The 44,503-nt window shown below is 30.8% G+C and carries 34 protein-coding genes, 1 tRNA gene and 1 pseudogene; 15 read left to right on the top strand and 21 right to left on the bottom strand.

What is annotated here, in order from left to right; all coding sequences use genetic code 11:
- Window positions 1-109 precede the first annotated feature (109 nt).
- Window positions 110-685, top strand: coding sequence for a DUF4339 domain-containing protein (locus AC1XJX_RS11265; protein ID WP_482004086.1), 576 nt, complete (start codon window positions 110-112; stop codon window positions 683-685).
- A gap of 142 nt (window positions 686-827) precedes the next feature.
- Here the strand turns inward: AC1XJX_RS11265 and AC1XJX_RS11270 are convergent, their stop codons facing one another.
- The 4 genes from AC1XJX_RS11270 to AC1XJX_RS11285 all read right to left on the bottom strand — a co-directional run bounded on the left by AC1XJX_RS11270 (window position 828) and on the right by AC1XJX_RS11285 (window position 6,200).
- Window positions 828-1,088: a DDE-type integrase/transposase/recombinase gene (locus tag AC1XJX_RS11270; protein WP_482004087.1), complete on the bottom strand. Its 261-nt coding sequence runs from the start codon at window positions 1,086-1,088 to the stop codon at window positions 828-830.
- A gap of 570 nt (window positions 1,089-1,658) precedes the next feature.
- Window positions 1,659-2,630 (bottom strand): T9SS type A sorting domain-containing protein, encoded by a 972-nt coding sequence (locus AC1XJX_RS11275; RefSeq protein ID WP_482004088.1) that lies wholly within the window; start codon window positions 2,628-2,630, stop codon window positions 1,659-1,661.
- Window positions 2,631-2,773: 143 nt separating this feature from the next.
- Window positions 2,774-4,849: a hypothetical protein gene (locus tag AC1XJX_RS11280; RefSeq protein ID WP_482004089.1), complete on the bottom strand. Its 2,076-nt coding sequence runs from the start codon at window positions 4,847-4,849 to the stop codon at window positions 2,774-2,776.
- Window positions 4,850-4,964: 115 nt separating this feature from the next.
- Window positions 4,965-6,200 (bottom strand): 3-deoxy-D-manno-octulosonic acid transferase, encoded by a 1,236-nt coding sequence (locus AC1XJX_RS11285; protein WP_482004090.1) that lies wholly within the window; start codon window positions 6,198-6,200, stop codon window positions 4,965-4,967.
- 156 nt (window positions 6,201-6,356) lie between these two features.
- Between AC1XJX_RS11285 and AC1XJX_RS11290 the strand changes: the two genes are divergently transcribed.
- Together AC1XJX_RS11290 and galE are read left to right on the top strand one after the other, a co-directional pair.
- Window positions 6,357-7,511: a DegT/DnrJ/EryC1/StrS family aminotransferase gene (locus tag AC1XJX_RS11290; RefSeq protein ID WP_482004091.1), complete on the top strand. Its 1,155-nt coding sequence runs from the start codon at window positions 6,357-6,359 to the stop codon at window positions 7,509-7,511.
- Window positions 7,504-8,529, top strand: a complete 1,026-nt coding sequence (galE, locus tag AC1XJX_RS11295; protein ID WP_482004092.1) for a UDP-glucose 4-epimerase GalE — start codon at window positions 7,504-7,506, stop codon at window positions 8,527-8,529. Before AC1XJX_RS11290 ends, galE begins: the two co-directional genes overlap by 8 nt.
- A gap of 57 nt (window positions 8,530-8,586) precedes the next feature.
- Here the strand turns inward: galE and lspA are convergent, their stop codons facing one another.
- Genes lspA through AC1XJX_RS11315 form a run of 4 tightly spaced genes read right to left on the bottom strand, consistent with a single transcriptional unit; the run spans window position 8,587 to window position 12,545 of the window.
- On the bottom strand, window positions 8,587-9,099 hold the full coding sequence (gene lspA / locus AC1XJX_RS11300; RefSeq protein ID WP_482004093.1) for a signal peptidase II: 513 nt from the start codon (window positions 9,097-9,099) through the stop codon (window positions 8,587-8,589).
- Window positions 9,099-9,992, bottom strand: coding sequence for an ACP S-malonyltransferase (gene fabD / locus AC1XJX_RS11305; RefSeq protein WP_482004094.1), 894 nt, complete (start codon window positions 9,990-9,992; stop codon window positions 9,099-9,101). The genes lspA and fabD overlap by 1 nt, the downstream gene beginning before the upstream one ends.
- 45 nt (window positions 9,993-10,037) lie before the next feature.
- Window positions 10,038-11,594 (bottom strand): NAD(P)/FAD-dependent oxidoreductase, encoded by a 1,557-nt coding sequence (locus tag AC1XJX_RS11310; RefSeq protein WP_482004095.1) that lies wholly within the window; start codon window positions 11,592-11,594, stop codon window positions 10,038-10,040.
- A gap of 39 nt (window positions 11,595-11,633) precedes the next feature.
- The gene (locus AC1XJX_RS11315; protein WP_482004096.1) at window positions 11,634-12,545 is read right to left on the bottom strand and encodes a dihydrofolate reductase; all 912 of its coding nucleotides are present in this window, start codon (window positions 12,543-12,545) and stop codon (window positions 11,634-11,636) included.
- Window positions 12,546-12,847: 302 nt separating this feature from the next.
- On the opposite strand from AC1XJX_RS11315, the gene AC1XJX_RS11320 reads away from it, so the two are divergent.
- Window positions 12,848-13,144: an isoamylase early set domain-containing protein gene (locus AC1XJX_RS11320; protein ID WP_482004097.1), complete on the top strand. Its 297-nt coding sequence runs from the start codon at window positions 12,848-12,850 to the stop codon at window positions 13,142-13,144.
- A 73-nt stretch (window positions 13,145-13,217) separates the two neighbouring features.
- On the opposite strand, the gene AC1XJX_RS11325 is transcribed toward AC1XJX_RS11320, so the two are convergent.
- The 6 genes from AC1XJX_RS11325 to AC1XJX_RS11350 form a co-directional block, all read right to left on the bottom strand.
- Complete coding sequence (locus AC1XJX_RS11325; protein ID WP_482004098.1) at window positions 13,218-15,968, bottom strand: T9SS type A sorting domain-containing protein; 2,751 nt, start codon at window positions 15,966-15,968, stop codon at window positions 13,218-13,220.
- 13 nt (window positions 15,969-15,981) lie between these two features.
- On the bottom strand, window positions 15,982-16,806 hold the full coding sequence (locus tag AC1XJX_RS11330; RefSeq protein ID WP_482004099.1) for a thymidylate synthase: 825 nt from the start codon (window positions 16,804-16,806) through the stop codon (window positions 15,982-15,984).
- A gap of 108 nt (window positions 16,807-16,914) precedes the next feature.
- Window positions 16,915-18,444, bottom strand: a complete 1,530-nt coding sequence (locus AC1XJX_RS11335; RefSeq protein ID WP_482004100.1) for a NupC/NupG family nucleoside CNT transporter — start codon at window positions 18,442-18,444, stop codon at window positions 16,915-16,917.
- Window positions 18,445-18,458: 14 nt separating this feature from the next.
- Window positions 18,459-19,082, bottom strand: a complete 624-nt coding sequence (locus AC1XJX_RS11340; protein ID WP_482004101.1) for a bifunctional nuclease family protein — start codon at window positions 19,080-19,082, stop codon at window positions 18,459-18,461.
- A 121-nt stretch (window positions 19,083-19,203) separates the two neighbouring features.
- Window positions 19,204-20,163, bottom strand: coding sequence for an electron transfer flavoprotein subunit alpha/FixB family protein (locus AC1XJX_RS11345; RefSeq protein ID WP_482004102.1), 960 nt, complete (start codon window positions 20,161-20,163; stop codon window positions 19,204-19,206).
- 12 nt (window positions 20,164-20,175) lie between these two features.
- Window positions 20,176-20,922 (bottom strand): electron transfer flavoprotein subunit beta/FixA family protein, encoded by a 747-nt coding sequence (locus AC1XJX_RS11350; RefSeq protein ID WP_482004103.1) that lies wholly within the window; start codon window positions 20,920-20,922, stop codon window positions 20,176-20,178.
- A gap of 156 nt (window positions 20,923-21,078) precedes the next feature.
- Between AC1XJX_RS11350 and AC1XJX_RS11355 the strand changes: the two genes are divergently transcribed.
- Together AC1XJX_RS11355 and AC1XJX_RS11360 are read left to right on the top strand one after the other, a co-directional pair.
- On the top strand, window positions 21,079-22,056 hold the full coding sequence (locus tag AC1XJX_RS11355) for a pyruvate dehydrogenase complex E1 component subunit beta (RefSeq protein WP_482004104.1): 978 nt from the start codon (window positions 21,079-21,081) through the stop codon (window positions 22,054-22,056).
- Between the two features lie 62 nt (window positions 22,057-22,118).
- On the top strand, window positions 22,119-24,623 hold the full coding sequence (locus tag AC1XJX_RS11360; protein ID WP_482004105.1) for a DUF5686 and carboxypeptidase-like regulatory domain-containing protein: 2,505 nt from the start codon (window positions 22,119-22,121) through the stop codon (window positions 24,621-24,623).
- Between the two features lie 606 nt (window positions 24,624-25,229).
- On the opposite strand, the gene AC1XJX_RS11365 is transcribed toward AC1XJX_RS11360, so the two are convergent.
- On the bottom strand, window positions 25,230-27,464 hold the full coding sequence (locus AC1XJX_RS11365; RefSeq protein WP_482004106.1) for a M1 family metallopeptidase: 2,235 nt from the start codon (window positions 27,462-27,464) through the stop codon (window positions 25,230-25,232).
- A gap of 299 nt (window positions 27,465-27,763) precedes the next feature.
- On the opposite strand from AC1XJX_RS11365, the gene AC1XJX_RS11370 reads away from it, so the two are divergent.
- The 3 genes from AC1XJX_RS11370 (at window position 27,764) to AC1XJX_RS11380 (ending at window position 31,892) form a co-directional block, all read left to right on the top strand.
- Window positions 27,764-28,291: an inorganic diphosphatase gene (locus AC1XJX_RS11370; RefSeq protein WP_482004107.1), complete on the top strand. Its 528-nt coding sequence runs from the start codon at window positions 27,764-27,766 to the stop codon at window positions 28,289-28,291.
- 130 nt (window positions 28,292-28,421) lie between these two features.
- Complete coding sequence (locus AC1XJX_RS11375; protein ID WP_482004108.1) at window positions 28,422-30,812, top strand: sodium-translocating pyrophosphatase; 2,391 nt, start codon at window positions 28,422-28,424, stop codon at window positions 30,810-30,812.
- A gap of 81 nt (window positions 30,813-30,893) precedes the next feature.
- Window positions 30,894-31,892: an App1 family protein gene (locus AC1XJX_RS11380; protein ID WP_482004109.1), complete on the top strand. Its 999-nt coding sequence runs from the start codon at window positions 30,894-30,896 to the stop codon at window positions 31,890-31,892.
- Window positions 31,893-31,896: 4 nt separating this feature from the next.
- On the opposite strand, the gene AC1XJX_RS11385 is transcribed toward AC1XJX_RS11380, so the two are convergent.
- The 5 genes from AC1XJX_RS11385 to AC1XJX_RS11405 form a co-directional block, all read right to left on the bottom strand.
- Window positions 31,897-34,440, bottom strand: a complete 2,544-nt coding sequence (locus tag AC1XJX_RS11385) for a S9 family peptidase (protein ID WP_482004110.1) — start codon at window positions 34,438-34,440, stop codon at window positions 31,897-31,899.
- A 64-nt stretch (window positions 34,441-34,504) separates the two neighbouring features.
- Window positions 34,505-35,119 (bottom strand): deoxynucleoside kinase, encoded by a 615-nt coding sequence (locus tag AC1XJX_RS11390; RefSeq protein WP_482004111.1) that lies wholly within the window; start codon window positions 35,117-35,119, stop codon window positions 34,505-34,507.
- A gap of 7 nt (window positions 35,120-35,126) precedes the next feature.
- Complete coding sequence (locus AC1XJX_RS11395; protein WP_482004112.1) at window positions 35,127-35,903, bottom strand: hypothetical protein; 777 nt, start codon at window positions 35,901-35,903, stop codon at window positions 35,127-35,129.
- 34 nt (window positions 35,904-35,937) lie between these two features.
- Window positions 35,938-36,621, bottom strand: a complete 684-nt coding sequence (locus AC1XJX_RS11400) for a response regulator transcription factor (protein WP_482004113.1) — start codon at window positions 36,619-36,621, stop codon at window positions 35,938-35,940.
- The gene (locus AC1XJX_RS11405; protein WP_482004114.1) at window positions 36,614-38,101 is read right to left on the bottom strand and encodes a sensor histidine kinase; all 1,488 of its coding nucleotides are present in this window, start codon (window positions 38,099-38,101) and stop codon (window positions 36,614-36,616) included. Before AC1XJX_RS11405 ends, AC1XJX_RS11400 begins: the two co-directional genes overlap by 8 nt.
- Window positions 38,102-38,225: 124 nt before the next feature.
- On the opposite strand from AC1XJX_RS11405, the gene AC1XJX_RS11410 reads away from it, so the two are divergent.
- From AC1XJX_RS11410 to AC1XJX_RS11435, 6 genes are all read left to right on the top strand, one after another.
- Complete coding sequence (locus tag AC1XJX_RS11410) at window positions 38,226-38,594, top strand: hypothetical protein (protein ID WP_482004115.1); 369 nt, start codon at window positions 38,226-38,228, stop codon at window positions 38,592-38,594.
- Between the two features lie 10 nt (window positions 38,595-38,604).
- Window positions 38,605-39,462, top strand: a complete 858-nt coding sequence (locus tag AC1XJX_RS11415; RefSeq protein ID WP_482004116.1) for a GLPGLI family protein — start codon at window positions 38,605-38,607, stop codon at window positions 39,460-39,462.
- A 102-nt stretch (window positions 39,463-39,564) separates the two neighbouring features.
- On the top strand, window positions 39,565-40,437 hold the full coding sequence (locus AC1XJX_RS11420) for a GLPGLI family protein (protein ID WP_482004117.1): 873 nt from the start codon (window positions 39,565-39,567) through the stop codon (window positions 40,435-40,437).
- 58 nt (window positions 40,438-40,495) lie between these two features.
- On the top strand, window positions 40,496-41,356 hold the full coding sequence (locus tag AC1XJX_RS11425; protein WP_482004118.1) for a GLPGLI family protein: 861 nt from the start codon (window positions 40,496-40,498) through the stop codon (window positions 41,354-41,356).
- Between the two features lie 46 nt (window positions 41,357-41,402).
- Entirely contained in the window at window positions 41,403-44,141 is a 2,739-nt protein-coding gene (locus AC1XJX_RS11430) for a carboxypeptidase regulatory-like domain-containing protein (RefSeq protein WP_482004119.1), read from the top strand.
- A gap of 59 nt (window positions 44,142-44,200) precedes the next feature.
- Window positions 44,201-44,282 (top strand) — tRNA-Tyr (locus AC1XJX_RS11435).
- Here the strand turns inward: AC1XJX_RS11435 and AC1XJX_RS11440 are convergent.
- Window positions 44,248-44,503, bottom strand: a pseudogene (locus tag AC1XJX_RS11440) (hypothetical protein); the annotation flags it as partial. The gene AC1XJX_RS11435 and the pseudogene AC1XJX_RS11440 overlap by 35 nt on opposite strands.

Genomic DNA, 44,503 nt, shown 5'->3' on the forward strand with positions numbered 1-44,503 from the left:
CTTTTGGATTGAATGTTTTTGGGATAGCCACAGTTATTCTGAGTACAATATTACTAACAGTTTATTTAACCAAAAGTGATATGGTTGGTAAACAACTAAATAACATATAATGGAAAAGTACTACATTATGGTAAACGGCGAACAACAAGGACCCTTTACCAAACAAGAAATTATTACTAAGGGTTTTTCAAACGATTCTTACATTTATAACAAAGATTTGGGTGGTTGGAAAAAAATTTCTGAAGTAGCTGGTTTTTCTTCTTTTGAGAAAAAGGATGAGATTAAACCTCAAACAATATCAAGCCCTCCGACAATTTCAGATACAAATTACAAAAGCCAAACTCAGCAAAAATCTCAAGAGAAAACACCTATCCAAACAAGTCAAAAAAAGAATCAAAAATTTGACAGAAAAGAGGAAGAATACAAGTCTATTAGAATTACAATTATCGTACTAACTGTTATAAATTGTTTTTTGGAATCTGCATATGCTGGCTTTATTGGGAAAGCTTTTAATCCAATTTCAATTATAATTACATACTTGATTACCGTCTTTTTTGTTAGGAATATTTACAATAAGAATAAGTATTTTAAAAATAAAATTTTAATTACGGTATCTATTTACATAGGGGTTTATATTTTGAAATCTATATTGGGTTTATTAATATTTATTATGATTCTTAATTAAATCAAAATTATCATGTAAATTTTGGAACCTGAAGCATGAAAATAACAATCCAGTAAAAATATTTTTTTAAATCTATTGATTATGAGCTGAGTTCAACTCATAAGTGTAACAATCATATTTCTCTTTTTGATACTGCCATTTTCTAAGCTGGAATAATAGTTTGATTGGTATATAACCTTGAGCTTAATGACCATCCAATTACTTGCCTGTCATATAAATCAATAATGGTAGTAAGGTATAGCCAACCTGTAACTGTTTTTATATAGGTTAAATCTGATACCCAAACTTCATTTAGTCTATTTGCTGTAAAGTTTCTATTTAAATGATTTCTACAAAGTAGGATATGGATGATTAGAATCTGTAGTAACTTTAAACCGCTTTTTAAGTTTACTCCTCCAACCATTGATACGCATTGTAGGCTTCCCCTTTTTAGGGAAGCCTACATGAGAATCGAACTCTAATTACTATGATTTATAGTCGTTATTTATAAATTCAAATTGTTTTAATTCTTTAACAAGTTGGTTAGATAAATTTTCTGTGCGCGCTAGGTAACATTTGCTGGAATGTACCTTCCTGAAATATGTATACAAAAAGCCAAATTATAATGCTTTGTATATGTTAGGTTTTACAAATCCTCAACTAAATTTTTAAACAAATCCAATATTTGGTTCGAAAACAAATCAATTTGGTGTACAAGTAGAACCTTCAACCTTTTTTGGTTGGAGGTTTTTTGTTTTCAGAAATCTTCAGTTAAATTTTGAAATAATTCTAACGTTTGGTTCGAGAATAAATCAATATGGTGTACAAAAGCCTTATCTAATAAAAGATAAGGCTTTTTATTTTTTAAATATATGCGTTTATTGATAAATCTTTGTTTCCTTTTTTTACTCAACAAGGCATTTTAAAACTTTTATCGTACTCTTTGATTTTGAAAATACTAAATAATAGATTCCAGAGCTCAAATCAGATATATTCAAAGTGTTTTTTTTAAACGATTTATTGTTGGGATTTCTCTACCAAAATTATCAAATAGTCTGATTTCATCATAGTCAATATTTTTTGCATTTTTAAAAACAATAACGTCATTAGATGGATTTGGAAATACGGTTAGATCTTTATTTTGGGTTTTTAAATTTGAAATTGATAAAGGACTAATTTCTTCAATACTAAAATTATTAAACAATACTTCTTCATCTTGAAGATCATTAGGATTGTTTAAGCTTCGGTAAATTCCCCATTTAGGTCTTGCAAAATTAGCCCCATCTTGCCATGTATCTAAATTTAAATTACTGTAACTCAATAATAATTGATTGTTTGAAACTTTTTTAATTGTAATAGAATAACTTCCTGGATTACCATAAGTAATAAGTTCTGTGGCTTCTACCCATTGGCCTCTAAACAAATCAAGTTCGGCTGTTTGTACAGTGGTTTGATTTGTAGTTGGTGTATATCTTAACTCAATTCTATCTGGGGTTGCTTTTCTTGCGGTAAGCGTTATCATTGGGATAGATTCGTATGGTCCACCAACGGATTTAATTTGATGCAGATGCGTAAAACTGGGTGAAGGCTGAAAATTTGAAGCTAATTTGAATTTCCATTTATATTCAACGGTTTCTCCTAAAATAGCTTTAAGGTTATCAGGAGATTGGTCATAAGATTTGATTTCTGTACGTTGTCTATCAAAATTTAAACAACGATCATTATCTGGTGTTTTGTGAGCTAAAAAGCGAAAAACGTTGGTATTTAATTCAGAATCATAAACTTCATCAATATGTCTTCCAAAATTTGAGTGCACGCAATCAGGAACTTCAATAACATTATAACCAGGGGCTAAAACAGCATTAATATCTTCATAAGTGTTTCCTAGGCCGTTAGCATTTAAAGTAATCTGAGCATTTAAATTCCAGATTCCTGCAAACATTGATATGTATAAAATTTTTTTCATATTTATATTGGTAGACCAGTTTGGTAAACCAAATATAATTACTTAATTATAATTTATCAAATGATTTATGAAACTAAATATATTAATTTTTAAAAATGAATTCAGATTAACAAAGTATATATTTAATAATAAGTAAAGTTATATTATTCAATACATTGTAATTTATCAATAAAAAAAGCTTTGTAATCAATATCCGAAATAGTTGCAGTTTTTTTTGTGCCTTTAAAAGTGATAAATTTAATAGGTGATTCTTTTAAAGAAGTAACTTTAGCTAGTGACAAATTTGCTTTCAAACTAAAATAATCACAATTTAAATTTCCAGAATGATAAAATATGAGTTCTTGATTATTTTCAAGAACAACAATTACACTAGATCGGCTACTTGGAACATAACTGGCACATCCCAAGTTTTCAGCAAAATTAAAATTTACTTCAGAGTTATTCCCTTGTCTTAATAATTCGATATTTAATTTTTTATGAACTATGTATTTGTCAGTTATAATCACTTGTCTTTTGTAATATTGGTCATATTCGTTAATCAAGTATTTACAGGTATTGCTTTCGTTATTTTTTTTAATCTTAGTTTCTACTATTTTGTTTAGATTACTTTTATATATTGAATCTTTAATTCGCTTAATTTTTAGTTGTTCTTTTTTATTTATTTCAGTCTCAAGTGCTTCTGCTTTAATTCTCTCATATTCTTTTACTTTATTAATAGAATCCTTAATTCTTTTTAGTTGAAGTCTTTGTTTTTCAATTTCGTTTGCTAGAATTTCAGCCTCCTTTTTTTGTTTTTCTTTTAAAAGGTATATAGAGTCTTGAATGTTTTGCAATCTTAATTCTTCTTTTTTTCTTTCTGATGAAAGAGCTTCAGCTTGTTTTTTTTCAGCTTCCTTAACATATCTAATAGAATCTTCAATTCTTTGTAATCTTATGAGATGTTGCTTTTTCTTTTCAATTATAAGAGCTTCGGTTTTAATTCTTTCAGATTCTTTGACGTTGTTAATCGAATCTTGAATTTTATGTAATTTTAATTCTTGTTGTTTTTTTTCAGCAGCTAGTATTTCAGCTTGTTTTTTTTGAGTTTCTTTTAATTCATTAATAGAATCCTTGATTTGTTGTAGTCTAATTTGCTCCTTTTGTTGCTTTTCGATTTGTAGGGCTTGTGCTTTAATTTTTTTTAATTCTTTCACCTGAAAAATAGAATCTTTTATTCTCTGAAGTGTTAGTTGTTCTTGTTTTTTCTTTTCAATTTCAAGAGCTTCTACTTTAATTCTTTCGGTTTCTTTTACCTTGATGATTGAATCTTGAATATTTTGCAATTTCAACTCTAGTTGTTTTTTTTCAGTAGCTAGTATTTCAGCTTGTTTTCTTTGGGTTTCTTTTACATTATTTATCGAATCCTTAATTTGTTGTAGCCTAATTTCTTCCTGATGTTGCTTTTCTATTTCTAGAGCTTGTGTTTTAATTCTTTTTGATTCTTTAACCTGAAAAATAGAGTCCTTTATTTTTTGGAGTCTTAATTGTTCTTGTTTTTTCTTTTCTATTTCAAGGAGTCCTCCTTTAATTCTTTGTTTTTGTTTTAAATAGTATAAAGAATCTTGTATTTTTTGGAGTCTTAGTTCTTGTTTTTTTCTATCAGCTTCAAGTATTTCTGCTTGTTTTATTTCTAATTCTTTTTCAGCATTAATAGAGTCTTGAATTTTTAGAAGCCTTATTTGTTCTAGCTTTTGCTTTTCGTTTTTAAGAGCTTCTGTTTTAACTTTTTGCAACCCTTCAAACTTGACAATAGAATCCTGTTTTTTTTGACGCTTTATTTTTTCTTTAATTTCATTGATGGTGTCTTGTTTTGAATTCCTTATTTCCTTTATTTTATTTTGTCTTAATTCTCGCTCATTTATGGCATTTACTTTTTGTTCATCTTGATAATCAAAATATAAATCCATAACATCCTCAGTTATAATTAAGACGTCATCTCTTACAAAACCTATGTTGTTTTTATATTTTATTTTATAGATATAATTACCAAAATATGCCATAACGATGCATGATTCATCTTCTTTAAATTGTGTTAAAATTTCTGATGAAGCATCCATGGTTGTGAGTAAATTACCATCTTGAATAAATTGCGTAACCTTCTCATTTTTTTGAGAAAAAGAGTTTATTGCACTAATAAAAAAAAGCATCAATAATAAAACTCTGTTTTGTGTTAATTGCATTTTATAAAATGTGTTTAATTTGGGGTCAAAAATATAAAATTAAAAAGAGTTAAAAGCTATTTATTAAGATGATGGTAGTTTGGAATATCAATGTGAATTTTAAATGAAATATAAATTATATATCTAGATAACTAAGTATTTTATTTACAGCACCTTTGTTTTTTGTTATATAATGACTGTTTTTGATACCAAAGTCTTGCCTAGTCCTTTTGTTTTCAATTAAATTTGTTAAAGCACTATTAAATTCTTGTTGATTTGAAACAGAAATCATGCCTCCATAATCTATCAAGTTTTGTGCTTCAGGAAATTTCTCATGATGATTGCCAATAATCACTGGAACTCCAAATACGGCTGGCTCTAAAGTATTATGTAAACCTGTATTGCCCATAGCACCACCAACATAAGCGATATCTGAATAATTATAAATTTTTGTTAGTATCCCAATTGTATCAATAATAAAAACTTTAGCAGTTGAAATTGGTTTAATATCTTTTTCTGTATACAAAATCGTTTCTGCTTTAATACGTTCTTTAAGACTTTTAATTTGACTAGCTTTTATATTATGTGGAGCAATTATGAATTTTACATCTTTTAATGTTTCAGAATTAATAAAATTAACAAACAACATTTCATCTTCTGGCCAAGTACTACCAGCTACGACGCAAAGGTTGTTATTTTTAAAATTTTCAATAAATTCTATAGTATTATCCATTTCCAACTGACTAAAAACTCTATCAAATCGTGTATCTCCAGATACTGTTACAGACTTATAATCTATAGTTTCTAATAATTTTTTTGAATCTTCATTTTGAGTAAAAATATGCTCAAATGCAAACAATGCATTTCTTAATTCTTTTCCATAGAATTTAAAATAAGGTTGGTTTTTTCTAAAAGCTGCCGAAATTAGAATAGCTTTTAATTTCCTTTTTTTAAGCGCATTCAAAAAATTTGGCCAAATATCATATTTAACAAAAACCGTGAGTTCTGGGTTTATGATGTTTAAAAATTGTTCTGCATTTTTTTTTGTATCTAAAGGAATGTAAACAATAACATCTGCAATCGGGGAATTTTTTCTAATCTCATAACCAGAAGGGGAAAAGAAACTTAGTATTATTTTGTGAGATTTGTAATGATTTCTTAAAGCTTTAAATACGGGCAACCCTTGTTCGTATTCTCCTAAAGAAGCACAATGAAACCATAATGATTTATCAGTTTTTTGGATGTTGTTTTTTAAAGTTAAAAGTGTTTCTCGTCTTCCAATAACACCTTTTTTAATTTTTTCATTAAAAATACTTGCACATTTTAAAGTAAAATGCGAGAAATAAATAACTATGTTATAAATAAAACCCAATTTTTTTAGTTTGTGCTAAAATACATTTCTTTAAAATAAATTCATTGGTTAGCGTTAATGAATTTTGTAATTTCGTAAAGATAAACCCATATTGGGTAGACATTAAAAATGGTCTAATACTTTTTTAAGTGTAATTAGGCTTTGTAATTTTTTTAGATGAATAAAATTCAAATGGTTGACCTAAAGGGTCAATATAGCAAAATAAAAGATGTTGTAAATCCTGCTATTCAAGAAGTAATAGAAACAACCACCTTTATTAATGGTCCTAAAGTTTATGAATTCCAAAAGCATTTAGAGTCATACTTAGGTGTAAAACATGTTATTCCATGTGCTAATGGAACAGATGCTTTACAAATTGCAATGATGGGTTTAGGTTTAAAACCTGGAGATGAGGTTATTACTGCAGATTTTACATTTGCAGCAACTGTTGAAGTTATTGCATTGTTGCAATTAACACCTGTATTAGTCGATGTAAATGAAGGTGATTTTAATATCAATATTGAAGCTGTAAAAAAGGCAATAACACCAAAAACTAGAGCTATAGTTCCGGTTCATTTATTTGGTCAATGTGCCAATATGGAAGCCATTATGGAAATAGCCATTGAGCATAATTTATATGTAATTGAAGATAATGCTCAAGCTATTGGTGCTAATTATACCTATAAAAATGGTGAAAAAGTTAAAGCTGGTAACATAGGTCATGTTGCTGCAACTTCATTTTTCCCATCAAAAAACTTAGGCTGTTATGGAGATGGTGGTGCTATTTTTACTAATGATGATGCTCTAGCTCACACCATTAGAGGCATTGTGAATCATGGCATGTACGAAAGATATCATCATGATGTTGTTGGAGTTAACTCACGTTTAGATAGTATTCAAGCTGCTGTTTTAGATGCTAAATTACCACATCTTGATACTTATAATAAAGCGAGACAACATGCTGCTAGAAAATATAATGCTGCTTTTAAATCTATTAAAAACATAGTAACACCTAAAACTGTAAATAGTTGTGATGGTATTTGTGATACTTGCGATTGTCATGTTTTTCATCAATACACTCTAAAATTAAAAAGTATTGATAGAGATGCTTTAGTAAAACATTTACATGAGCAAGGGATACCATGTGGTGTTTATTACCCCATTCCGCTTCATAAACAGAGAGCGTATTTAGACGAAAGATATATAGAATCTGATTTTTCAGTTACTAATCAATTAGTCAAAGAAGTTATTTCATTACCGATGCATACAGAATTGGATGATGAACAGATTGAATTTATTACTTCAACAATTATCAAATTTGTAAATGGATAAAATTTTAGTAACGGGTGGTTTAGGATTTATAGGATCGCACACAGTTGTAGAATTACAAAACGAAGGCTTTGAGGTTGTAGTTATTGATGATTTATCAAATTCATCAATAAAAGTTATTGAAGGTATTCATGCTATTACAGGGAAAACTCCTGTTTTCGAAAAATTAGATTTAAAAGATAAATTAGGTGTTGAAACCTTTTTCGCAAAGCATCATGATGTTAAAGGTGTTATTCATTTTGCTGCAAGTAAGGCTGTTGGAGAAAGTGTGGTAGAGCCTCTATTATATTATGAAAATAATTTAAACACGCTGGTTTATATTTTAAAGGAATTAAAAAAATTACCCGAATCTAATTTTATTTTCAGTTCTTCTTGTACCGTTTATGGGCAAGCAGATGAGTTACCAATAACTGAAAATGCACCTGTAAAACTTGCAGAATCTCCTTATGGAAACACGAAACAAATTGGAGAAGAAATAATAAAAGATACTTGTAAAATAACACCAAAACTAAAAGCAATTGCATTACGATATTTTAATCCTATTGGAGCTCACAAATCTTTAAATATTGGTGAATTACCAATAGGTGTTCCTCAAAATTTGGTGCCATTTATTACACAAACTGCCGTAGGTTTAAGAGAGCAATTATCCGTTTTTGGAGAAGATTATCCAACCCCAGATGGCACCTGTATAAGAGATTATATTCACGTTGTTGATATTGCAAAAGCGCATGTTATAGCTTTACAACGCCTTTTGCTAGATAAGAATAAAGGTAATTATGAAACGTTTAATTTAGGAACTGGAACCGGAAGTTCTGTTCTGGAAGTCATAAATTCTTTTGAAAAAGTTTCTGGAAAAAAATTAAATTATAAAATTGTAGACAGAAGGGCAGGAGATGTTGTTTCTGCTTACGCTGACACCTCTAAAGCTAATAATGAATTAGGTTGGAAAGCAACATTAACTTTAGATGATGGGATGGAATCTGCTTGGAAATGGGAACAAAAAGTAAGACGTAAAAATTAATAATTGTTTTACTTAAAATATATAAAAAGCTGCTAACATAGTTAGAAGCTTTTTTGTTTATGTTATTTTTTCTTTCTTTTTAAAGCTAGAAACAACCAAAATAATCATTCCAGTTGTAACAGATAAATCGGCCATATTAAAAATACCTGTTTTAAATACACCGCCTAAATCTATAAAAAAGAAATCGGTAACAGAACTACGAACTATTCTGTCAAAAACATTTGCAATACCACCACCAATAATACTCGAAAATGCAAATAGCGACCAATTATCTAAATTTTTATCTTTTAAAATATGACGCAATACAAAGCCTAAAACTAGAATTGGTAAAATAAGGAGTAAAATAATTCTTGAAGGTTCATTTAATTCACTACCCATCCCTAAGAAAGCACCTTCATTTTCAACATTCATTAAAATAAAATAGTCACGAATTACTTTAATTCGCTCACTCGGTCTAAATTCATCCTGACCAACAATGTTAGCTCTTACAGCTACTTTTGAAATTTGATCAATAGCAATTGTTAAAACAATAACTAATGATATAAAAAAAGAACGATTTGTTAGTTTCATTAACTATTGGTATTTTGAGATGCAGATGCTGTTTGTGTTTCTCTGTTTATTTTTTTAACTAAACCTTGTAGTACATTTCCTGGGCCAACTTCAGTAAACAAAGTAGCACCATCTTTAATCATTTGTTGTACAGATTGTGTCCATCTCACAGGAGCAGTTAGTTGTAAAATTAAATTTGATTTAATAGCTGTTTCATCAATTACGGCGTTTGCGGTAACATTTTGATAAATAGGGCAATTTGGTTTGCTAAATATTGTGTTTTCAATAGCTGAGGCTAATTCTTCGCGTGCAGGTTCCATTAATGGTGAATGAAAAGCACCACCAACAGGCAGAACTAGGGCTCTTTTTGCTCCAGCTTCTTTTAAGGTTTCACATGCTTTATTGACCGCTTCAACGTCTCCAGAAATAACTAACTGCCCAGGGCAGTTATAATTTGCTGCTACAACAATACCTTCTGTTGAACCACATATTTTTTCAACTAAAGCATCTTCTAATCCTAAAACAGCAGCCATGGTGCTTGGTTTAATTTCGCATGCTTTTTGCATTGCTAAAGCACGTTGTGAAACTAATTTTAAACCATCTTCAAAATTTAAAGCACCATTTGCTACTAATGCAGAAAACTCTCCAAGAGAATGTCCGGCTACCATATCTGGTTTAAAACTTTCACCTAGAGTTTTTGCTAATATGACAGAATGTAAAAAAATAGCTGGTTGAGTTACTTTAGTTTCTTTTAAATCGTCTACAGACCCTTCAAACATAATATCTGTAATGCTGAAGCCTAGAATAGAATTTGCTTGTTCAAATAATTCTTGAGCTAAAGCAGAATTATTGTAAAGGTCTAAGCCCATTCCTGAAAACTGAGCGCCTTGACCTGGAAAAATATATGCGTGCATGTTATTTAGTTTTTAATGTTGCAAAAATAGAAATAATATTAAAATTTATAATCCTTTACTTGCTGCTTCTGCACATCGTTCGCCATCCATGGCTGCAGAAACTATACCACCTGCATAACCACCACCTTCTCCGCAAGGATATAAGTTAGTAATTTGTGGGTGTTCTAAAGTTTCTGTTCTGGGTATACAAACAGGTGATGAGGTTCTAGATTCTACACCAATAATATTGGCATCTTCTGTATAGTAACCTTTCATTTTTTGTCCAAAAGCTTCAAATCCTTTTCTCAGTCTACTTCCTATTAATTTTGGTAAAAGGGAGTGTAAAGGTGCCGAATTTAAACCAGGTTGATAGGAGGTTGGATTCAAATCTATAGATAATTTACCTTCAACAAAATCTGTTAAACGTTGTGCTGGTGCTATTTGACTTCTACCTCCCGAGGTAAATGCTAATTTCTCTAAGTTTTTTTGATATTCCAAGCCTTTTAAAGGGCCAAATTGTTCATATTTGGGGATGTCTTTATTGACATCAATTTCAACGACAATTCCAGAATTGGCATATAAATTATTTCGTTTTGATGGTGACATGCCATTAACTACCACTTCGCCATTTGCTGTTGCAGCGGGTACTATAAATCCGCCTGGGCACATACAAAACGAATACACACCCCTATCATTAATTTGTTGAACCAAACTATAAGAAGCAGCAGGGAGTAATTTATGTCGTTCACCCTCACAATGATATTGAATAGAATCGATGATATGTTGTGGATGTTCCACTCGAACGCCCATAGCAAATGATTTTGCTTCTAACGCAATGTGTTTTTTATGAAGTAAATAGAAAATATCTCTTGCTGAATGCCCCGTTGCAAGTATAACCTTTTCAACAGGCATTTCATTAGTATTACTAAGTTGAAGAGCTTGAATTTTATTATTTTTTATAATAAAATCTGTAACTCTAGTTCCAAAGTAAATTTCGCCACCATATTTTAATATGGTTTCTCGAATATTTTGAACCACTTTAGGTAGCTTGTTTGTGCCAATGTGTGGATGCGCATCTATTAAAATTTGGTTGGTTGCACCATGAAAAACAAGGTTTTCAAAAATACGACGTACATCTCCACGTTTTAAACTACGTGTATAAAGTTTACCATCACTATAAGTGCCGGCACCGCCTTCTCCAAAACAGTAATTAGAATCATCATTAACAATATGGTCTTGATTTATGGCTTTTAAATCTCGCCTTCTATCTTGTACGTTTTTACCACGTTCCAAAACAACAGGTTTATATCCTAATTCTATACAACGCAACGCAGCCCACATCCCAGCAGGACCAAAGCCAATTATATGAATAGATTTAGCTTTAGATACATCTTTATATTCAAAAGTGTATTCAGATTTTTCAGGCAGATTTTCTTTGATATAAACAGCTACTTTGTAATTTAGTATAATGTTAGGTTTTCTTGCATCAATAGATTTTCTAAGAACTTTTACTCCCGAAATATCTTTTTTGTCAATCTCTAATTTTAAGGCAGATTTTAAAACTAGAATATCATTAACATCTTCTTCTTTAAGCGTAATACGAAGTTGTATCTCTTTTACCATTTGGTAAAATTAATTGATTTTTTCACAAATTAACTTAATTCACCTTTTTTCATAAGTTAAAAAAGAAAAATCATAATTATGTTTTTCGTCTTTTGCACAAAAAGTATAAGCTGTTTCTTTCCATAATTTAGAGTCTATTTTTGGAAAAAACGTATCCGCTTCAAAATCATGATGAACACGCGTTAATTCAATTTTATCAGCAATAGCTATCGACTGTTTATAAATTTCTCCACCGCCAATTATGAAAGGTTGTTTGTCACTTTTAGCAACATCAAGCGCGTCCTCTAGATTATTAACTAAAATAACACCTTCAGGAGCTTTATAATCAGTTTGTCTTGTAATTACTACATGTGTTCTATTAGGGAGTGGTTTTGGGAAACTTTCAAAGGTTTTTCTGCCCATAATAATAAAATGCCCATTAGTTAAGTTTTTAAAACGTTTTAAATCATCACCTAAATGCCAAATAAGTTGATTGCCTTTTCCAATGGCATCATTTTCTGCAGCTGCAACAATGATTGTTATTTCAGATTTTTTTGGCGTGCTTTTTTGATTCTGAAATTCATGATTTTTAGCTAAAGGTTTTTCTTCTTTTTCAAATCCATTTTTTAAACTATCTATTCGATTTTGCTGTTTTGCTACTAGTTTTTGAAGTTGTTGTTTTTCCCACGCCTTTCCCATAAATTTATGGGTTATAAAAACATTAAAAATATGATAAACAAAAAAGAATAACCATATTAAAATGGCAAACACAAACCAATCGATACCAAAAAATTGTACATCATTGCCAATACCTAAAACTGCATTTGCAAAAATTAAAAATACTGCACCGATTAAGAATATTACAAAATGAATGTAAAGACGTTTTTTTTGTTTTATACGTTTTTGAGCATTTTCAATAAGCTCTAATTGGTCTTTATCAATTTCTGGTATTTGTTTCTTTTTCCCGAACATACTATTTAAATTATGGTATAAAGTTAATGCTTTTTATATTAAACTAATGAAATAGAATTTAAGTTAAAGTCTGATAAATTGCGCAAACGTTTTCGTTTAAAACTTGCTGATTATCAGGTAAAAAGATAAATTTTTATATTAATAATATTGTAAATTTTTAACACTAAATTTAGCCAACTAAAAAATAATAATAGTTCAAATTATCAATTTGATAATTTTCGGAAACAAAGTAATGTATTTATAAGTTGATAACCTAAATGTTTTAAATTTGCCTTGAAATACAACACTTTAAAACTAAAATTATGTCTATTAAAAAACAATATTTAAAAAGTAAACCAGTATGTAAAGTAACTTTTTCTTTAACAGCTGAAGAAGCAAATAAAGTTTCTGTAGTAGGATCTTTTAACGAATGGAATGCGAAAAAAGCACCCCTTAAAAAATTAAAAAATGGGACTTTTAAAGCCACTTTAGATTTAGAATCTGGAAGTTCTTATGAATTTAAATACATTGTTGATGGCACTTATGTTAATGATGATTCTGCAGATGCCTATGCTTGGAATGATTTCGCTGGGGCCGAAAATAGTGTTATAAACCTATAATGCTTTTAAAATAATTTATAAAAAAAAGCACTTTCGATGAGAAAGTGCTTTTTTGTTTATTTTAACTAAGTGATTATTTTTTAATAAACTTTTTAGTTCCGGTTTTATTATCTGTTTTAATCTCAATAAAATACATCCCCGAAAGTAAGTTGCTTACATCAATTTTATTGCTTGATAGTAAACCATTTGTAACTGTTTGACCTAGCATATTTTTTATGTTATAACCTATATTACTGCCAAACTCTTTTGGTAGTTTTAAATTAATTTCATTGGTTGTTGGATTTGGGAACAATGACAAAGAACTGCTAATATCATTGGTGTCGGTTGTGCTAAGAGGAATATTAGTAATAACACTTTCAAACATACCATTTCCATGTGTTCCAATTAATAAGTGGTTGTCTGAAGGGCGATATGATAAAGTTCTAACTAAAGCTAATCCAATTTGTGTTGGTGCTTCTCTAACCCAATCAGTTGAAGTAGGATCTTGAGTACTATAAAACCCTCTAGCTGTACCAACATAATATATAGTTTGTCCAGCTACTTCAACAATAGCAGCAGATCTTATAGAATGAGCTGACAAATTTCTTTCAACTAGTGTCCAAGTTGGAGTTGAATTAGTAGCATTTGTAGTTAAGTAAATGCTATTGATACCGTAGTTGGAATAAGTTGCTAATACAATGTCATTATTAGTTGGATGGATAGCTAAACCAGAGACAATAGAAGGGAAGGTTGTTGAAGCCGTTAGCGGTGTAATATCTGTGGCATCAGAAATGTTAGTTGCAGCTTGTGGATCATTTAATCTATAAATATGCCCAGAATCACCACCTATTAATAAATAGCTACTTGCCGGATTATATGTGCCCCAAGTTGTAGAAAATCTTACCAACTCATCAGAATGATTAAAAGCAGCCGAGGTTCCTCCAATATCTGTCCAAGTATCAGATGCCACGGTAGCACCATCAGTAGTTCTTAAAAGTCTAGTCTCTGCAGCATAGTAAATAGCATTGGTATTATCTTGATCCATGTGAAAATAAGTAACAAATTGGCTAGGGTATGATGAACCAGGTGTAACTTCAGGAGTGATTTCTGTGTAGTTGCCACCTCCAGCACAAAACCTGAATAGTCTCCCGTTTTGAAAACCTGCAAAAAATGACAAACTACAACCAGCATAATTAGGAATTCCAACAGCTACTCCATCACCTCCAAGTGTTGCAATCTGTGATGTAGCATCTGGCAGGCCTAGTATTGTTCCTCCAATTTTAGTTCCATTATCTTGTGTGCCACCAATAACGTAATCAGATCCAAATGAAGGGTCTATTGCAACATGATAATATTGATAGGTCTTGTAATTATTATTTAGGCTTGTCCATACTATTGGAGAAGCAGTAATAAGATCTGTTCTATGAACTCCACCATCTGTACCAGAAAAAAGAACATTACTGTCAAAAGGACTAAATACTAAAGCATGTATATCTGGATGGTGATTAGCATAAAGAGCATAACTAGCAGGAGAAACATAACCTCCAATTCTTTCAAAACGAGAACCAGAATCAGTAATATCCTCTTTTTTGTATGCATTAGTACCTCCAATAACAACAAAATTTGGATTATCTGGTTTTACACTCACAACTAAATCATAACCCCCTTGGATATGTAAAGGGTTATTACCATCGTCATTACCTCCACAACCTTCAGAAGGAAGTACCGCACTAAAATCAGTAAAACTAGTATTGCTTTGGTCCCATCTCCATAAATCAGCTTCTGATATATCATTTGCGCAATCTCCAGTTAGTCCATTATCAAATAAAATATAAAGTAAATCTTCATTAGATGGTGCTAATGCTAAAACAACTCTGCCTGAAGGAACAAAACTGCCAATATTAATTCTTGACCATCCAGAATTACCGTTAGCTGAAGTATAAACACCCTCTATAGCAGCACTATGATTACCAGAAAATGCAGCATAAACTCTACCTGTAGATGTAATAACTACATCTGTAGCTTGAGCAGTTGTTAGTTGGCCACCATTTATTTCTTCATCCCATAAAACACCATTATATCTCATGATTCTTGCTGCAGTAGCTGCGAAAAGATTTCCCGTTAGAGGATGAACTGCTAAATTAAAAATGATATCAAAGGTGCTATCAAAAGATACTTGATTGGAATTGGTTGAAGGAATTTGACTCCACGTTAAACCACTATCATTAGATTGCCAAATACCTTGACCAAAATAAAATGATGATCCATTTCCAGCGGAATTACCAAGTCCTTCACCAGTAGCATAATACCAGATATTTTGAAAGCCTACTCTTGGGTCTTGTACTATAGCAGTTACATTATGTATTTCATCATTTGATGATACTTTTGTCCAATTTGCTCCTGCGTTTGTAGTTCTAAAAACACCACCACTTACTCCACCTGCAAGTATGGTATTTCCAGTTGGGTCACTAATATCAACAACAATACTTCTAGTTCTGCCTCCAAAATTACTTGGTCCTCTATCTATATAACTGCTTTGTGGTGTCTTACTGGTTAAATTGTTTTTGATTTTTGATGCTTTTGCTTGCTTAAATTCAAGTTGCTTCTCAGTTTTTGATATAATTCCAGTATTAGGATTTACTTGTCTATAAAACTCATATAAATCTCTGGCTTCATTATACAGAGCGCGTTCTTCAAGTGTTTTTTTCTTTCCTTTTTGAGTTGGAGCGATTTTAATTCTTTCAATTTTAACTTGATCTTTTTTAGTAGATTGGTAGTTATTTGAAATCAAAACTATTGTAGCGACTAATAACAAAGATAAAACAGCTAGTAATTTTCTTTTCATAATGCAATTTTTGTTAAACAGCCACTACACCTTTAATATGTGGATGCGGGTTATAATCTATTAATGTAAAATCATCAAAAGTAAACTCAAAAATATCTTTAACTTCCGGATTAATTTTCATTTTTGGAAGAGGTCGTATGTCTCTTGAAAGTTGAAGTTTTAATTGCTCATAATGATTACTGTAAATATGAGCATCACCAAAAGTATGAATGAAGTCTCCTGGTTGGTAGCCGCAAACTTGTGCCATGATCATCGTGAATAATGCGTATGAAGCTATGTTAAAAGGTACACCTAGAAAGATATCAGCACTCCGTTGATATAATTGACATGATAATTTACCATTTGCAACATAAAATTGAAAGAATGCATGGCATGGTGGCAGTGCCGCTTTACCATTAGCAACGTTTTCACTAAAGGATTTAGATGTGTCTGGTAAAACCGAAGGGTTCCAAGCAGAAACCAACATTCTACGGCTGTTAGGATTATTTTTTAGGGTATGAATTACTTCTTTTATTTGGTCTATTTCATCACTATTCCAATTGCGCCATTGATGCCCGTAAACAGGGCCTAAATCGCCATTTTCATCAGCCCACTCATTCCAAATTCGCACACCATTTTCAGTTAAGTATTTAATATTTGTGTCACCTTTTAGAAACCAGAGTAATTCATAAACGATAGATTTTAAATGCAATTTTTTAGTAGTTACCATAGGGAAACCATCACTCAAATCAAAACGCATTTGATATCCAAAAACACTTTTAGTTCCTGTGCCAGTTCTATCTCCTTTTTCGTTTCCGTTCTCTAAAACGTGTTTGACTAAATCGTGGTATTGTTGCATTTAATTTTAAATTTCTTAGCTAATAAAAATATGAAAAAGCTTTTATTTTTTATGATTAATAGATTTTTTTTTACTCAAAGTTATTAACGAGAAAAAAATAAAAGATAACTACCCAATAATCATTCCAGCAATTGTTGCGGAAATAAGAGAGGTAATTGTGCCTCCAATTAAGGCTTTCATTCCAAATTTAGAAAGTGTTTTACGTTGCCCAGGAGCTAAAGATCCTATACCACCTATTTGAATACCAATGGAAGCAAAATTCGCAAAACCACAAAGCATATAAGTAGCCATGATAATTGATTTTTCGTAGGTTAAATGAATAGAGCTTCCTACATCTTTTAGTTCTGCTAATTGTATGTAGCCAATAAATTCACTAGCTGCTAATTTAATACCTAAGAGTTGCCCCATAAGCGCCATATCCTCTTTCGCAATTCCTATAAGCCACATTAAAGGAGAAAAAGTATAGCCTAAAATTAGTTCGAGTGATAAGCTTTTGTATGTAGTGTTGTTGGCTATCCAACTATTTAAATTTGTAATATCTCCAACCCAACCTAAAATACCATTAAACATTGCAATAAATGCTACAAAAACTAAAAGCATTGCGCCAACATTTACTGCTAATCTTAAACCTTCGGTGGTACCATTAGCAATAGCATCTAAAAAATTAGATCCTATTTTTTCTTGCGATACTGTAACATCTGTATTGATTGATTCTGTTTGAGGATATAATATTTTTGAAATTACGATAGCTCCAGGTGCAGCCATTACAGAGGCTGCCAAAAGATGTTTAGCATAAAATAATCTTAAAGCAGGGTCGTCACCCCCTAGAAACCCAATGTAGGCTGCTAAAACAGCTCCAGCTACGGTAGCCATTCCTCCGATCATAACTAGAAGCATTTCAGATTTATTCATTTTTTCTAAATAAGCTTTAATTAAAAGCGGTGCTTCAGTTTGACCTAAGAATATATTACCAGCAACACTTAAACTTTCAGCGCCAGAAATTTTTAAAGCTTTTGATAATAACCAAGCCATTGTTTTTACTACTTTTTGAATAATTCCCAGATAGAATAAAACTGAAGTTAAGGCTGAGAAGAAAATGATAGTTGGTAATACTTGAAAAGCGAATATGTAACCAAAGGTATCCATATCTACTACCAAACCTTCAAATAAAAATTTACTACCAGCTCTTGTGAATTCGAGAACTTGAATAAATAAGCCACCAATAAATTCGAAAATATTTTTTATAAAATCAACTTTTAAAACTCCTATGGCTATTACTAGTTGAAAAGCTAAACCTATACTAACAATTTTCCAGTTTATAGCTTTTCTGTTACTACTGAAAAGAAATGCCATAAATACCAATGAAGTCATCCCTAAAATACCGCGCCATAAACTAATTATTGAAAAACCTTGACTAGCAATAACTTGATTAACGGATGTTTTATGTGTTTTAATATTTGGGATTTCTTCAACTAAACTATCTGAGTTATTTTTAGTTAATGTATTGGAAGCTTTATTTTCAATTGCTGAAATTTCTTGAACAGAATCAGGTTGAATTGAGTTGTCTATATTTTGTGCATTAGATAATGATGAAAAAAATATGATCAAGGCAAAACAAGACAGAAACAGTTTTTTCATAATATGTAATGGGGTTATTCTCTTTTAGAGATTTCATCGCGAAGTCGTGCAGCCTTTTCATAATCTTCGTTTGTAACGGCTTCGTCCAATAAGTTATGAAGTTCTTCTAAAGTTTTTGATTTAAAATTTTCAGTAGGTTTGTTAGGTTCAAGCTCATTTGCAACCAATTCATCCATTAAAATGCTGTCTTGTTTTTCTTCATCTTCTTCATCTTTTTTAGGGTTTACTTTGAGGTAAATCCCTGCTTTGTCAAGAATGTTTTTATAAGTAAAAATAGGTGCTTGAAATCGAAGTGCTAAAGCTATAGCATCACTGGTTCTGGCATCAATAATTTCTTCAATTTTATCGCGTTCGCAAATTAAACTTGAATAAAAAACACCATCTACTAGTTTGTGTATAATAACTTGTTTAACAACAATATCAAACCTGTCGGCAAAATTTTTAAATAAATCGTGTGTTAAAGGCCTTGGTGGGCTTATTTCTTTTTCTAATGCTATGGCAATTGATTGCGCTTCAAAAGCACCAATAACTATGGGAAGTTTTCTGTCTCCGTCAACCTCATTCAATATTAATGCGTAAGCACCATTTTGTGTTTGACTGTAGGATATTCCTTTTATATTTAATCTTACTAAACTCATAAATTTATAAAAACACAAAGAACTGTTTAAATTAGGACTTTACCAACAACCAAAGGTATATTTAAGATAAAATGCTAATTTAAGCAGTTCAATACTCTGTTACAATTTATAAAAAATAATTTTATTGTTGTGCTTTAAACGCTTTTAATTTAGTAATGAGTTCTGGAACCACTTGAAAAGCATCACCAACTACACCATAGTCTGCAGCTTTGAAAAAAGGTGCTTCTGGATCTGAATTGATTACGACTTTTACTTTTGAAGCATTTATACCTGCTAAATGTTGAATAGCACCAGAGATACCTACGGCAATATATAAATTTGATGCTACAGGTTTTCCTGTTTGCCCAACGTGTTCACCGTGTGGTCTCCAGCCTAAGTCTGAAACTGGTTTTGAACATGCCGTTGCAGCTCCTAAAACATCAGCTAATTCTTCAATCATTCCCCAATTTTCTGGACCTTTTAAACCACGTCCTGCAGAAACCACAATTTCAGCATCTGCAATTGTTACTTTATCTGTTGCTTTATCAACCGATTCAACGTTAACCCCTAATTCTGGTATTGATGGTGAAAAATCTTCTGCTGTAGCGCTACTATTATTTTCAACTAATCCAAAAGAATTATTTGAAACGCCAACAATTTTAACATCCGTATTTATTTGAATGTTTTCAAAAGCTTTATTTGTAAAAGCGGTTCGTTTTACTGTAAAAGGACTTGTACAAGAAGGCGTTTCAACTACATTTGAAGCATAACCTGCATTTAATCCTACTGCTAAAAGTGGTGATAAATATTTGCTATTTGCACTAGAGCTAACAACAATAACTTTTGAGCTTTCTTTTACAGCAGCTTGTTTTATTGCTTCGGCATACGCATTAGCATTAAATTTATCTAGTTGTGAATCGATTACATTTAGAACTTTATCAATACCATAAGTAGCTAAAGAAGAAGTATCAGTCGTATTAATTGCTATTGCTGTAACTGTAGTGCCTAATTGGTTTGCTACAGCTCTAGCGTAAGAAGCTACTTCAAAAGCTATTTTTTTAAATTTTCCGTTTTCTGATTCTGTATATACTAAGACTGACATATCTATAACATTTTATATCACTTTAGCTTCGTTATGAAGCAAGTTTATTAATTCATCTAAATTATCTGCAGGAACTAAAGTTACTGCACCTTTTGGGGTTGGTTTTAAAAACGAGACAGAATTTGTTTCATTGCTAGCTTCCACGGGTTCTAATATCGTTAATGGTTTTTGGCGAGCCATCATGATACCTCTCATGTTTGGAATTCTTAAATCACTTTCTTCAACTAAACCTTTTTGTCCGCCAATAACTAATGGCAACATTGTTGAAACAGTCTCTTTTCCACCATCAATTTCTCTGGTTGCTTTTACAAAATTACCATCAACTTCAAGGTTAATACAATTGTTTACAAAGTTAGCTTGTATTAAACCAGCTATCATTCCTGGAACCATACCTCCATTATAATCAATAGATTCACGTCCTGCAATAATTAAATCATACCCACCATCTTTTACTACATGGGCTAATTGTTTTGCAACGGAGAATCCATCTGTTGCAGCCTTATTTATTCTTATGGCAGCATCGGCTCCAATAGCCAAAGCTTTTCTTAAAGTCGGCTCAGTTTCAGCACCACCAACATTTATAACGGTTACACTTGCACCCTGTTTTTCTTTAAACCACATAGCACGAGTTAAACCAAACTCATCATTTGGGTTAATAACAAATTGTACACCAGTGGTGTCAAATTTCGTATCGCTATCTGTAAAATTAATCTTTGAGGTAGTGTCTGGTACGTGACTAATACACACTAATATTTTCATAATTTTATATATTAAAATGTCTTATTTTTTAGATCGCTACGAAGTTAATTATTTTATTTTGAAAAATACTATGCATGCATAGTAAATTTTAAAAAAATCTTTTTCAAGTGTATGCCATTTATTGTTATTTTTGCTACTTGAAATAAAACAATATTAATGAAGACAATTCAATTTAGAGAAGCTATTTGCGAAGCGATGAGTGAAGAAATGCGAAGAGATGAAAGCATTTATTTGATGGGTGAGGAAGTAGCAGAATATAATGGTGCTTATAAAGCATCAAAAGGAATGTTAGATGAATTTGGACCAAAACGTGTTATTGATACACCTATTGCTGAGCTTGGTTTTGCAGGTATAGCAATTGGTTCAACTATGACAGGTAACAGACCAATTGTAGAATATATGACTTTTAACTTCTCTTTAGTTGGTATTGATCAAATAATAAACAATGCTGCTAAAATCAGACAAATGTCTGGAGGTCAGTTTAATTGTCCAATTGTGTTTCGTGGACCTACAGCTTCTGCAGGTCAATTAGGAGCAACACACTCTCAAGCTTTTGAAAACTGGTTTGCAAATACGCCAGGTTTAAAAGTAGTAGTGCCTTCAAATCCATACGATGCGAAAGGTCTATTAAAGGCAGCGATTCGTGATAACGATCCTGTTATTTTTATGGAAAGTGAACAAATGTATGGTGATAAAGGAGAAGTGCCGGAAGGTGAGTATATATTACCTCTAGGAGTTGCTGATATTAAACGCGAAGGTACAGATGTAACTATAGTTTCTTTTGGGAAAATAATTAAAGAGGCCTACAAAGCAGCTGATGAATTAGAGAAAGAAGGTATTTCTTGTGAGATTATTGACTTACGTACGGTTCGTCCAATGGACAGAAAGGCTATTTTAGAATCTGTTAAAAAAACAAATCGTTTAGTAGTTTTAGAAGAAGCATGGCCTTTTGGAAATGTAGCTACAGAAATTACATATTTAGTTCAATCAGAGGCTTTTGATTATCTAGATGCACCTATTGTGAAAATTAATACAGCTGATACACCAGCACCATATTCACCAGTTTTGTTGGAAGAATGGTTACCAAATTATGAAGATGTTATCAAAGCTGTTAAAAAAGTAATGTATAAATAAACCGTAATACTTTACGTTATATAAACTTCATTAACAGAATTGTTGATGAAGTTTTTTTTATTATGAATATGAGACTACTTATTACATTTTATTTCTTCGGAATATTTTCTTTACTTGCTCAAACCAAAGTTAGTGGCTATGTATTTGATGAATTTAATGAGCCTGTTTCTTTTGCTAATGTTATTTTTAAAGGATCTACTCAGGGAACTATAACTGATGAAAATGGAAAATTTTATTTAGAATCAGATGAGACTTGGGATAGACTAGTAGTTTCGTTTATAGGGTATGAAACATTAAATTTTCCGCTAGATAAAAAAGTAAATTATAATTTAAAATTTATTTTAAAAGAAGAAGCCTCTCAATTAGATCAGGTTTTTATAGTATCCGGTAAACAATCAAAAAAGAATAATCCAGCTATAGATTTATTAAGAAAAATTTGGGCTAACAAACGTAGTAACGGATTAAAACGTTTTAATCAATACGAATACGATAAGTACGAGAAAGTTGAATTTGATATTAATACCATCGATAGTGCACTTATAAAAAGTAAGCTTTTTAGAGGTATGGAATTTGTTTTTAATCAAGTTGATACTTCTAGTGTGACGGGTAAAACGTATTTGCCCATGTTTATTAATGAAGCCGTATCTAAAGTATACGGAGATAATATTCTTAATAAAGAAAAAGAAGATTTAAAAGGAAATAAGAACTCAGGATTTAGTGATAATCAAGTGATTATAGATTTTGTTGATGACTTGTACTCTGATTTCAATGTTTATGACAACTATTTGAAATTCTTCGATAAAAGCTTTGTCAGTCCTTTGTCTAGAACAGGTATAAATACCTATAATTACGTTTTAAAAGACAGTGCTTTTATTGATAACAAATGGTGCTACAACATTATATATTACCCGCGCAGAAAAAACGAACTTACTTTTAAGGGAGATTTTTGGGTAGCCGATACAACGTATGCCATTAAAGAAATTAACCTTCAAGCATCTAAAAGCGCTAACATAAACTGGGTTAAAGAAATTTATATAGAACAAGAGTTTGAAGTGCTTAACGATTCTTTATTTCTTGTAAAAAGAGATTATATGATGTCTGATTTTGCTTTTAGTAAAAAGGAGCAATCAAGAGGTGTTTATGGAAAGCGAACAACACGTTATAACAATTATCAATTTGATATTGAAAAAGATAAGAAGTTTTACGAAACTGAAGTTTATAACTTTGACAAAGATGTTTATGATAGAGATGAAAACTTTTGGGTAGAAAACCGTTTAGAATCACTCAATAAAGATGAAATAGGGGTGTATAAAATGTTAGACACCTTAAAAACAGTAAAAAAATTCAAACGTTTATACAACCTCGGGAGTATTTTATCTTCTGGCTATATTGAATTCAATACCTTGCCACTGGATTACGGACCCATTTTTTCAACTTTTGGGTTTAATGAAGTAGAAGGTTTGCGTTTAAGAACAGGTGGAAGAACCTATTTTGGAAGAAATGATTTGTGGCGCTTAGAGGGTTTTCTTGCCTATGGTTTTAGAGATGATAAATTTAAATTTGGTATATCTGGTAAGTGGCTTTTAGATAAAAAAAGCAGATTGATTATTTCTGGAGGTAACAGGCGTGATGTAGAACAAATCGGGGCTAGTTTAACAACAAGTACCGATGTTTTAGGAAGAAGTTTAGCATCATCAGCTGTTGTTGGTACAGGTGCTAATGATAAATTAACATCCATTAATTTAACTAGTTTATATATCGAAGCAGAGCCTTGGCGAAATGTAATTTTTAGGCTAGGGGGGAATTACCGTACTTTAGAATCGGCTTCCGAAACATTTAGTTTAGATTACAATACAACAACAGGTGTAGAATCTGAAATTAAACAGTTTGAAACTTCTTTATCGTTTTCGTATTTTCCTAAACGAAAAATGACAGGTTTTGGTGTAGAGCGCTTAATTGCTAATGACGATTTTGCTCGCTTATTTGCTCAGTTTTCAAAAGGTGATAAGAACTTATTGAATAGTGATTTTAATTACACTAAAGTTCAATTCTCTTACATTCAGCCTTGGCAAATGGGAGGTTTTGGTAGATTAACCACATCAATTGAGGCTGGTAAAACTTTTGGCGAAGTGCCACTCGGCTTGTTAAGTGTAATTCCTGGTAACCAGTCGTACTTTTCTATATATAATACATTTTCTCAGTTAGATTTTTACGAGTTTGTTTCTGACACTTATACATCATTTCATTTAGAGCATAATTTTAATGGGCGTTTATTTTCAAGAGTACCTTTTCTTAGAAAATTAAATTTAAGAGAAATTGTTAGTTTACGAGGTGTTTGGGGTCAGATTTCTGAGGATAATATTGCTTTAAATTCAACTAACAACCCTAATAATATTCAGTTGATAGCACCATCAATAAATCCTTATTTTGAATACAGTTTTGGAGTTGGAAATATATTTAAAGTATTTAGAATCGATTTTAATTTTAGAGGTAATTATAAAGATACCGTTGTAAATCCAAATGCTAGAAAGTTTGGAGTTACTGGTAGTTTTGGATTTTATTTTTAATAGTTTTATTTTTGAAATAGTTATAAAAATTAAGGTTTTAATTAAAAAAACCTTGTTTAGTAATTAAACTTTTGTGAGAATTAAATTCAATCTCTTATAGCATTATAATTGGTGATTATTAGCTTGTCTAAAGATTTCGCTTTTTTCCTTTTGATTTTTTTTGATTTTCGGTTATTGGTGTTTTTAAGTTGTTCAATTACCTTTTAGTTTATTTGAATTCTAACTATTTGATTTAAAAAATTGTGCAGTAATAATTGCAAGTTTAAATTTTTAATTTTGAAGGTTTGATTTTTTTTAAACAGATTGAAATCTATTTTTTAAAAACATATTAATAAATAAAATTTATGATTTTAATAAAAAATATAAATAATAATAAATCAATTTAATAAACTATTTTTACTCAAAAGTTAGTTTTTATTTCAAATAAAAAAAATTGCTATGAAAAGTTATTATTTTAATTTATTTGGAAGTTAGTTAAGTTTAAATTAGTTAAAGTAGTGCTAAAACCCATGAGATATCATGGGTTTTAGTTTTTTCACCTTTTAAATTTAATTTATTTATATAAATATTAAATAATTTTAAGCTTGATTTTATTTATAATTAAAATTAATTACCTTTCTTTTTTTCTTTAAAGCTATCAAATTCTGATTTTGTTTCAGTTTTTGGGAAACCATTATTCATCATATTTGTATCGGCAAATTCAAAATTTGGGTCTAAATTCACTTTACTTACTTCTTTCTCTTTTATAAAAGTATGCTTAATTTCATATTCATTTCTTCGCCAAACTTCAGCAGGTAGAGTATCAATTTCTGAGCTTCCATCTGTAAAAATCCATTCAATACTTATGGGCATAACTAAGCCTCCAACATTTTTCACTGAAATTTCATAAATATTTTTTCCAGTAAGTTGTTTTCTAACTTCTTTGTCGTCCATTCTAGATAAAAATTGTCCGTAAGCTGCATCAGGTGTGTCTGCCATAGTGATAACCTCGGGTCCATCTCTAAAATCTTTAGCTTCAGCATTTGCACTTTTTTCATTTACGGCTACTTTTATTTTAGATGATTTGTTTTGGTCTTCAATATTTGAGTTTTCTTCAAAAACTTTAAACCATTTAACATTGCTAAGTTCCATATCAACTTTTTCGGTAGTAAAAAACCAACCCCTAATAAACCAATCTAAATCTGTAGCTGTTGCATCTTCAAGTGTTCTGAATAAATCTGAAGGGTTCGGGTGTTTGTATTTCCATCTGTTAGCATATTCTTTAAAAGCTTCATCAAATAGTTCTTTGCCAATAATGGAGTTTCGTAACATCTGAAGTCCAACGGTGGGTTTTAAATAAAAATTAGCTCCAAATTGATTAAATAATTCATTGTCTGAGGTGGTCATTATAGGGCGTAAAATATTAGTATCTCCACTCATAAAAGGCACAATGCTTTTAGGAGTTACACTATTAAAATTTGGGTAACGTTCTGCAACTGTTCGTTGATGTAAAAATGTATTTAAGCCTTCGTCCATCCACATCCATTTACGTTCATCAGAGTTTACTATCATAGGAAACCAGTTATGGCCAACTTCATGTATAATAGTTCCTATCATGCCAGCCTTCGCGCCATCACTTATTTTTCCGTTTTTTGGTCGTCCACCATTAAAACTAATCATTGGGAATTCCATACCTATGTTTGAGGTGTTAACAGAAATAGCAACAGGATATGGGTAGTCAAAAGTAGCTTCAGAGTAAACTTCTAAGGCGTGCATAACGGCTTTTGTTGATTCTTCTTCCCAAACTGGCAATCCTTCTTTTGGATAAAAAGACATAGCCATAACGGTATTGGTAGGTAGTTTTACTGCTTGGGCATCCCATATAAATTTTCTTGAAGACGCAAATGCAAAATCTCTAACATTGGATGCGTTAAATTTCCATGTTTTTAGTTTAGTAGCTTTTTGTTTTTCATTAACTTCAGCTTCTTCTTTAGTGATAATCAGTACTGGTTTATCAAAAGATTTTTTAGCTTCGGCAAATCGTTTTTGTTGTGTTTTTGTTAAAACAGATGCTTCATTTAAAAGCATTCCTGTAGATGCTACGATATGATCTTCTGGTACAGTAATTTCAACTTCATAATCTCCAAACTCTAGGGCAAACTCTCCAAGTTTTTGAAATTGTTGATTTTGCCATCCTTCAGTATCATTATAAACTGCCATTCTAGGAAACCAATGTGCTATAAGGTAAACTGTATTATCATCTTCAGGGAAATATTCGTAACCCTCTCTTGATAATAAAAACATACTTCTGTCTGTAATAGGGTAAGACCATGAGATTGATATAGTGGTAGATTCACCTGATTTCAAAACGCTATTTAATTTAACTTTCATCATGGTATTATTAACCATAGTTTTTAGGTTATTTCCGTTACCATCTTTCACATAATTGATAGCATAACCTGCAGGAAAGTTAATAGCTCGGGTTAAAAACTGCATTTGCCTTGTTGTAATAGAGTCTTTTATATTGTTGTTTATGCTTCCAAAATCTTCATTACCTTTTTTATTAACATTTTGTTCTAATTGCATCCAAACATAATTTAAATCATCAGGAGAATTATTAAAATAAGTTATCGTTTCTTCACCTGTTAAAACATTATTTTTTTCATCAATTGTTGCTTTTATCTTGTAGTTTGCTCTTTGTAGCCAATAATCCCTTCCTGGAGCACCACTTGCAGTTCTGTAATTATTTGGTGGGGCTAGCAAGTTGTCAATTGGCTCAAATTTACCTTTCCATGGTTGTGTTTGCGCTTGAAAATTTGAAAATGAAAAAATAGTTACAAGTAAGATGTAAATTAGTCGCATTGTGGTTTATTTATATTGTTAATTGAAGAAACAATATAATGATATTATGAGTAAAAATTTTACTTTAATAAAAATTAAGTTATTTGTATTGATAATCAGTATTTTAATTATAATCAAATATTTTGTCTTTGTTTAAATGGAAGTGAAAACTTATTTTTTGGAAGTTTCTAAAATAGTTTAATGAAAAGAAGCTATTAATTTAGGTAAAACACTTAAAAATCCTTTAAAACAAAAGGTTTTACCTTGTTTGTTGTTGAGGCGTTCAGTACATTTGTACCCCAAATACAAACAAATAAATCATGAGTAAAAATGAAATATTAACCTTTGATGTTTTAATTGAAATTCCAAAAGGAAGTAGAAATAAATACGAATACGACTTTGCACTACATAAAATTCGATTTGATAGAACCTTGTTTTCATCAATGATGTATCCTGGAGATTATGGGTTTATACCAGAGACTTTGGCTTTAGATCAAGACCCTTTAGATGTTTTAGTATTATCTACTGAGCCATCATATCCTATGATTGTTATGGAGGTTCGTCCAATTGGAGTGTTTCATATGACTGACGAAAAAGGACCGGACGAGAAAATTATTTGTGTTCCAGTTTCAGATCCAGTTTGGAGTACACGAAAGGATATTTTTGATTTAAATCCTCATAGATTAAAAGAAATTGAGCATTTCTTTCAAGTTTATAAAGACTTAGAAAAGAAAAAAGTTGATGTAGGAGGTTGGGGAGATGCTGAAGAAGCCATAAAAATTTATCATGAATGTGTTACACGTTATGATGAAAGTGAACATAAGAAAAAGAGAACTTTTACCATCTAAATTATTACATTAACAATTTAAAGGTAAAAAAACGAACCATCTTTAATCAAAGGTGGTTTTTTTTATCACTTTAATTTTACTATTTTTAGCCCCGTTAAAAAAATAATTAATTTAAACTAACTAATCTAATATGGAATTAATCGTAAAGTTTTTGCCTGCCTTTGGTGTTTTGGCGCTATTGTATGTTTTTATAAAAAGCGGCTGGGTATCTAAGCAAGAAGTAGGTGATGCTAAAATGGCAAGAATTGCTAAAAATATTGCTGATGGAGCAATGTCTTTTTTAAAAGCAGAATATAAAATTTTAAGTTTATTTGTTGTTGCTGTAGCGATATTACTATTCTTTAAAGGAAGTAATGAGGAAGGATCTCACGGTATGGTAGCACTATCTTTTGTGGTAGGAGCCATTTGTTCAGCTTTAGCAGGTTTTATTGGTATGCGAGTTGCTACAAAGGCTAACGTAAGAACAACTCAAGCTGCTAAAACATCATTAGGCAAAGCCTTAGAAGTAGCTTTTGCCGGAGGAGCTGTAATGGGTCTTGGTGTTGTAGGTTTAGGTGTATTAGGTTTAAGTGGGTTATTTGCTATTTACCAAAATATTTGGCCTGGTGCTGAAAATTTAAGTTTAGTACTCAATGTGCTTTCTGGGTTTTCATTGGGAGCCTCTTCTATTGCGTTATTTGCACGTGTTGGTGGTGGTATTTATACAAAAGCTGCTGATGTCGGAGCTGATTTAGTTGGTAAAGTAGAGGCAGGTATTCCTGAAGATCATCCTCTAAACCCAGCTACTATTGCAGATAATGTTGGAGATAATGTTGGTGATGTTGCAGGTATGGGAGCTGATTTATTCGAATCTTATGTAGGTTCTATAATTGGTACTATGGTATTAGGAGCTTTTATTATAACCCCAGATTTTGCTGGTTTAGGAGCTGTTTATTTGCCATTAGTGTTGGCTGCTGTAGGTATTGTGATGTCTATTATTGGAACATTCTTTGTTAAAGTAAAAGATGGAGGTAACCCACAAACAGCTTTAAATATAGGTGAATTTGGTTCTGCAGGATTAATGGTAATTGCATCTTATTTTATCATAAATGCATTGATTCCTGAAAGTGTAGAAGGATTGCCAAGTGGTGCCATGGGAATTTTCTGGGCTACTCTAGCTGGTCTTATCGCCGGTTTAGGCGTAGGTAAAATTACTGAATATTATACAGGTACTGGAACAAAACCAGTTAACGATATTGTTAAACAATCTGAAACGGGTGCTGCTACAAACATCATTGCTGGATTAGGTGTTGGGATGATGTCTACAATGATTCCAATATTATTAATTGCTGCTGCAATTTTAGTTTCTCACCATTTTGCAGGATTATATGGTATTGCCATAGCTGCTGTTGGTATGCTTGCAAATACAGGTATTCAATTAGCTGTTGATGCTTATGGCCCAATTTCTGATAATGCTGGCGGTATTGCTGAAATGGCTGAATGCGATCCAGAAGTTCGTGAGCGTACTGATAAATTAGATGCTGTAGGTAATACAACTGCCGCTATTGGGAAAGGTTTTGCTATAGCTTCAGCTGCTTTAACAGCTTTAGCATTGTTTTCAGCTTTTATGAAGGTTGCTAATGTTTCTTCCATTGATGTTTCAAAGCCAACAGTTATGGCTGGATTATTGGTAGGAGGTATGTTGCCATTTGTTTTTTCTGCTTTATCAATGAATGCTGTTGGTAGAGCTGCAATGGCTATGATTGAAGAAGTTCGTCGTCAATTTAGAGATATTCCTCAATTAAAAGCTGCTTTGGAAGTTATGAGAGCTGTAGATTCGGATATGTCTAAAGCTACAAAAGAGCAGAGAGCCATTTTTGATGCTGCTGATGGTTATGCTGAGTATGACAAATGTGTAGACATTTCAACAAAAGCATCTATTAAAGAAATGGTATTACCAGGGTTGTTAGCTATTGCTGTGCCTGTGGCTGTTGGTTTTATAGGTGGTGCTGAAATGTTAGGAGGTCTTCTTGCAGGAGTAACAACTTGTGGGGTATTAATGGCTATCTTCCAATCAAATGCTGGAGGTGCTTGGGATAATGCTAAGAAAATGATTGAGGCTGACGGTCGTAAAGGAACTGATGCTCATAAAGCTGCTGTGGTTGGAGATACTGTTGGAGATCCTTTTAAAGATACTTCAGGTCCTTCGTTAAATATATTATTAAAATTGATGTCGGTAGTTGCTTTAGTAATTGCACCTAGTATAGCATTATCTTCTGATGTTGTAACTGCGTATGTGTCAAATGAAAATAGAGTGGAAATGACACGTGAGATTAAAGTTGAAATGACTGCTAATGATGATAATACTTTTAAAGCAATAGTTACAACTATTACAAGTAATAAGGGTAATGAAACTACAAATTATGAAACATTTGAAGGTACTGAAGAGGAAGTAAAAGCTAGTATTGAAGCTTTGAAATTAGAGTCTAAAGATATTGATTTAATAGTTGAAAAACATATTGATGAAAAAGTAGTAAACTAACTAATAACTAACTTTTTAATTAAAAACCACGTTTATAAACGTGGTTTTTTTGTACTTTTAATTCAAGTTTAAAAACATTTTATGTTTAAAAAAGATCCTCTTCAAATAATTACTTTTCAAACTTATGGCACTCATAATCATTTATATCTAAGAGGACGCGCTATTGAAGATGAGAGTATTGATTTAGAACAAAAAGGTGCTTTTAAATTACTTTTTAATGCTTGGAAGCGTTTTGAAACTGATGAGATTAAGCATGCTAGAATAAGAGTAAGAGTAGGAGACAAAAAGTTTTTTTATACTAATACTGATAGTAGAGGTTTTTTTATTTTTGATGACAAAGTTGAAGATCTTAATAGTTCTTCAAATGAAGAAGGTTGGATACCTTTAGAATTTTCTTATGATATTGATAATTTAAAAAGTCCTATTCAATCTGAAAATAGGTTTGAAGGCGAAATGCTTATTCCATCTGAAAGTGCAAGTTTTGGAGTAGTAAGTGATATTGATGATACAATTTTACACACGGGTCTTGTTTCAATATTAAAATGGCGCGTAGTCTTTAATACCCTTTTAACTTCAGCTGGAAAAAGAATTCCTTTAGATGGTGCACCACAATTCTATAATTTATTACACAAGGGCAAAACAGGGAATGAATCGAATCCTATTTTTTACGTAAGCCATAGCCCTTGGAATTTATACCGGTATCTGAAGTATTTTTTGAGAAAAAATAATTTTCCAAAAGGGCCTATTATTTTAAGAAGTTTTCCAAAGCCTTTTTCGAAAAAAGCAAATGGAAACTTGCCTCAAAAACAAAAAGAAATTATAAATCTTTTAAATACCTATACAGAATTAAATTTCATATTAATCGGAGATAGTGGTGAGTACGACCCATATATTTATATGAATATAGCCATGGATTATCCTGGTAGAATAATGGCTATTTACTTAATAAACGTAAATCATAAAAGAAAAATGCGTCGTGTAAAAATGCTTTATGAAAACTATAAAACTACACCAGTTTTATTAGTAGACCACACAAAAGAAGCTATTACCCATGCAAGACTCCATGGCTTTATAGCTTAACCTGTTATTTGTTTTTAGGAATATCTCTATTAATTTCTTTAATATCTACATCTATATTTTCAACTCCCAAAAGGTGTTTGCTAAAATAATCGGCTTTTAACCAGAAAAAATATTCAGTCATTTTTCCAAAACCATGTCGTTGCCCAGGCATTAGCATAAAGTCAAAACGTTTGTTAGCTTCAATTAACGCATTAGCCATTCTAATAGTTGCTCCAGGATGTACATTATTATCAACATCGCCTGTAACAAGCATTAAATTACCTTTTAAATTTTTAGCTAAAGACTGATTTTTGTCAATATCATATTTATAAGAAATATTTCCGTCAGCACCTTTTTCTTCTTTTATTCCATGGTGTGTTTCACTCCACCAGCTGTTGTAAATAGTGTTATCATGGTTTCCTGCTGAAGAAACTGCTGCTTTAAAAAAATCAGGATAAACTAACATAGCAGCAGTAGACATAAATCCACCACCTGAATGACCGAAAATACCAACCTTATCAATATCTATATAATTGTATTTGTCTGCTAATTGTTCAGCAACATATTTTTTATCTGCAAGACCATAATCTCTTAAGTTTCCATAGCCATAAGTATGATACCATTTAGATCTTGCAGGATGGCCACCTCGGTTTCCTATAGTAACTACTATAAAACCAATCTGTGCTATCCTATCTGTTCTGTTCATGCTTACTGAAAACGATTTGTTTACAGCTTCGGTTTGTGGTCCTGGATATACATATTCTATTAACGGGTATTTTTTATTTTCATCAAAATCAAAAGGTTTATACATAACTCCATATAAATCTGTAATACCATCGTCTGCTTTCATTTTAAAAGTTTCAGGAAATTTATAACCTGTTGCCATGAGTTGGGATAAATCCGCTTCTTCTAAGTTTAATATTACCGATCCAAGATTATTTCTAAGTTCTGATTTTGGTACTGTATTTACTCTTGAGTAGTTGGTTACAAAGTATTGGTTAGAGTCAGAAACATCTGAATCAAAATTGTAATCTCCTGGATTTAAGTTTTTAAAGCCTGTGCCATTTAAATTAATTTTAAATAAATGTGCGTAATAAGGGTCTTCATTCTTATTTACACCGTTAGCTACAAAATAAATGTCGCGTTCTTTTTCATCAATACCTTCAAAACTATCTATATGGTATTCGCCATTTGTTACTTGCATTTTTAAATTACCATTGGCATCATACAAATAAAAATGTCCCCAACCATCTTGTTCAGACCAATGTAAAATTTCTGATTCGTTATTAAATAAAACAATCTCTTTACCTCTGGTTTCTATATAAGTATTAAACGATTCTTCTATAAGTTTTTTAACTTCACCTGTCTTAATGTCAGCTACATTTATGTTTAGTCTTTTACGATCTCTACTTATGGTGTTGAAGTATATTTTATCTTTTTTTGATAATAATAATCTAGGTTTGTGTTTACTATTATTCGATTTTTTGTATTTATAGTTGTAAACCGAAATGGATTGTTGGATTGTAGTATCTAATTTTACTTTAGTTATTTCTTTTGAAGGTATATCAAAAGCTAATAATTCATATTTGTAAAATTCTTGCTCACCAGGCATATGATATTTATAAGTTTCTAGAGTTGGTCGTTTTTTCGAAACGGAATTTATTACCCATAAATCTTTTATATCCCTACTATCAGTTCTTTCAAAAACAAACTTTTTTGAATCGTGAGACCAATAACCATAAATGCTTTCTCTTTCATTTTTTTCTTTATCTTCTTCTAATTCTTCATTGTTTTTCCCCCAATCTCTTCCACCATAACTGTAATTTTGCTCGCCATCTTTAGTCCATTGGTTTTCAACAATAGTAGAATCTTTGGAGTCTTTAACAGCCTTTAAAAAGTTTTCTTTATCCATCCAATACAGGTTGTAATTTCTAGAAAATAAAACAATCGTGCTATCAGGCGATACATTTGCCCACTTTTTCCATTCTTCTTTCTCTTCCTTTTTATTATCTATAATGGTAAGACCATTTCCTCCTAATTTATACTCTAAGAAGTATGTTTTTTTCTCCATTTTTGGAGCTTTCTTTTTTGCTTTTTTTGTTGAAGTTGAATCTTTTTCAGTCTCTTTTTTTTCTGCATCTTCTTTCTTATCATCAACTACTTCAACTTCTTCATTAGATGTAATTCTAAATCTAATAGCAGTTTCATTTTTAACAAACTCAAAATTGAATCTTGGTAAGTGTTGGGCATCGTAAGGGTCTTTGGTAATTTCAGTTAACCATTTTGCCATTTTTGCATTGTCAAACAGTTTGGTTTTAGTTCTTTTATCGGAATCAACAATATAGTAGTTAGATCCGTTTGTTGTTTTATATTGATACCAAAAACGATTGCCATTTTCTAGCCAGTTTGGTCTTACACTTGTAGAATGTACTAGTTTACCCAGATTTTCTGGTGAAAATTTAGAAGCTAATCTATAATTGGGTTTTGGAGTTTGGCTTTCTAAGGATTCTTGTGAAAACAATAAATTAGTGAATAGTAATAGCGATAAAACTAGTGTAATTTTTCTCATAAAAAATTAAAATTGATTAATAATATACTAAAAACAGAAGCTTCTAAACAGCTGGATTTTTTTATTAAAATAATCCGTTAATTTCTGCATCTATGGTATTAATGATGTATCCTAAATCTTCAGGTTTATCAACAAAATCTAGTTTATCAACATCAATAATTAATAGTTTTCCTTTGTTGTAACCATGTATCCATGCTTCATAGCGCTCATTTAATCTGCTTAAATAATCAATACTAATAGAGTTTTCATATTCTCTACCTCGCTTATGTATTTGAGATACTAAATTAGGAATAGAACTGCGTAAATAAATTAGAACATCAGGCCCTTTAACAAGAGATTCCATTAAATCAAAAAGCGATTTGTAATTTTCGTAATCTCTATTTGTCATTAAACCCATTGCATGAAGATTTGGCGCGAAAATATGAGCGTCTTCATAAATGGTTCTGTCTTGGATGATGTCTTTACCACTTTCGTGAATTTGCAAAACTTGCCTAAACCTACTATTTAAAAAGTAAACTTGTAAATTAAAACTCCAACGTTCCATTTGATTATAAAAATCATCTAGGTAAGGATTATCAACAACATCTTCAAGTTGTGGTTCCCATTTATAATGTTTTGCAAGTAATTTGGTAAGCGTTGTTTTTCCAGCGCCAATGTTTCCGGCAATAGCAATATGCATAATTTATTTAATTTTTTAATTGGAGTTCTTGCAAGGTTTCATCATTGTAAATATACAAGGTTTCATTGGTTACAAAAAACTGATTTATCAACAAATTTGGAGTTTTAATTGGTATTATTTTGTTGGTATTTTTTTTTATAAAAAATAACTTATCTTCTTTTTTAAGTACTATATTTTCGTTGCTTTCAATTAATTCGGTATGGCCATCATTTTTTATTTTACTAACTAAACTTCCAAAATAATTATACTTATACAAGAATTTTTGGGTAAGAAGCCAACAATAATTATAATTACTTTTTAAATCTAAAATAGCGCTTTGTACGGGTAATGTTTGCGCTTTTGTAGTTTGTGTTTTAAAATCAAAAAGTTCTAGTTTTTGTAAATCTTGATTAAATATCCAAAGCATATTATCAAAACCAGTTGAAATGTGCGTAACGTTTTTGTAAGGTGACATGGTATTAAAATCAATTTTGAATATTTCTGCCAACCTATTGTCTAGTACAATTAGAGTATTAAAATCTTTATAAAATAGATTTATTTTTAAAGGATTAAAAGCATTGGCATTATTAAGATTTCCTAACTGAAAGTTATTATATGTTATGGTACCATTTTGGTCTTTTTTTTTGAAAACATTATTTTTTATATAATATGTGGTTCCAAAATCATCAACCGCAATAACTTTATCAGCTTTTAATGTAGTTTTCTTCATTAAAATAGCATCTAAATATTCTTGGGAGAATATAGAAATGGAAAAAAAATAGAGTATGTAAAGTGTATATTTCATTAGAGTTTGAAAAATACAAAAATCAAACCATTTTTCAGCAAATTAGTTTGTAACCAAAACCACGAACATTAATAATTTCAATATTAGCATCTTGTTTTAGCTTTTTCCTAAGCTTTGTAATAAATACATCCATACTCCTTGCATTAAAAAAATCATCACTCCCCCAAAGTTTATTTAAAATCAAGGATCTGTCTAAAACGCTGTTTTTATTTTTTGTAAGATGAAATAGTAAATGCGCTTCCCTGTGAGTTAATGGTGTTTTTTCTTCGTTTTTATATTGAAGAATTTGTTTTGGGAAATTAAAATTGTAAGCTCCAATTTCTAAAATTTCAGCATGTTTTTGTTCTTTGGTTCTGTTTAATAAATTGTTCATTCTAACAATTAATTCTTCCATACTAAAAGGTTTTTTTAAATAATCGTTTCCGCCAATACTGAAACCTTCAACAATATCCTGAGTTTGAGATTTTGCCGTTAAAAAAATAATAGGAATTGTTTCATCAATCTCCCTAATTTCTTTAGCTAATGTGAAACCATCTTTTTTAGGCATCATAACATCTAATACTAATAATTCTGGAGTATTAGTTTGATAGGTTTTAAGTGCTATTTCACCATTCTCGCAAAGCAGTACTTTGAAATTTCGTGTTTCAAGACTCTCTTTAATAATAAGTCCCAAAGCAGGCTCATCCTCTGCTAATAATATTTTGGTAATGTTAGCCATTAGGTATTGAGATTTTAAAAGTAGTTAGTTTATTATCAATGTTTAGTTCAATATTTCCACCATGTTTTTCAACTATAGATTTTGTATAATATAAACCAATACCAAACCCTTTTACATCATGTGTATTTCCCTTTGGTACCCGATAAAATTTCTCAAAAACACGATTTTTATTTTCTTTATCTAGTTTGTTACCATTATCAGAAATAAGAATTTTCATAAGATTTTTCTCTGAAATTAATTTTATTAAAATGTTATCTCCGCCATATTTTACTGAATTATCTAAAATATTATTTAATGCGTTTTCAAAATGGAAAATATCAACATTTATTAGCAAACTTTCAAAATTAATCTGAGTTTCAAATGTTTTGTTTTGATGTTGAATTTCATATCGATTTATTAAAGAATTTAAAAGTGATACAATGTTTGTGCTTTCCTTGTTTAACTCTAAAGACTCACTATCTAAGGTGGCTGTTTCAAGCAGTTTTTCAACCATAAAATTTAATTTAGAAAGTTGGTTAAAAGACATCTCTAGATAATTCTTAGTTTTCTGCTTATCATCAATCATATTAAAATTGTTAATACCTTCCAATGCAGCACTTATGGTAGCGATTGGTGTTTTAAACTCATGTGTTATATTGCTTATTAAATCATTTTTTACTTCGGCGAGTTGTTTTTGATTTTTTATAATTTTTAATAGATAAAATAAACAGCTAATAACAGTTAAAACAAGTAAGGCTGAAATTAATATACCTATAAAACTACGCTTTAAAATTTGTTGATTTGTGTTTTTAAAGAAAATAGTTAACTCACTATTTTTTGGTAAAAAGGTAGATTTTGATACTGTTTTTAGTGCGTTTTTACTTAACGATTTAACGCTATCAAATTCAGATGAATTAAAATATTTTATAGTTTGTTTTTCTTTTTTGAATGCTAGACTGTAATTGGCAAAAATGTTTTTACGGAATAATTCTGCTTTTAGTAAACTATCTACTTTTTTTAAAACAAGTGTATCATTATTAATTGATACAATCACTTTTGAAGTAAGAAAACCAATTTTTTTAGCATTTGAAGTATCTACTTTAAAGGGAGTGTTCTTTTTCTCTGAAGCAGTAATTAAGGAGTCTGCTTTTAGGCCTCTATAAACTGCTACACCTCTAATTTTAGTAGGAATTAAAGAGTCTAAGTTTTTAAACTCTTTGTTAGTTTCGTCTATTTCGCCTAAAAGTTTTAAAAAGTCACTATCTTCAATAAAGGTGTTTTTTTTGTTTTCACTAGAGAATGAGAAACCAACAGTTGTTTTTTCAGCTAATTCCGCATAATAGTCATCAACCGCTTTATCTAAACTTATTTGAACTTCGTTTACAAATTGTTGCTCATTTATAAGATAATTTTTATTGTTCCAATATATTTGAATTGTAATTGTGCATATAATTACTGTGACTATTATATATAAAATCCATTTGTATTTTGCATCGTTCATAATCCAAAAGTAAATGTTAAAAAACTTAAAAACTAATTGGTTAACACTCGTTAACACTCGTTAACTTAAAAAGCTGTTTAGGCGTTTTACTTTTACAATATATTAATTAATAAATTTATTTATAATGAAAAATGTATTTACGATTTTAGGTCTTTTGTTAGTAACACTAAGTTTTAGTCAATCTAAAAACTTAAAAGGGATTATTAAAAATGATGAAGTTCAAATTAATAATTTATCAATATCAGTTACTGTTGATTCAGCTGAAGAAGTAGAATCTATTTTTAATATGAATGATGTTAGGGAAATTTTAGAAACTCTTGTTGATAATCAAGAGGTGTCTTTCGAAATTATCTGTAATGGTAATTTGATGACAAATGGAGAGAAATCTACTTTATCTTGTAAAGTAAATGGGAAATCAGATAATATTGATTTATTTTTAAAATCAGTAAAAAAAATGAGACAAGCTGCTATTAATTATTATGAAAAACAATAAATTAGAAAAAATGAAAGTATTAGTAAAAGTTTTAGTTGTATCCATTTTTTTAGTTTCATCAAATCTAAATGCTCAAGATTTTCAAGGAGTTGCAATTTACAAAACGATGCTTCAATTTGATATAAAGATGGATAGTACTAAAATGAATTCTGAGATGCATTCCAGAATGATGGAAATGATGAAAAAGCAATTTCAAAAAACATACACTCTAGCTTTTAATAAAGAAGCTTCGGTTTACAAAGAAGATGTAGCATTGGATAAACCACAAGCAAATTTATTGGGAAATTTTCAATTCACTATGATAGCTAGTGGTGGCGGACAGGATGTGCTTTATAAAAATACAAAAACACAAAGTTACACAGATCAAAAGGATACGATGGGTAAAATCTTCTTGGTGAAAGATTCTATACAAAAAATAGATTGGAAATTGGAAGCTGATACTAAGTACATAGGAGAATATCAATGTTATAAAGCTACGTATACAAAAGAGATTGAAGTAAATAATTTCAGTTTTAGTAATATCGATTCTAACAAAGAAGAAGAGGAAGTAAACGAACCTAAAATAGAGACACGTATAGTTACCGCATGGTATACGCCACAAGTGCCAATAAATAATGGACCTGCTAAATATCAAGGACTTCCTGGTTTAATTCTAGAAATTCATGATGATAAACTAACAATTATTTGCAGTAAAATAATTTTAAATCCTGAAGAAAAGTTAGATATAAAAGAACCTAATAAAGGTAAAGAAGTTAGATCGAATGAATATGAAGAGATAATGGAAAAAAAGTCCAAAGAAATGATGGAGCAATTTGCGCCAAGAAAAGGCGGTAAAGGCGAAGTTTTTGAAATAAGGATAGGCGGTTGATTTTTTTAAGAATCATTTAACATTTTACCAATTAAACTTAATGGTATGTTTGTAGTCTAATTTAAAAACGAAAGTTTTTAATTCACTTAAAAAATAACATTAATGAAAATTAATACTACAACATTAGCATTACTAGTCTTTTTATTGGCAGCACCACTTGCGATATTTTCACAAAACGATTTTCAAGGAAAAGCATACTACTCATCAAAATCTACTATGGATTTAAGTCGTTTTAGTAGAGGTGGTCAAATGAGTGAGCAGCAGAAAAAACAAATGGAGGAAAGAATGAAGCCATTTCTTGAAAAAACATTCATCCTAACTTTTAATAAAGAAGAATCTATATTTAAAGAAGATGAAAAGTTAAGTGCGCCTAGTGCTGGAGGCGGAGGCCGTGGTTTTGGTTTTATGAGCAGTTTTTCAAGCGGACCTCAATATAAAAACATTAAAAATAAAATATTTATTCAAGATCAAGAATTTTTTGGAAAGCAGTTTTTGATTAAGGAAGAAATGACTCCATTTAACTGGAAAATGGAAGCTGAAACCAAGCAAATAGGAAAATATACAGCATTTAAAGCTACGGTTTTGATTCCAGATGCAGATTTAAATTGGATGCGAGTTGAACCTCCCAGAAGAGGAGATAATAGAAATGAAACAGAATCAGACACTGCTACTAATGAAGAATTAGTAGAAGAACCTAAAATGGTTGAGGTTATAGCTTGGTATACACCTATGGTGCCAGTTAGTCAAGGCCCAGGTGAGTATTGGGGGCTTCCAGGGTTGATTTTAGAATTAAGTGCTGGAAATACAGTAATGTTGTGTTCAAAAATTGTAATGAATACAGACGATAAAGAAGCAATTAGAGTGCCAGACAAAGGTAAAGAGGTAACTAAAAATGAATACAGTCTAATTATTTCGGAAAAAATGCAGGAGATGAGAGATAACAGAGGAAGAAACGGAGGAGGAGGTCCAAGATAAATTATTTTCTGTTTAATTTTTTCGTATATTTGTTAAACAAAATATTTAAATTACTCACATGAAAGCTATATTAAAAAATCTTTTTGCCCTATCGTTAACTTTAATAGTATCTACTTCCCTTTTTGCTCAAGAATTTCAAGGTAAGGCCTATTATTTTTCAAAAACACCTATGGATCTTGGAACTTGGGGTTCCAGAATGAGTGAGGCTCAAAAAAAGCAAATAGAAGCACGTTTAAAAGATAGGTTAGAGAAAACTTATATTTTAACTTTTAACAAACAAGAGTCTATATACAGAGAAGATGAAAAACTAGATGCCATTTCTGGTGCAACAGATTCATGGGGAAAAAACTTTACACCAGGTGTTCAATATAAAAATATAAAAACTAATGAGTTTTCTCAGAATCAAGAGTTTTATGGAAAACAATTTTTAGTAAAAGAAAATTTATCTCCTATTGAATGGAAAATGGAAAATGAAACCAAACAAATTGGTCAATACACTTGCTTTAAAGCTACATGTAAAAGACCAGTTTTTGATACTTCTTGGTGGACTTTTTCTTGGAGTGAAGTATCAAATAACAACGCTGAAAAGAAAGTTGATACCTTGAAAACTAATGATTTAGCGGATAACATGAAAACACCTGTTGAAGAGGAAGTAGAAATGGTTGAGGTAGAAGCTTGGTATACACCTATGGTGCCTGTTAGTCAAGGTCCAGGAGATTATTGGGGTCTTCCAGGTTTGATTCTTGAAGTTAGTGTTGGTAATACCACATTGTTGTGTTCAAAAATTGTAATGAACCCAGAAGAAAAAATCAAAATTGAGGCTCCTGATAAAGGTAAAGAAGTAAACAAGAAGGAGTATAAGAATATTATAACTGAAAAAATGCAAGAAATGAGAGATAATAGAGGAAGAAGAAATTAGCCTTTATTATTTCAAATTGACTCTAAAAAACATCCAAACCAAAACCATGAAAAAAATAATTTTTATAGCGCTACTAGTTGTAGCAAACATAACTTTTGCCCAAATCAAAATACAAGGTGTTGTGAAAGATAGTATTGGAGCACCTTTAGAGTTAGCTAATGTTATAGCTATTAACCAAGCTACAAGTTCCCTTGAATCTTATGGTATAACTAATGATAAAGGGAAATTCATATTATCATTAGAAAAAAACACCAAATATAAACTACAAGTAAGTTATATTGGAATGAAAACTTTCGAAGAAGTAATCACAACTACCGAAAGTAACATCGATAAAGACATCACTCTAGTTGCGGATAATGCTTTAGACGCGGTAGAGTTAGTTTATGAAATGCCAGTTACCGTTAAAGGTGATACCTTAATTTATAATGCAGATTCTTTTAAAAATGGTTCCGAAAGAAAACTTGAAGATATCATAGAAAAGCTTCCTGGTGTTGAAATTAATGAAAATGGGCAAATAGAGGTCGAAGGTAAAGTTGTAAGTAAACTGATGGTAAATGGGAAAGATTTTTTTGATGGAGACACTAAATTAGCTACTAAAAATATTCCTTCTAGTGCCGTTGATAAAATACAAGTTTTACGTAATTATTCTGAAGTTGGACAGTTAAGCGGTGTTACAAACAACCAAGATAATGTGGCTATGAACATTAAGTTAAAAGAAGGGAAAGAAAGTTTTTGGTTTGGAAATGTTACGTTAGGCGCTGGTTCATCCCCTGATGAAGAACTCTATCTAGCACAGCCTAAATTATTTTATTACAGCCCAAAATTTAGCCTAAATTTTATTGGGGATTTAAATAACACAGGTGAAGTAGCCTTAACAAGACAAGATATAAGAGGTTTTGGTGGTGGTTTTAGAGTACCAAGTAATAATAGCGGTACCAGTATTAATTTAGGAGATAACAGTCTAGGATTTCTAACCAGTCAAAATAATGCCGTAGAGGTTGAAAATAAATTGGGAGCTACAAATTTTAGTTATTCTCCCAACAAAGCTTTGGATATAAGTGGATTTCTTATTTATAATAGTAGTCGAATTGACTCCAGACAAAGAACCTTTCAGCAATATACAGATTCTGATCTTGGAATTCCAGACGAAACTACTGAGAGAACAAGTAATGAAGCCTCTGATCAGGGTTTAATTAAGTTAAGCGCTACCTATAAACCAAATTTAAATAATCAACTAGATTATGATGTTTTAGGGAGAATTTCACAAGATTCTCAAGACCAAAACTTTTTATCTTCAGTTTTAGGAAATACCAATCAGTTTGATGAAGTGAAGCCATTTAGTATCAATCAAAATATAAACTACTATTATACGGTAAATGAAAAAAATATTTTTGCTTTTGAAGCGCAACATTTAATCAAAGATGAAGATCCTTTTTATAATGCGCTCTTAATTAACAATCCAAATAACAATAACGAACCAGACCCGAATGACAGAGATGCTTATGATACAACAGCCGAGGCTTTGGGTTTAAATAATACTTTAAATAATTACGATATTGCTCAAAATAGAAGAATTAAATCAAATCAATTAGATGCTAAGTTTGATTATTACAACATACTTAACGACAAAAGTAATATCAATTTTACTTTTGGAACTATTTTAAGTCGTCAAGAATTTAATTCAAATATTTTTCAGTTTTTGGAAGATGGGTCAATTTTTGATCCTGTGCCAACTTTTAACGATGGGCGTGCTACAAATGATACCGAGTATAATTTCACAGATTTTTATGTTGGAGTACATTACACATTAAAACTTGGTAAATTCACTTTCAGACCAGGATTTTCAGCACATGCTTACGGTAATAAAAACACACAATTTAACGAAGTGTTTGAGGATAATTTCTTTAGACTTTTACCAGATTTTGAAACTCGAATTCAATTTAAAAAGAGTGAAAGTTTAACACTAAGATACAACATGCGAAATCAGTTTACTGATGTAACACGTTTGGCTCAAGGTTTAGTTTTAAATAATTTTAATAGCATTCAGTTTGGTGAACCAGATTTACAAAATGCCTTGTCACACAATGTAAGCTTATTTTACAACAGTTTTAATTTATTTAATTACACAAATGTATTTGCTCGTTTAGCTTATTCAAAAAATATTGATCAAATAAGAGGGTTAACAAATTTTGAGAATGTTATTACAACAAGTACTTTTTTTAACTCAAACTTTGCTGATGAAAGTGTTTCGGCAAGCGGAAGAGTACAAAGGACATTTGGAAAAATAAGAGCTAGCTTAAGTACTAATTATAATTATAGTTTAAATAATCAGTTTATTCAAGGCAGACAATCTGTAAATGAAAGATTTGTACAAAATTATGTACCAGGTATCCGTACTAATTTTAAAGTAGCGCCAAACGTAAGTTTACGCTATAGCTACAGTATAAGTACCAACAATCAAGGCCCAACAACAACGGTTTTTTATACTAATGCACCTTCTATAGATTTTGATGCCTACATTTGGAATTCTTTTACTTTTAGAACCGATTATGCTTATAATCGTCAAAGACAAAAAGATGGTGATTCTCAGTCTTTTGAAACTTGGAATGCTTCTTTAGCTTACAGAAAAGATAGGGATGCTAAATTCGAATACGAAATTATTGCAACCAACTTATTGGATATCGAATCCAGAATTAATAATGGTGCTAATAACCTTTCGGTTTCAACTTCAGAAACTTTTATACAGCCTCGTTTTGTGTCTTTCAGAGTGCGATATGAGTTGTAAATAAAATACTTTTTTTATTTGCTTAATAAAGAAACAATAATATATTTGTGCTCGGTTTTGGGGAGATACTCAAGCGGCCAACGAGGGCAGACTGTAAATCTGCTGACTAAGTCTTCGCAGGTTCGAATCCTGCTCTCCCCACTAAACGGGACAAATTCTTAATATTAGGATTGTCCCGTTTTTCATTTCTTCCAAAATCCTTATTAACACTGGATATTTTTAAAAGTAGCGGATTGATATCAGCGGTTTGAACTTTTTTATTTTGAAAACCGAATTTATTTGGGAATATCAAACCGGTAAGGAGTCTTTTGTCTTGTCCTGAAATATGGCTACAGGTTAAAGTTGATTTTACGCTGTTAATT

This window comes from Flaviramulus sp. (assembly GCF_982512915.1).

Coding starts and splice junctions, on each gene's coding strand:
- AC1XJX_RS11290 (WP_482004091.1), top strand. CDS start 6,357: ATGAATAAAATTCAAATGGTTGACCTAAAGGGTCAATATAGCAAAATA.
- AC1XJX_RS11345 (WP_482004102.1), bottom strand. CDS start 20,163: ATGTCAGTCTTAGTATATACAGAATCAGAAAACGGAAAATTTAAAAAA.
- galE (WP_482004092.1), top strand. CDS start 7,504: ATGGATAAAATTTTAGTAACGGGTGGTTTAGGATTTATAGGATCGCAC.
- AC1XJX_RS11385 (WP_482004110.1), bottom strand. CDS start 34,440: ATGAGAAAAATTACACTAGTTTTATCGCTATTACTATTCACTAATTTA.
- AC1XJX_RS11355 (WP_482004104.1), top strand. CDS start 21,079: ATGAAGACAATTCAATTTAGAGAAGCTATTTGCGAAGCGATGAGTGAA.
- AC1XJX_RS11275 (WP_482004088.1), bottom strand. CDS start 2,630: ATGAAAAAAATTTTATACATATCAATGTTTGCAGGAATCTGGAATTTA.
- AC1XJX_RS11360 (WP_482004105.1), top strand. CDS start 22,119: ATGAATATGAGACTACTTATTACATTTTATTTCTTCGGAATATTTTCT.
- lspA (WP_482004093.1), bottom strand. CDS start 9,099: ATGAAACTAACAAATCGTTCTTTTTTTATATCATTAGTTATTGTTTTA.
- AC1XJX_RS11315 (WP_482004096.1), bottom strand. CDS start 12,545: ATGTTCGGGAAAAAGAAACAAATACCAGAAATTGATAAAGACCAATTA.
- AC1XJX_RS11395 (WP_482004112.1), bottom strand. CDS start 35,903: ATGAAATATACACTTTACATACTCTATTTTTTTTCCATTTCTATATTC.
- AC1XJX_RS11325 (WP_482004098.1), bottom strand. CDS start 15,968: ATGAAAAGAAAATTACTAGCTGTTTTATCTTTGTTATTAGTCGCTACA.
- AC1XJX_RS11340 (WP_482004101.1), bottom strand. CDS start 19,082: ATGAGTTTAGTAAGATTAAATATAAAAGGAATATCCTACAGTCAAACA.
- AC1XJX_RS11335 (WP_482004100.1), bottom strand. CDS start 18,444: ATGAAAAAACTGTTTCTGTCTTGTTTTGCCTTGATCATATTTTTTTCA.
- AC1XJX_RS11365 (WP_482004106.1), bottom strand. CDS start 27,464: ATGCGACTAATTTACATCTTACTTGTAACTATTTTTTCATTTTCAAAT.
- AC1XJX_RS11430 (WP_482004119.1), top strand. CDS start 41,403: ATGAAAAAAATAATTTTTATAGCGCTACTAGTTGTAGCAAACATAACT.
- AC1XJX_RS11270 (WP_482004087.1), bottom strand. CDS start 1,088: ATGGTTGGAGGAGTAAACTTAAAAAGCGGTTTAAAGTTACTACAGATT.
- AC1XJX_RS11410 (WP_482004115.1), top strand. CDS start 38,226: ATGAAAAATGTATTTACGATTTTAGGTCTTTTGTTAGTAACACTAAGT.
- AC1XJX_RS11330 (WP_482004099.1), bottom strand. CDS start 16,806: ATGCAACAATACCACGATTTAGTCAAACACGTTTTAGAGAACGGAAAC.
- fabD (WP_482004094.1), bottom strand. CDS start 9,992: ATGCACGCATATATTTTTCCAGGTCAAGGCGCTCAGTTTTCAGGAATG.
- AC1XJX_RS11400 (WP_482004113.1), bottom strand. CDS start 36,621: ATGGCTAACATTACCAAAATATTATTAGCAGAGGATGAGCCTGCTTTG.
- AC1XJX_RS11405 (WP_482004114.1), bottom strand. CDS start 38,101: ATGAACGATGCAAAATACAAATGGATTTTATATATAATAGTCACAGTA.
- AC1XJX_RS11310 (WP_482004095.1), bottom strand. CDS start 11,594: ATGGTAAAAGAGATACAACTTCGTATTACGCTTAAAGAAGAAGATGTT.
- AC1XJX_RS11425 (WP_482004118.1), top strand. CDS start 40,496: ATGAAAGCTATATTAAAAAATCTTTTTGCCCTATCGTTAACTTTAATA.
- AC1XJX_RS11280 (WP_482004089.1), bottom strand. CDS start 4,849: ATGCAATTAACACAAAACAGAGTTTTATTATTGATGCTTTTTTTTATT.
- AC1XJX_RS11375 (WP_482004108.1), top strand. CDS start 28,422: ATGGAATTAATCGTAAAGTTTTTGCCTGCCTTTGGTGTTTTGGCGCTA.
- AC1XJX_RS11370 (WP_482004107.1), top strand. CDS start 27,764: ATGAGTAAAAATGAAATATTAACCTTTGATGTTTTAATTGAAATTCCA.
- AC1XJX_RS11420 (WP_482004117.1), top strand. CDS start 39,565: ATGAAAATTAATACTACAACATTAGCATTACTAGTCTTTTTATTGGCA.
- AC1XJX_RS11390 (WP_482004111.1), bottom strand. CDS start 35,119: ATGCATATTGCTATTGCCGGAAACATTGGCGCTGGAAAAACAACGCTT.
- AC1XJX_RS11265 (WP_482004086.1), top strand. CDS start 110: ATGGAAAAGTACTACATTATGGTAAACGGCGAACAACAAGGACCCTTT.
- AC1XJX_RS11350 (WP_482004103.1), bottom strand. CDS start 20,922: ATGAAAATATTAGTGTGTATTAGTCACGTACCAGACACTACCTCAAAG.
- AC1XJX_RS11415 (WP_482004116.1), top strand. CDS start 38,605: ATGAAAGTATTAGTAAAAGTTTTAGTTGTATCCATTTTTTTAGTTTCA.
- AC1XJX_RS11380 (WP_482004109.1), top strand. CDS start 30,894: ATGTTTAAAAAAGATCCTCTTCAAATAATTACTTTTCAAACTTATGGC.
- AC1XJX_RS11320 (WP_482004097.1), top strand. CDS start 12,848: ATGTCTATTAAAAAACAATATTTAAAAAGTAAACCAGTATGTAAAGTA.